This is a genomic window from Chlorobaculum tepidum TLS (assembly GCF_000006985.1).
Lineage (GTDB): Bacteria > Bacteroidota > Chlorobiia > Chlorobiales > Chlorobiaceae > Chlorobaculum > Chlorobaculum tepidum.
On sequence record NC_002932.3, the window covers coordinates 2,091,777 to 2,148,192 of the forward strand.

Genomic DNA, 56,416 nt, shown 5'->3' on the forward strand with positions numbered 1-56,416 from the left:
ACGCAAGCTCTTCATGCTGTTAAGCATTCACTCTTCAGGCAAGAGTACAACATCTCCAGCGACGGTTTCCCGGCATCAGGGATCAACCCTATTGATCCTTGTGAGGCATTCCGCTCCGTTTGGATGCTCGCACTCGATTCCGGGGTCAGCTTCCGGAGATCGACCATCCTTTCAAGCTCTCGTGCCAAGAGGGAAAAAGATGAGATATCGCTCGCACTCACAGCAGTAACCCTTGATCTGCCAGCAGAACGGAGAGGTGACAACCAGATGCACGGAGCGATCCGGCAGGAGGTTCATCTGGCGGCTGTCGCCGTGAATGATGGTGTGCGTCGTCTTCAATGGTCGATTTTCTATTGCTCTTCAGGCGCTGTCTCCCGAAAGTAAAAAGAAAATGGAGGATCGCATGATGAAAATGCGGGGGTGCTCGGACGACGCGGCATCACTCGACCCTGAGACTGCCGGAAACGTCAGGCTCGGGATAATCGACCGAATCAGGCCTGCTGACGGTTCCGCCCGGATCGACTTCGTCGGAGCGTGAGGAGAGACCTGGGCGTTCCGGCCCTCCCCTTTCGCTCTTGCCATCCGGCTTTTTGCGTGAAGCCTTGAGATGGCACCGGAAAAAAACGGTGAATCCTCTGCTCCTTTCATAACACTACACTATCTTTTTTTGAACAAGGTTAAAAACCTATAGTCCCGAAAACCGTCGATATCCCGCGGGCCACGGCTCCATCCGCATTGCGCAAGAACCGGAGACAATACCTCCCGGCGGGATCGATCCTAACGTCTCGAGGCATCTGAAAACTGGCCACGAACTCCATTTCTCAGGAAAAAATCGGTCATGGAGAATTTTTTCGTACTGAGAGTCTTATTTTCAGGTATGGTGACCTCGGATTCCTCCAAGGTCAATCCATGGCTTCACATAACCAACCACACACACCGCCATGAGTGCTCACATCTATAAGAAACTCGAAATCGTCGGTTCCTCTGCCACCAGCATCGAAGAGGCTGTAAACAACGCCGTTGCCAAAGCCGCTGAAACCATCAGGAACATCCGCTGGGTCGAGCTGGTCGAAACCCGCTGCCACGTCGAAAACCAGAAAATCGCCTACTGGCAGGTCACCTGCAAAATCGGTTTCACCCTCGACGAAAACTGATCCGCGCAAAGGAATTACACTACATGTAAAGAGAGACTGCCGCGGCGTCATTGCCAAGGCAGTCTTTCTGCGTTTATACCATCATCACACAAGGCTTAACATTCTCTACTGAGAGGGAGACTCCCCCCTCGTTCTATTTTACCGATCAACATCTCCTCACAGCCTGTGCGTGAGATTGAGAGCCCAGTTGGTCTGGCTGTGGGAGATCACGGTCTGGTCGCCGTTGGTGGCCGTGACTTTGGGCGCCCAGCTGAATGCGGCAGAGACGCTTGTGGCGTCGTTCACGCGATAGCCGAAGCCGCAGGTGTAGTGGTTTTTCGTAATCGCCGGGAAAAGCGGATTGAGGTTGCTGTCGGGCACCGGGTTGGTCGAGAAGCTGGCACCCGCGCGCAGGGCGAGCTTGTCGGTGGCCTTGTACTGCACGCCGAGCGACCAGACCGTCTGATCTTTCCACTTCTGATCCATCGTAACGTCGAGATTCTGCCCGGCAAACGGAGCGGGATTCGAGCCGTCGGCGATAAAGCTCATCTGGAATTTGTCCATGACGCTTGACCAGTCAATGTATTTCACATCGCCGGCGATCATCCATTTGTCCGAGGGATTGAGTGCTATTCCGGCAGCGAAAGTCGCTGGCCACTCGAAGTTACGCACCTTGATTTTACCGGTCACTGACTGCTCACCAAAATCTCCGGCAAACGAAAGGGTTGCCTTGTCGGTTTCGAGATCGGCAAGCTTGGTCTGGGTGTGACAGCTCGCGCCGACGGACACGACTTTGCTGAACTGGTGGGTGAAGCCGAACTTCAGGCCGGTGCCGAATCCCACCGCTTTTCCGATGAAAGGATTGTGGTTCGAGAAGTCGAACCGGGCGTAATTGATGTCGGCACCGCTCTCGATAATGGCTCCCAGCGAGCTTGCCATAGAACCACTGATGGAACCTCCGTTACCGGCCATCATGCCGGCTAGGTGCTGCCCATCCATGTCCATCTGCAAATCCATGCTGGCGATCACGACGTCGAACGATGCGCCGAGGGTGGTCTGGTCGGTCAGGTGATAGGCCACCGGAAACATGATGCGTCCGACACCGACCTCGCTCCGGATGTCCTTGCCGCTCATTGAAACACCAGCAGCGCCCTTCAGCGATGTCCCCATAGAGAACAGCGGAGAATCGTCGCCGTAATCGGTGCCCATGCCGCCCTGGGCGAGCATGGCGACGCCATAGCTGAACCGGCCATCGCGGCGCATATAGGACATCGAGGGCATGAAGAACGAGGTCGCGTCCGATTTGTCGCTCGCACCGCCGTTCTCCAGCTTGATGTTCGGATGCAGACCCCGGATGCCGAAGCCGATCTCAGACTCCCCCTCTTTCATGAAGCCGAGAGTTGCCGGGTTGTTCATGACGGCGGAGTTGCCCGTATCGTAGGCTGAGCCGGTGCCGCCCATGGCCATCGATTTGGCGCCATACCCTTCGAGGTTCATGCCATTGGTGGCGAACGCAGGGGTGGCGCCGAGCAGCACGAGAAGGGCCACAACCGAACATGCGGTTTTTCGAATCATGATGTCAGTGAGTTGAATGTTAGATGCTTGCGGCCAGCTCCATATCTATGGAAAACCTTGAAGGATACGAGGGATAGCCGGGTTGATTATATCCGGAGTACGGTTCACTCCGGGACACCTGTCTGGTGCACCACGATTCAGCGAACCGTGATGCGCATGATGGTCATTTCGCGACCTGGCCGAAAACGCCAACGTCTGCTAATGCGTGAAAAACTGCATGACCGGTTTTGCACCGGCTTCAACGAAAAACGTAACAACCTGTTCAGCGAAGCAAGGCTGACCGGACGGCCAGCGCATTCCGTTTTCCTGCTCGCCCAAAGCATGCCTGATGAGAAAAAAGTGCAGGGGTAAATGAAAAACGGCAAAAATTCAAACCTCAATTAATATAATTATATAACTGAATAAAGATATGGTAATATTAACAATTGTGCAACACCTGACGATAAATAGGGTCGAAATCCAATAAAAAAAGCGGGCATCGCTGCCCGCTTTCGGAGTGTCTGTGAAACTGCGCCAATCCTCAGTGCTCGGCCGTATAGCGCTCGGGGGCCAGCTCCCAGTGCTCGGGAGACCTCCAGAGCGTCGAAAGCATCAGCTCGCGGATGTGCGTGAACTCTTTCGGGAGCCTGTCGTAAAGCTTTTCAAGCAGCTCTTCGTGCGAGAACAGCTCCTGCTTCCACGCTTCGCGATCCACCGACATGAGCGTTGAAAATTTGTCTCTGGTGAATCCATCCAGACCCCGCCAGTCGAGCGATTCATACCTCGGCATCCAGCCGAGCGGGCTTTCCACCGCAGCGGCGCGGCCATGCACCCGACCAATAATCCACTTCAGCACGCGCATGTTCTCGCCGAATCCGGGCCAAAGGAACTTGCCGTTTTCATCCTTGCGGAACCAGTTGACGCCGAAAATTCTCGGCGGATCGGTAAGCGTGCGGCCAACGTGCAGCCAGTGGTTGAAGTAGTCACCCATGTGGTAGCCACAGAAAGGCAGCATGGCGAAAGGATCGCGGCGCACGTCGCCGATCTTGCCTGCGGCGGCAGCGGTCTTCTCCGAACCCATCGTGGCGGCAAGATAGACGCCGTAGTACCAGTTGGCCGACTGGTAGACCAGCGGAATGGTATCGCCACGCCGTCCACCGAAAATGAAGGCTGAAATCGGCACGCCGTCCGGGTTTTCCCAGTTCTCGTCGATAACCGGGCACTGATGGGCCGGAGCCGTGAAGCGGGCGTTCGGATGGGCGGCAGGACGTTCGCACCCCGGTACCCAGGGCTTGCCCTGCCAATCGATGAGGAAGTCCGGTGGCGTGTCGGTCATCCCCTCCCACCAGACGTCGCCATCGGGCGTCAGCGCCACGTTGGTGAAGATGCAGTTGGCGTGAAGGGTGGCCATCGCGTTGGGGTTGCTCTTCTCCGAGGTGCCCGGCGCGACGCCGAAAAAGCCGTACTCGGGGTTGATGGCGTAGAGGCGACCATCCTTGCCCTGCTTGATCCAGGCGATGTCGTCGCCAACGGTGGTGATTTTCCACCCCTCCATTTCGCCCGGCGGAATCATCATGGCGAAGTTGGTTTTGCCGCAGGCGCTCGGGAAGGCCGCCGCGACGTAATCTTTTTCGCCCTCCGGCGACTCGACGCCGAGAATGAGCATGTGCTCGGCGAGCCACCCCTCGTCGCGCGCCATCGAGGAGGCAATGCGCAGGGCGAAGCACTTCTTGCCGAGCAGTGCGTTGCCGCCGTAGCCGCTGCCGTAGGAGACGATGGAGCGCTCCTCCGGGAAGTGGACGATGTACTTGGTGTCGTTGCAGGGCCACGGCACATCCTGCTGACCGGGTTCGAGCGGCGCGCCGACCGAGTGCAGGCACGGCACGAACTCGGCCTCCTCGTCGAGCAGGTCGAGCACCGCGCGGCCCATGCGGGTCATGATGCGCATGTTGGTGACAACGTAGGGCGAGTCGGTGATCTCGACGCCGATGTGCGCGATGTGCGAGCCGAGCGGCCCCATGCTAAAGGGAATGATATACATGGTGCGCCCCTTCATGCACCCGGCAAGGAGCTTGTTCAAGGTCGCCTTCATCTCTTTTGGCGCGACCCAGTTGTTGGTCGGTCCGGCGTCCTGGCGGCGGATGCTGCAAATGAAGGTGCGATCTTCCACCCTGGCCACGTCGCTCGGATCGGAACGGCAGAGGTAGCTGTTGGGACGCTTCTGTTCGGAGAGCTTGATGAAGGTGCCGCTTGCGACCATTTCGTTGCACAGGCGGTCGTACTCCTCGACGGACCCGTCACACCAGCAGACCGAATCGGGCTGGCACAGTTCGGCGGTCTCCCTGACCCACTGGAGAAGTTTCAGGTTTCTGACGGAGTCCGGAGCATTGATCGGGATCGGTTCCATAATGAGCTTGGAGATCGCTTGGGGATCGTTTAAAATGTTTGATGCAGAGAAATAGCGTTAAAAAAGCACGCCCCGGCAGGAAATTCCCCCGAGGCATCGGAAGTCAGCCATGTTGACTCTCTGGTTACACAGAAAGCTGGGTCATTTTGTAGCCGCCTTTGCGCCGAGCGCCATTTTGACGATCCGGTCAAAATCCGCCTTGCTTCTCGGCCCGACGATCACACCAGAAACATTGCCGGAGGCATCGATGACAAACGAGGTCGGAATGCCGGTGATGCCGCCGTCAATGTAGCCGTTGAAGGCCCGGATCAGCTCGGGAGTGGCCATCATCACCGGGTAGATGATGCCCTGGGTTTTCATGTAATTCTTCACATTCGGAAGCTGCTCGTTGACCGCAATGCCGACAAAGGTAAAGCCTCTGGAGGCCCAGGTTTTCTGCACCTGCACCATATCGGGAATCTCCGACCGGCAGGGCGGGCACCAGGTGGCGAAGAAGTTGACAATGTAGGCCTTGCCCTTGAGGGAGGCCGAGGAGAAGGGTTTGCCGTCAACGGTCACTCCGGAAAAGGAGGGGGCGGGTGTCGGTCTGGCGTCAGCCTGCGCGCTGAAGGCCAGTGAGAGCGAAAAAACCATGAGTGCAGCCACGAAGGGGGCGAAGGGGGACGCGAGTCTTTTCATAACATTTCTTTTGATTATTATGGTAATCTAGTCCGAATCAATGTTCGTCAGCGACAAATAGTTCTAAACTTCAATATAGGAATCCCAGGCTTTTCCTCTTGGCGCAACCCTGATATTTCTTTGCGTTTTGAGAACAAATAAGCTATATTTCGTCTCGATTTTTCTGCCCGCAGGGCAGGAAGCGCCGTATCAAGCCACCTTAGCTCAGTTGGTAGAGCAACTGTTTCGTAAATAGTAGGTCGTGGGTTCAAGTCCCTCAGGTGGCTCGCTTATGCCGAGAACCCGAGCCGAGTAACCGGAACAGAGCCTGAAAAGGGAGTCTCGTGATTCCGGCACCAAACGTTTGATTGCAACCAAAATCCCATACTGAATACCATGCAAGAAGGTAAGATTTCCCAGATCATCGGCCCTGTCGTTGACGTTGACTTTCCTGAAGGACAGCTTCCGTCTATCCTCGATGCCCTCACTGTCACCCGTCAGGACGGCTCGAAACTGGTACTCGAAACCCAGCAGCACCTTGGAGAGGAGCGTGTTCGGACAATCGCCATGGAAGGGACCGACGGTCTGGTCAGAGGCATGAGCGCTGTCAACACCGGCAAACCGATCCAGGTCCCGGTAGGCGGAGAGGTGCTCGGCAGAATGCTGAACGTTGTCGGCGATCCCATCGACGGCAAAGGCCCTGTCCCGGCAAAGAAAACCTACTCTATCCATCGCGCCGCTCCGAAATTCGACGAACTTTCGACCAAAACCGAGATGTTCGAAACCGGCATCAAGGTTATCGATCTCCTCGAGCCCTACTCCCGCGGTGGTAAAACCGGTCTGTTCGGCGGCGCTGGCGTCGGCAAGACCGTGCTCATCATGGAGCTGATCAACAATATCGCCAAGCAGCAGTCGGGTTACTCCGTGTTCGCTGGCGTCGGCGAGCGCACCCGTGAAGGAAACGACCTCTGGCACGAGATGATGGAGTCTGGCGTTATCGACAAGACCGCTCTCGTGTTCGGCCAGATGAACGAGCCTCCGGGAGCACGCGCACGCGTCGCCCTGACCGGCCTTAGCATCGCCGAGTACTTCCGTGAGGAAGAGGGCCGTGACGTGCTTCTGTTCATCGACAACATCTTCCGCTTCACCCAGGCAGGTTCCGAGGTATCCGCGCTTCTTGGCCGTATGCCGAGCGCCGTAGGCTACCAGCCGACTCTCAGCACCGAGATGGGTGAGCTTCAGGACAGGATCACCTCCACCAAGAAAGGTTCGGTTACCTCCGTGCAAGCCATCTACGTCCCTGCCGATGACCTTACCGATCCAGCTCCGGCTACCGCATTCACCCACCTCGATGCCACGACCGTGCTTTCACGTCAGATCGCCGAGCTTGGTATCTACCCGGCTGTCGATCCGCTTGATTCAACCTCCCGAATCCTCGATCCGAACATCGTCGGTGACGATCACTACAACACCGCGCAGGCTGTCAAGCAGATTCTCCAGCGCTACAAAGACCTTCAGGACATCATCGCCATTCTCGGTATGGACGAGCTGAGCGACGAGGACAAACTCGTGGTTGCCCGCGCCCGCAAAGTGCAGCGCTTCCTGTCGCAGCCCTTTTTCGTGGCTGAAGCGTTTACCGGTCTTGCAGGCAAGTACGTCAAGCTCGAAGACACCATCAAGGGCTTCAAGGAGATCATCGATGGCCGTCACGACAACCTGCCCGAAGCTGCCTTCTACCTGGTCGGCACCATCGAAGAGGCGGTTGCCAAAGCAAAAACGCTCTAAACCAACGGCAAAGACATGGCAAGTTCAGACAAAGCCTTTACACTCGATATCGTCACGCCCCAGAAGCTCTTCTTTTCGGGAGAGATCAACAGCGTCATCGCTCCGGGTCTGAACGGTTTGTTCCAGGTTCTCAAAGGGCACGCTCCGCTGCTTGCCGCTTTGAAAAGCGGGAAAGTGCGCCTGTCGCTTTCCGACCGTTCCGAGGACACGTTCCAGATCGCCGGCGGATTCTTTGAAGTCAGCGGCAACAAGGCAATTTTGCTGACCGAAGAGGTCTCCTGACTGAAGTCGGCATAACAACATTAAAAACATCAGCAGTACTGAAACGTACTGCTGGTGTTTTTTGCTTTCATGAACATTCTGATCCCCAAAGCGCTCCGCAGGGGAGAGGTCATCGGCCTGATCTCGCCATCTTCGACCTGCGCCGAGCCGGAAAAAATCGAACGGGCCGTCACCTACCTTGAGCGCTGTGGCTACAAGGTCAAGACCTCGCTGTACCTGAACCGCTCAGAGCACGACCCCGCGCATACCGACCGGTACAAGCTTCACGATCTTCACCAGATGTTCGCAGATCGTGAAGTACGGGCTATTTTCTGCCTCCGGGGCGGTGCCGGAGCGACACGTCTGCTTGACCGTATTGACTACGGACTGATTGCGGCCAATCCGAAAATCCTTGTCGGCTATTCCGATATCACGGCACTTTCTCTGGCCGTGTTCAGGAAAACCGGCCTCGTCAACTTTTCCGGCCCCATGGCCGCCACGGAGCTTTTGGCGCCCAGCAGCTACACCGAAGAACATTTCTGGGGAATGCTGACCGATCCGGGTTATTCGAAGCACCTCACCAATTTCAGCGAACACCCGATCAGTTGCATCAGACCAGGAGCCGTCACCGGCAGGCTTGTTGGAGGCAATCTCTCGGTGCTCTCCTCGCTGGTCGGCACGCCGTACCTGCCCTCGTTCAGCGGCGCGCTGCTCTTCACCGAAGATGTCAACGAACCGGCCTACCGCATCGACCGGATGCTCTCGCACCTCTTCAACGCCGGTCTGGCGCAGAAGTGCCGGGGCCTGATGTTCGGCCAGTTCAGCAAAAATCCCGCCGACGAAAACCGCGATTACCGCTTCGACAAGATGTTTACCTATTACGCAAACCGGATGCACGACGGCGTGCCGGTGATGACCGGCCTCTCCTATGGCCACATCCGGGAGCTGATGACCCTGCCCGTTGGCGCCCGATGCCGTCTGGAAATCTCACCGGAGCGATTCGCATTCGGGGCTGTGGATGCGCCCGTCTCACGCTGAAACCGGGCTTGCTGAAAAGCCTGCTGCACTATAAATTACCATTTACTTTTCAGGCAAACCGATACCCGTCATCATGATCCGGTTGACCGCAAGCAACAATCCCGATACCAGAACAGAAGAACTGATCGCCGACGTCGATACCCTCGACGCTTGGCGCGTGGTGCTCTTCAACGACGACGATCACACCTTTGACGAAGTGATCTTTCAGATCATCAAGGCCGTACGCTGCACGAGGTCTATCGCTGAAAAACACACATGGGAGGTGCATACCAGAGGCCGCGCGATCGTCTATGCCGGAGAGATGTCCAACTGCATCCGCGTCAGCGCCATCCTCGAAGAGATCGCCCTGAAAACAGAAATCCAGACGGGTTGACACGCCCGTGTCTTGAGCTGCGGAGTCATAGCTCCCTGCCTTTTTTCAAGCCCCGTCCCCTGTTTATCATCCACAGTTCGGCACCTCTATCCGACCCCTTGGCTATATCCGGCGTTCACGAAGAACCTCGCAATGTCGCTGCTCTTCATCGCCATGCTGGAACGCAGAAAACGCCCCGAGTAATTCGGGGCGTTAACGGTTTGATGACGGCACCTTGACGGACGCTATCCGCCAAACTGACGCCGCATCTCCTCTGCGGTGCGCTCGTCCGCCGGGGTGACGGCGATTCGGGCGGGAATCGCGTCGTACATCCCTCTGAATTTTTTCACGCAATCTGCCGAGGCGAAGTAGATTTCGTCGATGAAGTCGAGGTCGATCTTCTCGACCTGATCCTGCGCGCCATGCACGTAAACGACGAGCGGCGTGACCTCGTTGCCCCCCTCACGGAGTTGCCCGGCCACCAGCTCATCGACATGCTCCGCGCCCGACAGAAGAATGCGCTGGCCGGTGAGTTCCTCCTTGCGCAGCATCGCGGCGATCGCATCCACGCCCTCCCGGTCAAGGCAGCAGTCGGGAATGATGCCGTACTCCTGCAACGCCGAGGCGACCGAACGGTTCGCGGTGCAGATGACGAGATGCGCCAGATGCCTCACGTCGCGGCCATGTTCGAAGAGATATTTAAAGAAATACCGGACGGCGAAGCGGTTCTGGAAAAAGAGCATCGAGAACCGGTCGATCCCCTCGATGCAGGCTTTCACCGCGCCGAGATCCGCGCCCGCCACCTGTTGGCACGGGAAGGGCACGGTGATGTAGTCGGCAGGCGGGTATTTTTTCGGCGCTTCGCCGGTCATGAGCACCTTCTTCTTGCGGGAGAACCAGTTCTCTTCGATGTACTGGCTGATGTTCTGGCCGATGATAAGCAACGCCGGTGAGTAAACCGCCTTTTCGCGCTTGCGGAACTCGTCGAGCGTGCTGGTAATGACGCGCTGGTTATAGCGCGTGGCGTTCTGAACCACGGCGACCATCGTCTCGCCGCTCCGCCCCGACGCCGCCACCTTGTCGAGCACGTCGTGCACGTTCGAGGCCACCATGTAATAGACGATCGTGTCGGTATCGGGCACCTGGATGCTGTTGACCGGATGGCCGGTGCAGAAGGCGACCGACGAGGAGACCTTGCGCATGGTGAGCGGAATTTCACTGTAGGCGCTAGCTCCGTGCGCTGCGGTGATGCCGGGAATGATCTCGTAACCGATGCCGTGCTGGCGCAGCGTCTCGATCTCCTCGCCGCCGCGTCCAAAGATGAAGGGATCGCCGCCCTTGAGCCTCACGACGGTCTTGCCCATGAGCGCATGGCGCACGATCTCCTGGTTGATTTCGTCCTGCGCGAAGTGATGCGCATCCTTGCGCTTGCCGGTATAGATCTTCTCGGCCTTGTAGGGTTCAAGCATCTGGGGCAGCACGAGATCGTCGAAGAGAATCACGTCCGCCCCGCGCAGCACCCGATCAGCCTTGAGCGTGAGCAGCTCCGGATCACCCGGCCCCGCGCCCGCGATATAGACGTAGCCTCTCTTTGCCGCGGCCTGCGGCTCTGTATGGATTGAACCGGTCATTGCGGATACTTCCTGACAAAATTACTGGTTGTCTTCCGGCCAGGTTTCGCTGACAAACTCCCGGAGCCGGTTGCGCCACTCAACAGACTTTTTGACATTCTGGCCGTTGGAGGAGACCGCGACGGTCATTTCGCCCTGCTTGATGATGGCCGGGGAGATGAAGCCCGAAAGCTCGCGGTTATCGACGACGTTCACCAAGATGCCCCGCGCCTCTGCGTCATCGCGCACGCGCCGGTTGACCTCCTCGACGTTGGTGCTGGCATAGACCAGAAATGCGCCATCGAGATCAGAGGAGTCGTACTCCTTGTAGATTTCCGTAAACCCCTTACCCTTAAGTTCGTCAATGATTTCAGGCGAGACGATGGTGATATCCCGGGTATATTTTTCGATGGTCTGAATCTTGTGATGAGCAATTTTGCCACCGCCCACGAACAGAATCTTCTTGTTGTCCACCCGGATATTGAGCGGCAAAAACACTTTCATTGATGTGTCCATTTTGACAAATATGCAACGACCCCGGGGCAGGTTCAGTTCCCGCACCGGGGCCAGTGAAGAGATGCGTTGGCGTCCGTTTTATAACGACTTCACGCCGGATACGGCAGGCTCACTCCTGCGTCTTGACGGCGATGGCAGTCTTGAGCAGCATGGTCAGCACAAGCAGGCCGATGGCCCAGATGCCAAGCGTGACCGAAATTTCGGTTGCCGTCGGCATGTAATCAACGATCGCTTCGAGCGGCGTCGGCACAAATCCGCCGAAGATCAGGCCCATTCCCTTGTCGATCCAGATCGAGACCACCAGACCGATGCAGGCCGCGATGAGCGCGCCGTTCTTGCGGCGAAGCGGCGGGGAGAGAAGTACGCCCACCGAGATGATGCCAGTAATCAGCGAGAACCACATCCACGGCACGAGCGGCGCGTGGCCTTCGAGGCCGAAGAAGAGGTACTGCAAGCTGTGCTTGTGCGCCGGAATGTTGCTGTAAAAGGCCGTGAAGAACTCGGTACCGAGGAAGAAGAGGTTGGCCAGCCCGGCGTAGGAGCTGAGCACGGCAAGCTTGAGGCGAGCCTCCTGACCGGCGTCGAACTTGGCGACCTTCTTCAGGATGAAGGTGATAAGGATCAGGATGGCCGTACCGGCGGCGAAGGCCGAGGCCAGGAAGCGCGGCGCGAGCACGGCGGTGAGCCAGAGGTGGCGGCCCGGAAGACCGGCAAACAGGAACGCCGTGACGGTGTGGATGCTGAAGGCCCACGGAATCGAGATGTAGATCAGCACCTTCACCCACGGCGCGGGAGCCACGCCCTTGCGTTCAGCGCCAAGCACCGCCCAGCCGCTGATGAGGTTCAGGAAGAGGTAGCCGTTGAGCACCATCACGTCCCAGAACACCATCGAATGCGGCGAGGGATAGAGCAGCACGTTGAGCACGCGGTCAGGCCGGCCCATGTCGGCAAGGATAAACAACATGCACATGAGCGCCGCCGAAACAGCGAGGAACTCTCCGACGATGACGATTTTCGAAAAGGCCTTCTGGTTGTGCAGATAGTATGGCAACACCAGCATCACAGCCGAGGCGGCGACCCCGACCAGAAAGGTGAACTGGGCGATGTAGACGCCCCAGCTTATGTCACGGCCCATGCCGGTGACGCCGAGACCGATGGACATCTGCCGGGCGTACGCCGAGACTCCAAGCCCGATGACAACGAGCAGGAAGGCTACCCATGTCCAGTAGCCGCGGCCTCCTTTAAGCGCTTTCTCGATCATGGCTTATGGTTAGATGATGTAAAAGACTGATGGCAGCGTGCCGAGTTCCGGCTTGCGCTGCATGGTTTCGTTCGTGGCGAGCATCTTGCGGATCTCCGAATTTGGATCGTTCAGGTCGCCGAAGGTAAGCGCATTCTCCGCACAGCTGACGACGCAGGCCGGAAGCTCGCCCTTGACGAGCCGCTCCGAGCAGAAGTTGCACTTCTCGACCACGCCGCGCATCCGTGTCGGGTAGGTGTTGCTCAGCTCCTTGATGTGCGGACGCGGATCGAGCCAGTTGAAGCTGCGCGAACCGTACGGGCAGGCGGCCATGCAGAAGCGGCAGCCAATGCAGCGATGGTAGTCGATGGAGACGATGCCGTCCCAGCGCTTAAAGGTCGCCTCGGTCGGGCAGGCTTTGGTGCAGGGCGGCTCGGTGCAGTGGTTGCAGAGCGTCAGCACCTGGCGTTCCAGCACTTCGGGATTCTGGAACTGCGTGCTGGCGGTCGGAAACGCATTCTCATAACCGCTCTTCCATATCCATTTGACCTCGTTCTTCGTATGGCCGAAGTCCGGCACGTTGTGATCGTGGTGGCAACGGACGATGCACTCCTTGCAGTCGCCGAGGCACTTGCGGGTATCAACCAGCATTCCCCAGCGCACCTTGCCCGGCGTCGGCTTGGTGGTAAAGCTCGACATATCGGTATTCTCAAGCGCGAACGCCGGGAACAGACCCGCGGCGGCACCCAGGCCGGCGAGAGCGCCCAGACCGGCCTTTTTCAGAAATTCTCTACGGTTTTGACTCATTGCGACACCTCCATCGGCGACAGATGACAGTTCCAGCATGTCGGCTTGACATTGGCATACTCGTGACACATAAAACAGAACATTGGATTCGAGCCGTGGCATCCGAGACAGGTGTTGAGACTCTTGTCGAAGTGCTCTCCCTGGGGATTGACGAAGGTGCGGTTGCCTTCGCGCACCGAGTCGTGACGCCACTTGTTGAGAATCTGCATGTGGTGCGCCCGCATGTACTCGGTCGGCAAAATGCACTTCGAGCTGTCGATCGGCGCGCCGCCCGGTTTGACGGTTGCCGCCGCGACAACGGGCGACTCCTCGGCGATCGCCGGAAGGGAACCGCGGTGAGCCACCTGCATGAAAAACCATGCCGCCACAAAGACGCTCAGACCTGCGGCGAGGGCGACCAGAAACTGACTGAACTTATTCATCGTCGTCATCCTCCTCGAATCCGGCCATAGGGTTCTCTCTCAGGTCTTCGGTTCTTTTCTTTTCTCCATCCATGATGAGCGCGTTACCAACCAGCTCGTGCAGACCGTAGACCGTCACGCCCGGATTCCAGTAGCGCATCAGCGCCGGAAGGCTTGCTCGGTCGATGGCGCAGATCGTGACCAGCGAATCGACCTTGTGCTTCTCGCGCACGTGCGCGACGGCGCTGGCTCTCGGGAAACCGCCTCTCATACGGGTGTCCATGAACTCCTCGGCGTTCAGGCCGCTGCCCGAACCGCAGCAGAAGGTCTGCTCCCTGATGGTGTTCTCGGGCATTTCGTGGAAAACGTTGCACACCTTGTTGAGCACGTAACGGGGCTCCTCGAACATGCCCATGCCGCGAGCCACATTGCACGAATCGTGGAAGGTGGTGCGAAGATGGTCGTTGCGTTTCGGATCGAGCTTGAGCTTGCCGTGCTTGATGAGGTCAGCGGTAAACTCGACGATGTGCACCATTTTGGTGGCCTTCGCATTAGTGAACTTCGTGCCGGTGATTGGCGAAACCGGCTCCTCGAGGAAATCCGCCGGGCCGTTCATGGTGTTCATGTACTGATGCACCAGGCGCCACATGTGGCCGCACTCGCCGCCGAGAATCCACTTCACCCCGAGACGCTTGGCCTCGTGATACATCTTGGCATTGATCTTCTTCATCATTTCGTTCGAGGTGAACATGCCGAAGTTGCCACCCTCCGAAGCGTAGGTGCTGATGGTGTAGTCGAGGCCGATGTGATGGAACAGCAGCAGATAGCCCATCATCGTATAGACACCGGGATCACCGAAAACGTCGCCCGACGGCGTAATGAAGAGAATCTCCGCGCCCTTGCGGTTGAAGGTAGGATTGACCCGCACCCCGGTGAGATCTTCGATGTCATCCACCATCGACATGATGTTCTGCTTGAAGGTGTGCGGCTCGATGCCAAGGTGATTGCCCGTGCGGTTGCAGTTGGCCACCGGCGCGAGAATCCAGTTGTTGTTCACGCCGATGAGGTTGAGCAGCTCGCGCACCATCATGGTAATCTCGGCGGTATCGATGCCCATCGGACAGAAAACCGAACAGCGGCGGCACTCGGTACACTGATGGAAGTACATGTGCCACTCTTTGATCACATCCTGCGTGAGCGTTCTCGATCCGGAAAAGTCCTTCAGGATTTTTGCCAGACCCGTGAAATCGTTGCGATAAACTGAACGGACAAGCTCGGCGCGAAGCACCGGCATGTTCTTCGGATCGCCAGTACCGAGGAAAAAGTGGCACTTGTCGGCGCAGGCGCCGCAGCGCACGCAGCTGTCCATGAACACCTTGAACGAACGGAACCGCTTCAGGCGATCCTTCATGCCGTCGCGGATCGTCTTTTCCCATCCTGCGGGTAACTGCCAGTCCTTGTCGGTGGCAGCCCATTTCCTCGGGTTGGCGAAGTGCAGCTCGTCGAGCACTTCCGGCTTGGCAGGAAAACACCAGTTGCCGTCACGGAACTCCACCGGCAAATCCCACCAATCCTTGCCGGCGAACTCCCCCTTGAGGAGCCGTGGCTTCTTTTGTTCGAACTCTTTTTTGAGTTCGTCTGGTTTGAGGGCGTATTTGTTGGACATAATTGATTATTGCTTTTCGACCGGAAGACCCGCCTTTTTCATTTTTTCGCGGAACTCGTCTTCGTATTCGGCATAAGTCCTGAACTTGATATCGGGATTCCACGGATTCTTGTGCCGTTTGGCGCGGCTGTTGTTCGGCAGGTTGCGCGTTGGGCTGAGGAAAATTCCGCCCATATGCACCAGCTTGCTGAACGGAATGTAGGCGAGCAGCACGCAAACCAGGAACAGGTGGATATAGAACAGGACACCTATCGGTTCGGGCGCGTCGAAACCGAAGTGAGCCAGTGTCATGGCCAACGCTTTGACCGGCATGATGTCGATTTTGGTCACGTAGCGCATGCTGATGCCGATAACAACGATGGCGCCGAACAGGAACAGCGGAAAATAGTCTGTCGAAAGAGACAGAATCCGCATCTTTTCGTCCGACAGGCGGCGCAGCACTAGGAAAGTGATAGCAGCAAGCGCTATGGCGTCAGTGATGTAAAATGCCGGCACGGTCACATCGAGAAAGCGATCCGCATTTTCAAGCAATTCGATTGGCAAGGGCAGTGTCTCAAGGAAAAAGCGCGCATGGCGAATAACAATGATGAGCATCGACCAGTGAAACGCGAGACCGCCAAGCCAAAGCCATTTGTACGAACCATAGACGAGCTTCGGGCCGCCATACAGCTCAGCCCTGGTGTTTCGGAACAGCGAGCGGAACAGGAAGACTTCGGAGAGCACCCGCATCGCGGCCATGAAGGGATTTGACGGGCACTCCAGCGGATTGGTCTTGATCCAGTCGAGCGACTGCTCCTGGCCGCAGGTGGTCGGAATGTTGAAGGGTACCGGCCTCCGGATCCAGTCAACCAGCCGGAAAAGCATACCGAGCACGAGAATGGCTGCGGAGGCATAAGGGATGACGATGGCGAAAAGATAGTCGAGCTTGCCGTAGGTGATGCCAGCCCAGGGAATCAGGGCCAGCACGATCACTGCGATCAACGGTTTCAGCACTTTTTTCATGCTTCAGCCCTCCTGAGCGCCATGTGCATTTTCCGGCGGGCCTCGTCATACTTGATCTGGTAGATAGTCTCCCGGTGCTTCATGTAGCTATCAAAAGCTTGCAGGGTCAGCTCTTCGAGGCGGTCGCGGCACGGATGGTCGCATTCGACCGGAAGCGCTTCGATCATACCCTTGAGCATAAACAAAATCGACAGGGATTTTGAAGGTGGAATATCCTGAACGGCAAGAATCCGGGTGATGCGCATGATCGGCTCGGCGGCCTGCATGGAGCGATCCGCCACAGCATCAAGCAGAACACCCAGCTCCTCGGCAATCGCCGTAGCGACCAGTGAGCCGTGGCTCATTCCGCCGGGCAACATTGCCACAACCGATGAGGTCCAGCGTTCAAGCAGGACGTTCCGGTTCTCTTTAACTATCTGTTCCCACGCTCTCGTCATAAGATTGCAGAATAAGAGGTTGTTACATTCAAAAGCAGTACGCCAGCCTGCAAAAGACCGGCAGACTTGAAGTGCTTCCCTGAAAGCGGGATCAGGCGCATTTGGCCATGAAGGCCTCGTAAACCGGACGCCAGGTTTTGGCATCCGCCTCGAACGGTATTTCGAGATACTGGCAAAGATAGAGGGCGTCATAAGCAGCACAGATGTCGCCATTTTTCAGCGCTTCGAGCGCCTTCTTGCCGGCTGCGGCGGTATCCTCGCCCGTCAGACGGACCTGACGCCAGTAGTTGATCGCCTCATCGCGGTACACGGCATTCCGGGGCAAGGCCTCGGCAGCTTTCAGGTTGCTGACCTCGACCTGGCGATTGCCAAAAGTAACTGGCCAGCCGGTCTCCTGCCAATGCAAGGATGTTTCGATGGCCTTCTCGACCATCTGGATCATATCGTCCATCATAGTGTTTCGGTCTTTCAGGTTACGATGCCGCCCAATTTACAGTCCGTCGCCCATGCCCATCTGGATGTAGCCGCAGGGGCAGACCAGGGAGCAGAGGTGGCAGCCGACGCATTTTGTGTAGTCGGTATAGACTTTTTCGCCTGCCGGGTTGTCGCGGAAGCGGGTGATCGCCTCCTGCGGGCAGAACGAGACGCACTGCTTGCAGTCGAAGCAGAACCCGCAGCTCATACACCGCTTCGATTCGGTGATGGCCTGTTCGGGCGTCAGCGCTTCGAGCAGTTCGTCGTGGTTGCCCACCACCACCTCCGGCTTGATGCTGGTGCGTTTTGCCTGCGGGGTGTGCAGGAAGTAGAGCAGGTCCTGCTTGTGCGGCTTGGTGATCTCGCGATACGGCTCCTCCGGCATCGGTTCGCCTTTCAGGAAGGCGTCGATGGCGTAGGCGGCTTTGCGGCCGTGACCCACCGCCGTGGTGATGAGATCGACCTTCAGGGCGTCGCCGCCGCCGAAGAGCTTTTCGCGGCCCGGAATCCGGAAGTTGCGGTCAACCTTGAGCCACGGGCCGCTGGCCGCACTGCCGAGGCCCGACAGGTCGGTCGCCTGGCCGATGGCCGCCACCACCATGTCCGCTTCGATCTCGAAGCTTTCGCCATTGCTTTTGTAGCGCAGGAACGGAATCGGGGAGTTCCAGCCTTCCTCGCCTTTCTCCTTTTTGACCATCTTTGTGCAACGCAGGCCGGTGACGCCACTCGCTCCGCCGAGCACTTCTACCGTGCCGGTGAGAAAGTGCATCGTTGTGCCTTCGTTTTTGGCGTCGTCGAATTCGTTCTCGAAGCAGGCCATCTCTTCGCGCGGCACGCCGGAGATGATGGTGGCTTGCGAGCCGAGACGCAGCGCCAGACGCGCGACGTCCATCGCTACGTTACCGTCGCCGATCACCACCACGTGCTTGCCGACCGGAATGTCATCGCCCAGCACTTCGTAGCTTTTCAGGAAGTCGATGGCGTTGGTGGCGCCGGGCGTGCCTTCAAAGCCGGGCACGGGAAGAGCTCTTCCCTTCTGTGCGCCGACGGCGATGAAGACCGCGTCGTACTCCGCTTCGAGCTGTTCGAGGGTGATGTCCTTGCCGATGGTGACGCCCATCTTCGTCTCGACGCCGAGTTCGATGATGCGCCCGATTTCGGCTTCGAGCACTTTGCGATCTACGCGGTAGCCCATGATGCCATAGAGCACCATGCCGCCGAGCTTTTCGTTGGCGTCGTAGATGGTGACGGCGTGGCCTTTGCGGCGCAGCTGGTAGGCGGCGGAGAGTCCCGCCGGGCCGCCGCCGATGATGGCGACCCGCTTGCCGGTGTCGGCACCGGGGCCTTTGAGTTTGAGGTTGTGCTCGATGCCGTAGTTGCCGAGCACCTGCTCGACGGCGTTGATGGCCACGCTTTCGTCGTGCACGCCGCGGTTGCATTTGCTCTGGCACGGGTGCGGGCAGATGCGCCCCATTACCGCCGGGAAGGGGTTGGTGTCGGTGGCCGTTTCCCAGGCCGATTTCAGCGGGTCGTCCGACGGGTCGGTGCCGTTCAGAAAACGGTTGATGGCCCGGATGTCTTCGCCTGCCGGGCACTCGGCGGTGCAGGGCGGGGTCTGCGGTACGTAGATCGGGCATTTGTGGCTGTGATCCCCAAAGGCGACGATCTTGTCGGTCCCTGTCAGTTCGCTGAAGGCAGGGTAGACGTACTCTGTCGCAAAATCGAGAATCGGGTTTGATTCTGCATTCATGAGGTTGCTCCTTTGCTTTTCAGCTTAAAAACGGATGTGCGCCGACTGGTTGAAGGTGGTTCGGGCGTGACGGTAGCTGTCGATCATGTTGTCGTCGAACTCGAGGCCGGTCTCTTCGAAGAACCGTTTCCAGCCGATCCGGTTGATCCATTCACCGATGCGCTCCCATGGGCGGCCTCCGGCTTTGTAGGCGGTCAGGATGCGGCCGACGACGTCGGTCACTTCCGGCCAGCGCGGCGGGTTGTTCGGCAGGTTGTGCGCCACAAGGCTCATGGTCGAGGGCTTCGAGCGGGCGTTGCTGTTTTTGCCGCCGACCCAGACGGCAAACTTGGAGTGCTCGGGGTGGTTGATCTCCATGGCCGGGCAGGCGCCGAAGCAGGCGCCGCAGCAGATGCACTTGGCTTCGTCAACCATGAGCGTTTTCTTGCCATTGACGACCGTCGGGCGGATCGCCGCGACCGGGCAGCGGGCGACCGCTTTGGGAAGCTCGCAGGTCTTGACGAGGTGGTCGTGGTTGATGCGCGGGGGACGGGTGTGCTTGACAACGACGGCGATGTCGGCCTGGCCGCCGCAGTTGATCGAGCAGCACGAGGTGGACAGGCGCACTTTATTGGGCATCTGCATGTCCTTGAATTCGTTGTACACCGTGTCCATCATCGACTTGACCACGCCCGAGGCGTCGGTGGCCGGAATGTCGCAGTGCAGCCAGCCCTGGGTGTGCGAAACGGCTGAGACGCACATGCCGGTGCCGCCGACCGGGAAGCCGAGCGATTCGAGTTCGGCAATCATCGGTTCGACGTTTTCGGCGTTCGGCGTCAGAAATTCGACGTTGTTGCGCACCGTGAAGCGCAGAAAGCCGTCGCTGTATTTGTCGGCGACGTCGCACAGCTGGCGCACACCATATCGACCGTGTCCTGACGCGGCGTGCCGGCGCGGACCGTCCAGATGGTGTCGCCGCTTTCGGCGACGTGCTTCAAGACCCCCGGTTTCGGGATTTCATGGTATTTCCACTTGCCGTAGTTTTTCCTGACCACCGGATGCAGCGCCTCTTCGTAGGTGTGCGGGCCCGATTCTATGGTCTTCCAGGTTCTTTCCTGACTGCTCATGCTCGTTCCTGTAGGTTGATGCGCACCGGCTCTCCGGTTGCGGGAGCCGGTGCGGCTGAGTTTGTGCTGTTGTTTTGTCGCCCTCTCTGGTGATCTCCAGAGAGACGGCTCTCAGTACTTGGCTTTGAAATACGGGTTGTCTCTCGGGCGCGAGATCTGGTTGATGTCGTACTCGATGCCGACGCCGTCGAGGAACTGTTTCAGGCCCACGCGCTCGATGGTTTCGCCGATGCGCTCGTGGTCGAGGCCGGCGTCGTCCCACCAGTCGATGATCTCTTCGATCAGTTCGATGAAGGCTTCGCGGTCTTCGTCGGTTTCCATCTTCATGAACGGCACGATGAGCGAGCCCATGTTGACGCCCACTTTCAGCGTGTTCTTGCCGCCGATGAGCAGCGCGATGCCCTTGTCCTTGCCCGGCGAGAGCGCTTTGGACATGGCGTTGATGCAGTGCATGCAGCGAACGCAGTCGCGCGTCGAGATGTCGATGTCGCCGTCTTGCAGACGGATCGCTTTGGTCGGGCAGCGGTTGATGACGTTGTTGACCAGCGCATCCACCCCCTTCTCGGCGATCCATGCCTTGACTTCGTCGTGGTCGATCTGGATCGAGTCACGCCAGGTGCCGATGACCGCTAGGTCGGAGCGCATGATCGCGTTGGTGCAGTCGTTCGGGCAACCGGAGAATTTGAATTTCAGCTTGTAGTTCCATTCGGGACGGTGCACCTGCGGGGAGAAGTGCTTGAGCGCTTCGAGGTGCAGCTTGAGGTTGTCGTAGCAGGCGTTGTCGCAGCGGCCTGGCCCGATGCACGAAACGCCGGTTCGCATGCCGGCGCCGGCGCCGCCGAGGTCCCACCCTTTCTGGTTGAGCTCGTCGAAGCACGCCTGGACTTTGTCCTGCTCGATGCCCTGCAGCATGATGTCGCCGGTCTGGCCGTGCAAGGTGATGATGCCGCTGCCGTATTTCTCCCAGATGTCGCACAGTTCGCGCAGCATCGTGGTGTTGTAGTGTAGGCCCGGGGCCGGCTGGATGCGCATCGTGTGGAATTCGGCGGCTTCGGGAAATTTGTCCTTGATCATCGAGTAGCGCGTGATGATACCGGCGCCGTAGCCGTCTACCGTGACCAGACCGCCTTTCCAGTAGCCCATCTTGGTCTTGTAGGAATATTCGAGCTGGTCCAGCACGCCCCGCAGCATCGGTTTCTCTGTCCGCTCCGCAAGCGCCTTGAAGCCCGAAATGAAGCTGGGCCACGGACCGCTTTCAAGCTGGTCGAGCATCGGCGTTTCGTTCAGGAACTTGCCGTTGCCCGATGATCCGCATCCGCCGCAATGACACGACTCGTTCACAGCGCTGTCGTTAGCACTCATGTTGCCTCCTTTGGTTCTCAGATACTTTGTGGGCCGACGTCCACTCCTAGATCGCCGGCCATTTCGTTGTGGGGTTGCCTCTCCCGGCGCGTCTCAGACGCAGCCGGTCGGTTTGGGAAGACCGGCTATCTTGCAGGCCTGCAATGCCGGGCCTTTCGGGAACAGCGCGTACAGGAACTCCGACGCCTCTTTCTTGTCCATGCCTTTTTCGCTGGCCACCGCCTTGGTCAACACCTTCACGGCAGGTGCTATCTGGTACTCCTTGTAGTAGTTGCGAAGGAACTTCACCAGATCCCAGTGACCCGCTTCCATCGCGATACCTTCATCTTCGGCAATCTTTACCGCGACCTCCTCCGTCCAGTCATCCAGATTCACCAGGTAGCCGTTCTCGTCCGTCTCGACGCTCATGCCATTGACTTCAATTGCCATAATGATTCTCCTTTAAAGTGAGATATGATGTTGAAAATGAGTGTAGACAACGGTCATGTATCGCGCCCCGCCAGCCTACAACCGATATCGATATACGGTTATGTAGTTAACACAATCATTTCAATTTTTCAACAGATCAGGACTTTTTCTTTGTTCGGCCTGTCCGGCCATAAACAGTCTGACAGAGAGCAGCGAATCCGGTGACGGCACTCAATCAGAAAGCCCGGAATTTACAAGGAGTGATATTTGAAAAACGGAAGGAAATTTCAGGTGGTGGACTACGGCGCCCTTTAAACCACTGAAGAATGTAGTTAGCAAAATATCATGAATGAATCAAGCTTTCCGGTAAAATTTGCCCTCCGGCAAAAGGGTAATTTCAGTCTCTCTCTAGCCGTCCCTGCTCCTTGAATTTCAAGGCAAGTCCGACAAATCGCTCCGCCCATCCGGGGTTTGCCGCCGCATGGAAATGAGCGTACGAAGCGAACAAGTTCCGGTAAAGCAAGCCGTCCTCTCGCCCGGTCAGCCCGAAGCCTCTCGCCACATCGAACTGGCAGGCGAGGTCAACATTACCAGCTACCGGTTTTGAGTAGTGAAACTCATGCGCCCTGACACGCTCGCCTACAGGAAACCATCCGGAACCGGCGCGGCTTTCGAGTTCCAGATAGCCGCACCCAGCGGGCTTTCGCTGATAGGCGATATCAATCGGCAGCACGCTCGCGAGAGGCCATTGCCTGCCCTCCCACGTCGCGCTGCGACACAGGTAGATCAGTCCGCCACACTCGGCCCACGCGGGTATTCCCGCCTCGATCCGCCCGCGCATGTCGCGCAGAAGACTGGTATTGGCGCTCAGTTCTGCGAAAAATGACTCCGGAAAGCCGCCGCCGAGATAGAGGCCGTCGATCTCCGGAAGAGCGGTGGTTTTAAAGGTGTCGATAAACACCAGCTCCGCCCCGGCATCACGCAGGGCGTCGAGATTGTCGGGGTAGTAGAAGCAAAACGCGGCATCGCGGAACACCCCGATTTTCACTGTCGCCTCTTTTTTTGGAGAAAAAACTTCGCGCGGCTCCGAATGCGACAGCGGCGAAGCCTCTTCAAAAAGTTTGCGAATAGCAGCAAAATCACAATGGCGCTCAACCTGCTGCGCGGCAACGCGGATGAAGGCTTCGGCGTCCGACGCCTCTCCGACCGTGACGAGGCCGAGGTGCCGCTCGGGCAGCAACAGCGACGAGTCCGCAGGAATCGCGCCGAGCACCGGAACGTTGCAGAAGGTCTCGATAGCCGCTCGCTGCTTGGACTCCTGCCGGGAGCTGGTCACATGGTTCAGAATGACGCCTGCGATCCGAACCTTCGGCGGCATCGCCTGAAGGCCGAGCACCTGCGCGGCCACGCCGCGATTCATCCGGCGGCTGTCGATGACGAGCAACACTGGTGCGTCGAGCAGCGCGGCCAGCCCGGCGCTGCTGTCCGCCCCGGCCATGTCCATGCCGTCATGCAGCCCGTGGTTGCCCTCGATCAGAGCGATGCTTCCCGGCCTCCGGGCGCAGTTCCGGATGAACGTGTCGCGGCAGGCCGCCTCGCCCATCATCCAAGTATCGAGATTGTAGCACTCCCCGCTGCTTGCGACGCGGTGCCACATCGGATCGATATAGTCCGGCCCCTTCTTGAAGCTCACCACCGGCACTCCATTTTCAGCAAGCAGCCGCAGCAGCCCCAAACTTACCGTGGTCTTCCCGGCGCTCTTCCACGAAGCCGAAATCATCAGTCTCGGAATCGAAATCAAACCCAAATCAGCAACTCCTTATAGTATTTAAAACAGCTGGGTTTTTCGGGTTCAGCCATCCTGAATAGCAAGCACGGAGTTCCGCACGAAACCCTTAGCTTCAGGACAATGTAGCAACCGCCCCCACTCATGCCCAATTCCCCGGCAATGATCGAGAATTTCAGCGCTGCTCATTTTCGCAAAACTCGTTTTTCGAACACCTTCTGACCTCGAACATCGAGATAACAATCAGTTCCGAATTCTCCGCCATTTGGTCAACCAGATTCCATGGCATAATCTCCCAAATCTCGGAAAGAGTCTTCTCCAGCAAGTCGTTCAAAAGACTCATCTTTATGAAAATCAACAGGTTACAGATTCAATCGCCATCCGCGATGCAGATGGACAAGCGCATCCAGACGCCAAAAATCTCAATTATATAACTACTTAGCGATATAAAAACAGGGACGGGTTATAAATCAGACAAAAGTGGTGTTATGATCACAATATTCAGTAATATATATGAATAATAAGGCTAATAAGGCATCTTTCAGCCAGACATACATCTGGGACAAGTCGAGGAGATAGTAACAATGAGCACAGTTCCTGCTTCCATTCCGGTATTGCAGTGGGCAGCCAGCAGGGCTTGGCTCAGTGATACCGAGCTGAAAAAACGGTTCAGGAAATGGCCGCTGTGGTTGAAAGGCGAAGCTTCGCCAACTTTGAAACAGTTGGAAGATTTCGCAAAGCTCACGCATACACCGTTTGGGTATTTTTTCCTACCTGAACCACCAGAGGTGACCTTGCCTGTTCCGGATTTTCGCACTCATCGTGATAACCATTTACGCGAACCAAGCACGGCATTGCTCGACACGATTTATCTGTGCCAGCAACGACAGGAGTGGTTTCGCGAGTATGCCCTAATGCAGGGATTACAGCCATTACGGTTTGTCGGCAGCGCAACACTATCGGACAATCCCGATGCTGTTGCAGCACGCATGCGTCAGGAGCTATCGCTCTCTGTTGATGAACGTCAAGCCCTTCCGACATGGACCGAGGCACTGCGTCAGCTTATCGCAAAAGCGGAAGAGGCCGGCGTGCTTGTCATGGCCAGTTCCATTGTCGAAAGCAACAATCACAGGAAACTGGATACGCAAGAGTTCCGCGGTTTTGCGCTGACCGATAACGTGGCACCACTGATTTTTCTGAATGCCGCAGACAGCAAAGCGGCACAAATGTTCACGCTTGCGCACGAACTGGCGCACATCTGGCTTGCCGAAAGCGGCCTGTCCAATCCGGAAGCAGGCCTGCTTCCCGAACAGCAGATCGAGCGGTGGTGCAACCGTGTCGCTGCCGAATTGCTGGTTCCACACGAGAAACTGCATGACGTTCATAATCTTCATAATCCCGGCATTACTGTTGACAAGGAAATTCAACGGCTGGCCCGGTTTTTCAAGGTTAGTACACTTGTGGTTTTACGACGTCTTTTCGAAGCGGAATTAATCGACAGAGCGACAATGAACCAATGCTACCAAAAGGAGCTTGATCACATTCTTTCGCCTGAAGGACGCAAAAGCACCGGTGGCGATTTTTACCGAACCCTTGGAGCACGCACCGGGAAGCGCTTTGCACGAGCGATACTCTCCAGTACGCTGGAAGGGCACACCCTGTTCAGGGATGCTTTCCGTCTTTTGGGCGTACAAAAGTCGGCAACCTTTTACAAAGCTGCGCATGAACTGGGAGTGATGCCATGACCTATCTACTCGATGCCAATGTCTTCATCCAGGCAAAAAACCTGCATTATGGTCTTGATTTCTGTCCTGCTTTCTGGGAATGGTTGATCGAAAGCAATGCTTCAGGAAAGGTATTCAGCATCGATAAGGTAGCCGAAGAAATCGCCACTGGCGCTGACGAACTGACCGACTGGATGCATAATCATGCAAGCGACTTGTTTCTCAATACCGATAGCGGTACCGTAGAAAAATTCGGTCAGGTCAGCACCTGGGCGACCAGTCAGAAGTATGAACCTACAGCTATCAACACTTTTCTGAATGCTGCCGATTTCTATCTTGTCGCCCATGCTCTTTCAGGCGGATACGTACTCGTTACGCATGAGGTTTCTTCCAATTCTCAACGCAAAATCAAGATCCCCGATGCCTGCCGCGGGCTCCAGCTACAGTGCATGACCCCTTATGAAATGTTGCGTCGTGAACAGGCACGGTTCATCCTTAGATGACGACAAGCGCAACTGATCTGACTCTATTACCTGATCGGGTCTAACCAAATCAAGGTCACAAATCCCCCCAAAACCCCCGGCACGTTAAATCCCCTTCATTTGTTATATTTACGGTTCACGCTCCGCCCGACGGGTGGGAAACGCTGAATTTTTCAACTTCTCAGATCAAACGATGAGCAATTCCGATCAGTCGCGGGTGCAGACGCAGAATCTGTCGCCCGATAAAGTGATGAACAAGCTGGTTTCGCTGGCCAAGCGGCGGGGCTTTATTTTTCCGTCGTCGGAGATTTATGGCGGCCTGTCGTCGTGCTTCGATTACGGCCCGCTCGGCAGCGAAATGAAGAAGAATATTAAGGATTTGTGGTGGAACGCTATGACGCGCCGCCATCAGAACATCGTGGGGATCGATGCGTCGATCATGATGAATCCGACCGTGTGGGAGGCTTCGGGCCATGTGGCAAGCTTCAACGATCCGATGATCGACGACAAAACCACCAAGCGCCGCTACCGCGCCGACCACCTGATCGAAAACCATATCGAGAAGCTCCATCGCGACGGCAAGGAGGCAGAGGCCGCCGCCATCAAGGTTGCCTATGAGGCCGCCGGGGGCACCGAAGATCCGAACCGCACATTGTATAATATTATTATTGAGGCGGGTATCAAGGCTCCCGACACCGGTTCGGCGGACTGGACGGAGGTGCGTCAATTCAACCTGATGTTCCAGTGCAACATGGGCGCGGTGGCCGATTCAGCGGGCGTGGTCTATCTGCGGCCCGAAACCGCGCAGGGCATCTTTGTAAACTTCCACAACGTCCGTGAAGCATCGCGCATGAAGGTGCCGTTCGGCATCGCGCAGATCGGCAAGGCGTTCCGTAACGAGATCGTCAAGGGCAACTTCATCTTCCGCATGGTGGAGTTCGAGCAGATGGAGATGCAGTATTTCGTCAAGCCCGGCACGCAGCTCGAAGCGTTCGAGGCGTGGCGCGAGGAGCGCTTCCGCTGGTACTCCGAAACGCTCGGCATGTCGAAGGAGAAACTGCACTGGTACAAGCACGACAAGCTGGCCCACTACGCCGACCTGGCCTACGACATCAAGTTCGAGTTCCCGTTCGGCATTGAGGAGATCGAAGGCATCCACTCGCGCACCGATTTCGACCTGAGCCAGCATCAGAAGTACTCCGGCAAGAGCATGGAGTACATCGACCAGACCACCAACGAGCGCTACATTCCCTACGTCGTCGAGACCTCGTCGGGCTGCGACCGCACCTTCCTGGCGCTGCTGTCGGACGCCTATCAGGAGGATGTGGTGGACGGCGAGCCGCGCGTGATGCTGAAGCTCGCGCCGAAGGTTGCGCCGGTGAAGGCCGCCGTGCTGCCGCTGATGAAGAAGGGCGAAATGGGCGAAAAGGCCGCGCAGCTTTGCCGAGACCTGTCGGAGAGCTTCATGGTGCAGTACGACGACGCAGCCTCGATCGGCAAGCGCTACCGCCGTCAGGACGAGATCGGCACGCCGTTCTGCTTCACGGTCGATCACGACACACTGGAGAACGGCACCATTACCGTGCGCTACCGCGACACGGCGGCGCAGGAGCGGATCAATATGTCGAAAGCCGCTGAGTTCCTTGCGACCAAACTAATGTAACGCGGCATGAAGAGATTGGGCTAACACCCATAAATAAATTGCGTTATCCATGAACCCCGGACTAAAGTCCAGGGCAATTGTTAAAAATTTTTTACTGGATTACAGGTAAAAAAAATGCTGTATGATGTCGCAATCATAGGAGGAGGTCCGTCGGGCGCGGCGGCTGCGGAGATTCTGGCCAGGGCTGGCCACTCGACCATCCTCATCGAACGCAACCTTGCCAACGTCAAGCCGTGCGGCGGCGCGATTCCACTTGGCTTGATCGAAGAGTTCGATATTCCCGACGAGCTGGTCGAGAAGAAGCTGACCCGCATGAGCGTGCGCTCGCCGAAAGGCGAAACCATCTTCATGCACATGCCGAACGGCTACGTCGGCATGGTGCGCCGCGAGCGGTTCGACCGCTACCTTCGCGAAAAGGCGCAGAAGGCGGGTGCGGAGGTGGTCGAAGCGCTGGTCAAAAAGATCGAACGCTCGGTTGATCGCTTCACGCTCCAACTTTTCAACAAAGAGGGCGAGGCTCTGCCGCCGGTCGAAGCTTCGTACGTCATCGGCGCAGATGGCGCAAACTCGAAGACCGCCGACGAGCTGGGCTTTCCACCGAACGACCTCAAGGTGATCGCCATGCAGCAGCGCTTCCACTACTGCGACGAGCTGAAGCCCTATGAGGAGCTGGTGGAGATCTGGTTCGACGGTGAGGTTTCGCCCGATTTCTACGGCTGGATCTTCCCGAAGACCGACCACATCGCTATCGGAACGGGAACCGAGGAGCACCGCAATGACATCAAGCAGTTGCAGCACCGCTTCGTCGAGAAGATCGGCATCGCCGAAAAGCCGTACCTCAACGAGGCTGCCAAGATTCCGATGAAGCCGCGCCGCTCCTTCACGCAGGAGCGCGCCATCCTCGTCGGCGACGCGGCGGGGCTGGTGACTCCGGCCAACGGCGAAGGTATCTTCTTCGCCATGCGCTCCGGCAAGCTCGGCGCGGAGGCGATGATCGAGCGTATCCGCAACAACACGCCGCTTTCGAGCTACGAAAAGAAATTCCGCAAGCTCTACTCACCAATCTTCTTCGGCCTGCAGGTGCTCCAGTCGGTTTACTACAAGAGCGACCGCCTGCGCGAGAGCTTCGTGGCGATCTGCCGAGACAAGGATGTGCAGGGCATCACCTTCGACTCGTACCTCTACAAAAAGATGGTCCCCGCGCCGTGGAGCGTGCAGATGAAGATCATGGCCAAGAACATCTACCACCTCGCGAAGGGTTCGTAATGCTGCTCTCTCCGCTAAACTGGCTAATCCATCTCTCTTCGTCGCTTGAATGGGGCGTGGCACTCGTCATGCTCTACCGCTACGGGCAGTTCATCGGGCGGAAAGACGTGCGGCGCTTCGCGCTCTTCATGCTGCCGCACTGGATCGGCAGCTGGTTCGTGCTCCTCTACCACCTTTCGGGTGACGCCATCATGCGGTTTCTTGAAATATCCGAAGCGATCAACCTGGTGGGCAGCATCGCACTGCTCTACGCGACGCTGAAGATTCTGAAGGGGGATGAAAAGCGGGAGTCGAAACCGGCAAAAGCGTGGATGGGCTCGCTCTTCGGCGGCGTGATACTGGTGGCTGGCGGTTCGACCCCCTACTCGTTCATGATGGGCAGCTCCTGGTTCGACGCCGTTTTGCAGGTGTCGAGCATGGTCTATCTGACCTTTCTGGTGCTGCTTTTGAAGGTGCGAAAAAAAGACCCCGAGGTGTTCTCGGGGCTGACCGTGGCGGGATTCTGGTTCGTGCTGGTCTTCATTTCGGTGACGGTGGTCTGTATGTACATCGCCATACATGTGCTCGGCTACCCGTCGCTTTCGCACGACGATTTTCTGCACGGATTCGCGGAAAGCCTGCTGACTGTCAGCAACCTGATGATCGTCATCGGCATCCACAAGCAGCGCAAGCGTGCCGAAGAGCGGCTCAGGGCTTGAGCATCGCGCTTGCGGCCTGGGCATCACGCTTGCGCTTGGGGTTCGCGCCTACGGCTTGAGCAGCGACCGATAGCGCTTCTGGTCGCCGAGCAGCGCGAAGGCTTTCGCCGCCACAGGGTCATCCTCTATCGCTCTCTTCAAGGCGGCCCGCTCGTCGTAATGACGCATGATTTCACGCTGCAAGGCAGCGGTGATGTGAAGTGAATCCCGCGAGATATTCCGCCGGGTCGATGCTGCGAGCGCCTTGTCGAGAGCGTCAAGCTGACCGGCGAGCGCCTTGTCCGCCCCAGCCTCTTTCTGAACAAGCGTTTTCAGGCTGTCAAGCGTTTTTTGCGCGCCCGACCGGAAGCTGAAGTGCTCTTTTTCGAGAAAGCGGTTGAAATCATCGTACAGCGGTTCCGACGACAGTTGCTGCAACCGAAATTCCGGATGCTTCCGGTGAAAGCGTGAGGCGTATCTGAAGAGCAGCCCTGAGTTCTCGATCTTGTGCTGGTATTCGGAAAGGGAGTCGGCCTTTGCCACAACATCCGGACGGATGCCGCCGCCACCGTAAACCTTTCGCCGGTTGCGGGTATAGAAGACCTTCGTGGAGTCCGCATCGCCGTTGGAGAGCACCACCTTGCGGCGAGACTCATCGCGGGCAATCGGCTTCTGAATGAGACGGCCCGAAGGCGTATAATATTTGGCCGTCGTCATCTTGAGAATGTGGTCATAAGGCAGGTTGATAATCGACTGCACCAGCCCCTTGCCAAAAGAGTTTTCGCCGAGAATAACACCGCGATCAAGCTCCTGTATGGCTCCCGACACGATCTCCGAAGCCGAGGCGCTGTCGCCGTCGATCATCACCACCAGAGGAAGCGTTGGCTCCTGGGGCTCGGTTTTGGTGACATAGACCTGCTCGCTGTCGGCAGCCCGACCTCTGGTGGAAACGATCCGGCTGTTTTTTTCGACAAAAAGACCGGCTACCTCGACCGCCGAGGTAAGCAACCCGCCCGGATTGCCCCGAAGATCGAGAACGATGCCGTTCAGCACGACCCGGTTTTTCGCGGCCTCTTGCCGAATCTTCCGGATCGCCGCGCTCAACTCTTCCCTTGAATGTTCACTGAAACTGTTCATCTGCACATAACCCGACGAACCGAACAGGCCGAAAAAAGGCACGGAACTAATCCTGACCTCTCCTCTCGTGAGCGAAATGACCGTCAACGGCCCCTGGCCGTCTCTTTTGATCGAAAGCCTGATGTTCGTTCCGGGAGATCCTTTAATCGTGCTCCGGACTTCATCGATAGACTTCTTGCTCACCTTGACACCATCGATGGCGATGATCTGGTCGCCGACCTTTAACCCCGCTTTCGCGGCGGGCTGGCCGTCGATGACCGAGATGATGAACAGATCGCCGGAAAAAATACCAAGAGTAACGCCGATGCCGGCATACTGGCCGCTAGTGATCTCGTCGAGCTCGCCAGACTGCTCCTCATCGAGAAATGCTGTGTACGGATCAAGCTGGCCAAGCATCCCGTCAATCCCCGAATACATGAACTCACTCACATTGACGGGATCAACATAGTTTTGCGCCACATTCTTGTACACATCCCCGAGAAGCTCAATGCTTTTGGCGATGGAAAAGAAATCTTCGTTCGGCTTGGCAGCCGGAACAGCAAACAGTGGCTGCGCGCAGATCAGCGCAATGGCGGATGAGATCGTCGCAACGCGCCGCCACCTGCGGCCAAAATCACGGCAAAGACCAGAGTGCCGCTGAGTTGTGAACCAGCTCATCTGAGCGCGCTTTCGAGAGCCGTGGCGCTGTCGGTGCGCTCGTCGCGGTACTTGACGATCAGCGGCGTGTAGATCGACAGGCCGTGTTCGGCGGCGAACTCGCCCTTGACCTGGCGGGAACCGGCCACCACCACCGCACCTTCGGGAATGACGAGCGGGCCGGCGGCGCTCTTGCGCAGCACCGTTCCGTTGACCAGATCGTAGACCGGCGTGGAGCCGTTAAGGATAACGCCGGTGCCGATGACGGCGCGCTTTTTGACAATGGTGCCTTCGTAGATGCCGCAGTTACCGCCGACCATCACCTCGTCCTCGATAATGACTGGCATCGCGCCAACCGGTTCGAGCACTCCGCCGATCTGCACAGCAGCAGAGAGGTGAACCTTCTTGCCGATCTGGGCGCAACTGCCCACCAGCGCGTGCGAGTCGATCATCGAGCCTTCATCGACGTAACCACCGACGTTAACGTAGGCCGGCGGCATCATCACCACCGATGGAGCGAGGTACGCGCCGTCGCGCACCGACGAGCCGCCAGGCACAATCCGGACGCCATCTGCCGCGGTAAACTCACGAAGCGGGTAGGTGTCTTTATCGATGAACGAGGCACTGCCAAGACCAGCGAGATCAACGTGGCTTTCGATCAGCACGCCGAGCTTCATGCCAACGAGAATCCCCTGTTTGACCCACTGGTTAACCGTCCAGCCGTCGCCCGAAGGTTCGGCTGCACGAATTTTGCCCTCATTGAGCAGGGTCTTGAATTCGGCAAACACCGACTTGACCTGGGCATCGGCCTTGAGCTGGTCGGCGCTCAGTAAAGAAAATGCAATAATCTGTTCCTTGATCTGATGATACTGTTCCATTAGGCTGTGGTTCTCTTTTTCAGTTAAACTCGGCGGTGATGTCAGCACCCGTCTTCCGGTTGTAGAAGCGGAAATCGTCGCTGCGCAGGCTTTCATCGGACTTGATCCTGACGAAAACCAGATGTTGCAGGAACCACTTCATCTCGGTTTTCATATCGCTGTTGCGCATCGGTTCGAGCACAGTCGGACTGATATGCAGATCGAGCTGCTGGAACGGCACCTTCTGCTGAAGAGCGAACTTGCGGAGCCAGCGCTCGACCTGGTTGATGGTGGTAAAGCGCGCCTGCACCACGCCGGTGCCGCCGCAGGCGGGGCACTGGTCGCCCATGCGCTGCATGAGGCTCGGGCGGATGCGCTCGCGGGTAATCTGCATGATGCCGAAGTCTGAAAGCGGCAGAATGTTCGACTTGGCGCGATCGTTACGCAGTTCGGCCTTCATGGCGTCGTACACCTTTTTGGAGTTTTTCGGATCCATCATGTCGATGAAGTCCACCACGATGATACCACCGATGTCGCGCAACCTGAGCTGGCGCACGACCTCGCGGGCAGCTTCGAGGTTGGTCTTGAGCGAGTTCTCCTCCTGTTCGCGCTTGGCGGCGTAGCGCCCGCTGTTGACATCCACGACCACCATCGCCTCGGTGTGTTCGATGATGATGTAGCCGCCCGACTTGAGCCACACCTTGCGCGAAAAGATCGACTCTACATCCTTGGCGATGCCGTAACCCTCGAAGAGCGGCAGCTTGCCCTCGTAGAGCGAGACATTCTTGACCATGTCGGGCGCGGCCCACTGGATATAGTTGAGCGTCTCGGTATAAATCGATTTCGAGTTGGCCACGATTTCGGTCACATCGGTGGTGAGCGAATCACGCAGCACGCTCGAAATGATGGTGTCCTCCTTGAAGATGAGCTGAGGAGGCTGCGCGTCCTGCAACTTCTCCTCGATCTGTGTCCACTTGGCCAGAAGCTTTTCGAGATCTTGCTTCAGGAGCGACTCATCCTGATCCTCGGCCACCGTGCGGATGATCGCGCCGAACCCTTCGGGCAACATCGAGCGGACAAGCTTTTTGAGGCGGCCCCGCTCCTTGCGCGACACCACGCGGCGCGAAACGGCGATCTGGCCGCCGCCGAACGGCAGCAGCACCATGAAGCGCCCGGCAATGGTGATGTCGGAGGTGAGGCGGGACCCCTTGGTACCGATCGGCTCCTTGATGACCTGCACGAGAATTGAATCGTTCGGCTTGAGCTTCTGGGCGATCATCTGGGTGTAGGACTGACGCCTTTCGGCGGCGTCGCCGGACGACTGCTGCCCTTGCTCGCTCTTCTGCTGTCCAGCGGGACGGGCCGCCTCTCGCGGCGGCGCGGGCGCTTCGGCGTTATCATCGCCTTCGTTTTCATCATCATCCTCGTCACCGCCATTCTCGTCATTATCGTCATCCTCGACAAGTGCGCGGTAATCCTCGCTGGTGGTACCGACATCCGAAAAGTGGAGGAACCCATCGGACTTCTGGCCAATATCGACAAAGGCCGCCTTCAGTCCCTCAACCACCTTGTGCACCCTGCCCAGATAAATATCGCCGATACTCCTCATGCTCTCCGGCCGCTCGATAATCAGCTCGGCAAGCCGCCCCTCCTCGACAAGCGCAACCTGAATTTCATCTCCGATCTTGTTCATCAGGAGCTGTTTCTTCACATTCTTCTTCATGCAATGACTCACGATTATGGGCTGCCTAGCCCCAAAAGCGGCCTGCCGGGCTTACAGAAAACCTGGCCTGCCGGGGTGAAAGCGCCCTCTGATAAATTCTTTCTGGTTTGCCCAAATCAGCAGCAAACCGCTCTTTTCAAAAAAGATTTGTTTTTAAATATAACACTTCACGTCTTGGTACGTTGCCCATTCAGCGAACATTTTTGTCTGGTTCCCGGATTTTCGCACCTTGAAAGAGAGTCTCCCCAACCGTTACGTTTACCATGCTTTCAACTGATTTTGAATACCCGCTCTGGGAAAGCCTGTCGCAGGTCTGCGGCATCGACGAGGCTGGCCGCGGGCCGCTAGCCGGGCCGGTGGTCGCCGCGGCGGTGGTTTTTCCGCGCCACTTCAGGCCGACAGGCATCTTCGCAAAGCTCGACGATTCGAAAAAGCTGACCGCCGAACTGCGCGACGAGCTGGCTCTGGCCATCCGCGAGTCCGCCGAAAGCTGGGCGCTCGGCGTCGTCGATGCGGAGACCATCGACCGGATCAACATTCTGCAGGCAACCATGCTCGCCATGAATCTCGCAGTCGAATCGCTCGGCTCGACGCCAGAGTTCCTGTTGGTGGACGGCAACCGCTTCAGGCCCGTGCTGCCGATTCCGTACCAGACCATCGTCAAGGGGGACTCGAAGGTCTTCTCCATCGCCGCCGCCTCTGTGCTGGCCAAAACGCACAGGGACGAGCTAATGACCACCAGCGCCGCAGAGTACCCAGAGTACGGATTCGAGGTTCATTTTGGCTACCCGACCGCCCGGCACGTCGAGGCAATCGCCCGGCACGGTCGCTGCGCCATCCACCGCCAAAGCTTCAAACTTCGGAAACTGGGAGAAAAGTAAAAAACAAGGAACTGCCGTCATGAATGCCCCTCAATGGCTCGGCGCTGAAGGAGAAAAAATCGCCGCAAGACATCTGGCCGCAAAAGGCTACCGCATCGTTGCCCGAAACTACCGCTTTCATCGCAATGAGATCGACATCATTGCCTTCGATGGCGAGGCGCTCTGCTTCATAGAGGTCAAAACCAGAGCATCGCTCGGCAAAGGTCATCCAGCCGAATCAGTCACCCGAAGCAAGCAGAAGGAGATCGCGCGAGCCGCCGCCGGCTATCTGGCGAGCCTCGACGACCCCTGGATCACCTGCCGTTTCGACGTCATCGCCGTGCTCGCGCTCAGCATCGACGAGCGCTCCATCCGCAAGTACGAGATCGAACACATCAAGGCCGCCTTCATGGTTGGCGACAAGGGCTGAAATAGCATATCAGCGGATTTTTTTTATCTTTGGGATCAAAGTTTTTACTGATTCATCACGCACGACGATCCCATGCAAGAAACCGATATCCAGACCGCGCAGAACGCTTCAACCGAATATGGCGCCACCAATATTCAGGTGCTCGACGGTATCGAGCATGTCCGGAAACGTCCGGCCATGTACATCGGCGACATTCACAGCCGCGGCTTGCACCATCTGGTTTACGAAATCGTTGACAACGCCATCGACGAAACGCTCGCGGGCTACAACGATTACATTCATGTGGCGATGAATCCGGACGGCTCGGTGACCGTCACCGACCACGGTCGAGGCATTCCGGTCGATATTCATCCGGTCAAGAAGAAGTCGGCGCTCGAACTGGTCATGACGGTCATTGGCGCCGGCGGCAAGTTCGACAAGGGGGCCTACAAGGTGTCCGGCGGCTTGCACGGCGTGGGCGCCTCCGTGGTCAACGCCCTGTCGGAGTGGTGCGAGGTGGAGGTCTATCGTGACGGCAAGATTTTCCGGCAGACCTACCGGCGCGGCGTTCCGCAAGGCGGGGTCGAGGAGATCGGAACCACCGATCAGCGCGGCACGAAGGTCACCTTTAAACCCGACCCCGAAATCTTCAAGATCACCGAGTTCCGCAAGGATATTATTCTCGACCGCATGAGAGAGCTGGCGTTCCTGAACAGCAACCTGCGCATCATCGTGCAGGACGCCGAGGGCAACGAGGAGATATTCCACTACGAGGGCGGCCTGAAAGAGTTTGTGCGCTTCATCGACTCGAACCGTCTGAGCCTGCTCAAGGAGCCGATCTTTTTATCGGGCGAGCGCGATTCGACGATGGTCGAGATCGCTTTGCAGTACAACGACTCCTATCAGGAGAACATCTTCAGCTACGTCAACAACATCAACACGCACGAAGGTGGTACGCACGTCACCGGCTTCCGCAAGGCGCTGACCCGCACCCTCAACGCCTACGCGCAGAAGAACGACCTGCTCAAAAACGTCAAGATCACCCTCACCGGCGACGACTTCAAGGAGGGCCTCACGGCGGTCATTTCGGTAAAAGTTCCGGAGCCGCAGTTCGAGGGGCAGACCAAGACCAAGCTCGGCAACTCCGAGACGCAGAGCATCGTCGAGACCATTGTCAACGAGCAGCTCGCCGAGTTCGCCGAGAGCAACCCCGGCACACTGAAGCTCATCATCGAAAAGGTGAAGAGCGCGGCCATTTCGCGCGAGGCAGCCCGCAAGGCCAAGGAGCTGACACGCCGCAAGTCGGTGCTCGAAAGCTCGGGCCTGCCCGGCAAGCTGGCCGACTGCTCGATCAACGATCCCGACCACTGCGAGCTGTACATCGTCGAGGGCGACTCGGCAGGCGGCAGCGCCAAGCAGGGCCGCGACCGAAGCTTCCAGGCAATCCTGCCGCTGAAAGGAAAGATTCTGAACGTCGAAAAGGCGCGGCTGCACAAGATGCTGGAAAACGAGGAGATCAAGACGATCATCCTCGCGCTCGGTACCAGCATTGGCGAGGAGGAGTTCTCGCCCGAAAAGCTGCGCTATGGCAAAATCATCATCATGACTGATGCCGACGTTGACGGCGCGCACATCCGCACGCTGCTCCTGACCTTCTTCTTCCGCTACATGCGCTCGCTCATCGAGGCGGGCAAGGTGTTCATCGCCCAGCCGCCACTCTACCTGGTCAAGTCGGGCCGAGAGCAGCAATACGCATGGGATGAGGACGAGCGCCTCAGTATCGTGGAACAGATGAAGAAGCTCCAGAAAGGCAAGGCCAATGTTTCCATCCAGCGCTACAAAGGTCTCGGTGAAATGAACCCCGAGCAGCTCTGGAGCACCACGATGGATCCGGCTCACCGTTCCTTGCTTCAGGTCACCGTAGAAAACGCCATGGAGGCCGACCAGGTCTTTTCAACCCTGATGGGCGACAAGGTCGAACCCCGCCGAGACTTTATCGAGAAGAATGCCCGTTATGTCAGACGTTTAGATGTCTGACATAACCTTCACCACCACCTCTTTTTTCAGCTTTTCAATCCAGGCGTTGAACAGCTCCTGGCTCTTGTGGTTCAGGGCCAGCTCCTGGATTTGAGCGAAGTCATGCTCCGGCGTCAGAACGTGCGCAGGCGTTCTTGAGTTGAGCATGAAAAGCGCATAAAACGGAGCGCTCTTATCCGACTCAATCTTCTCCGGTTGACTGATATCTCCTTTGCTTTTCAACCCATCGATGATTTTCCGAAGATCGGGCCTGAGTGTGGCGACCTCAAGATCGGGATTCCCTGAACCGGATGTGATCAGTCCGCCATTCGTGGCAGAGGCCGGATCGTCAGAATACTTTTTAGCCATTTCGGCGAATGTTGCCTTCCCGGAAAGAACATCCTTCCTGATGGATTTCAGGAGCGCAATGGTTGCAGGAATATCAGTTTTGCTCCGGTCGAACAGGGCGAGAATGTGCCGGGTGTGGATGCGGTCGCCTTCCTTATCGATGAGCTGGATGATGTGGTAGCCGAAACGGGTCTCGACAATGCCGGAAATCTGCCCCGGTTTGAGCACAGATGCCGCCTCTTCGAAACTTGGGACCAGCTCGCCTTTCCGGGTGAAGCCCAGGTCACCCCCTTTTTCCCTTGAGCCTGGATCATCGGAATATTCACGGGCAAGGGTAGCAAAGCTACCCCCCGCTTCAAGCTGCTGCTGAACCGCCTTGATTTTATCGAGCGCGGCCTGCCTTGCGGCTTCAGAGACTAGTGGCATTTTGATGATTTGTGAAACCGAAACCGTCTCAGGCGCCTCGGGCAACGCCCCCTTTTCCTGATTGTAGAAGGCCATCGTCTCGTCGTACGACACTGTCACTTCGTGGAAATTCTTCCGCCGGAAAGCCTCGATCATCTGCTGATCGCGGATGTCTTCGCGGATATGCTGCTTCAGGCGATTGACCGGCATACCGAATCTCGACTCCATGGCGCTTACCGACGGAAAACCAGCGCGAAGGGAGCTGTATCGCGCGGCTGCCTGGTCATCGACGCTCTTCTCATCGACCTTGACCGTATCGATCTTCGCCTTGGTCAAAATGATTTTCTGATTAATCATATTCTCCAGAATCCGCTTCCGGAGCTGGGGATCCTTTCTGGTTTCAGGATACTGAAGGTGCAACATCAACTCCTGCTCGTTGACATCGGAAGCGAGAATGATTTCGTTACCCACAATAGCCACGATTCGGTCAAGGCCAGTCGAAGCGGCGGCATCGGCAAAACCGTTCATGGCGATCATCAAGGCGGCAAGCACAGCAAACAATACTTTTTTCATAAAGATCAGGAGTTTTCTGGTGGGGACAGGTTCCGGGACGTAACCGGGAAACACTTGTCCATCGTGATGATCCGGCACAACGACGCAATCCGTTCTCCGGGAATCCTTGACCGCGCAGCCCGGCGAGCTGCAAGGATCAGTAAAGCTGGAACATACAGAGAATCTCCTTTCCGGGCAAGTGGCGGGTCAGGTACCCGGAATGAATTTCAGGAGTTCTCCCCGGCAGAAAAAACCGGGGAGAATGGCGGAAACGCGAGATCAGACGCCCCGGAACTTGATGGGGCTCTTCGAACGGGTCTGCCAGTCGTACACAATCGGTGCCGCCACGAAAATCGAGGAGTAGGTGCCGACCAGAATGCCCGCGAACATGGCGAAGGCGAAGCTGCGGATGGCCGGGCCGGCGAAGATGAAGAGCACGATCACCGAAAGCATGGTGGTGCCGGAGGTGATGATGGTGCGCGAAAGCGTCTGGTTCATGCTCTCGTTGAAAAGCCGCTCGTACTCCGAGGGCTTCTGGCCGCGCAGCCGCTCGCGGATACGGTCATAGACGACAACTGTGTCGGTGATCGAGTAACCGGCGATGGTCAGAAACGCGGCGATAATGCTCTGATCGACCTCCAGCGGCATGAAGTCAAAAATGCCGCCAAGCAGGCTGAACAGGCCGAGCACGCTCAGCACGTCGTGAAAAATCGCCGCGACGCCCGCCATTGCGAACTTGAACTCGAAGCGCACGCTCACGTAGAGCAGAATGCCGACCAGCGCCGCCGCCAGTGCCTTGATGGCCGACATTTTCATGTCGGAGGCGATGCTCGGCCCGACCGCCTCGACGCTCAGAATCTGCGCAGGATTGCCCGGCAGGCGCGAAGCCAGCGAGTTCAGAATCAGGCTTTTGAGCTTCGGGGTGTCACCCTGAAAATCGGTCTTGAGCAACAGCGAACGATCCATGCCATACTGCCTGACCGAGCCGCTCACTCCAGCGTCTCGCATGATCGAGCGCACCGTGCCGACATCGGCTGCTTTCTCGAAACGGATGACCACCTCCGAGCCGCCCTTGAAGTCGATGCCATAGTTCAGTCCCTTGAAGACCAGGGAGATCATGCCCGCCACAAGCAGAATCGAGGAGATCGCATAGGCGATCTTGCGATGCTTGATAAAATTGAAATTTGTTTTCTGAAAAATGCGCATTGCAGTGTCTTAGTAATTATCCGAAACTCTTTTCATTCATAAACTTGCTGTCGAGCAGCAGGTCGAACAGCACCCTGGTGACGACGATCGCCGTAAACAAGCTCGCGGCAGTACCGATCATGAGGGTGACGGCGAATCCCTGAATTGGCCCGACGCCGTAAATATAGAGCAGAAAGGCTGCGGCAAGCGTCGTGACGTGCGAGTCGAGAATCGATGAAAACGCACGGTTGTAGCCCGCGTCGATAGCCATGCGCAGGCTCTTGCCGTCGGCAAGCTCCTCGCGGACGCGCTCGTAAATCAGCACGTTGGCGTCAACAGCCATACCCATCGTCAGCACGATACCGGCAATACCGGGTAAGGTCAGTACGGCGCTGAACCCGGCAAGCACGGCGATGATGACCATAATGTTGAGCACGAGCGCCAGGTCGGCGGCGATACCCGCCTTGTTATAATAAACAATCATGAAGATAGCGACCGCCGTGAAACCCCAGATCAGAGAAAAGAGACCAGCCCGGATGTAGTCGGCGCCAAGCGACGGGCCGACGGTGCGCTCTTCGAGGATTTTCACCGGCGCGGGCAGAGCACCCGCCTTGAGGATAATTTCGAGGTCTTTGGCCTCGTCGAGGCTGCCGATGCCATTGATGACCGAGTTGCCGCTCGGAATGCGCGACTGCACGACCGGAGCGCTGTAAACCGCGCCGTCGAGCACGATGGCGATCTGCTTGCCAATGTTGGCCCCGGTGATGCGCGCCCACTTCGACGTCCCCTCGTCGTTCATCGACATGAGCACCTCTGGCTGGTTCTCCTGGGCGCTGAAAGTCGCCTTGGCCTCGGTAATCACGCCGCCGGTCAGTTCGGGGGTTTTCTGGACGAGATAGATCAGATAGTACTTTTCACCTTTGGCGGTCTGGTCTGGCTTGGCGGCCAGCAAAAGCTGCGTGTCCTGCGGCAGGAGTGCCTGCACGTCGGGCCGGTTCAGCACCGCCAGTACCTGGTCGTGCGCGTAGGCCGGAGTGAACACCAGGCCATTGGGCATCATGCCGATGACGTCAGAAAGTTTTTTGGCGCTGGAATTAGCCGCCTTGGGCGAGGCAGCAACCGGTGCGGCGGCCATCGAGGAGTCGGACGGCGCGACAGGCGCGGTGGAAGCCGGAGCGACGAGCGGCTGGGAGCTGATGCGCTGAATCGCGCGAAGCAGCATTTCAGGCTCCTTGACCAGTTTGAATTCAAGCTTTGCCGTGCCCATCAGGAGGCGGCGAACCCTCGCCTCGTCGGTCACGCCCGACAGCTCGATGACGAGCCGCTGCGAACCCTGCGTCTGGATGACCGGCTCGGCCACGCCATACTGGTCGATACGGTTGCGAATGATCTCCTTCGCCCTGACGAGCGCATCTTTAGCCTCGCCTTTCAGTTTGTTCACGATATCCTGATCGGAGTCGCGCATGTCGTAAAAGTAGCGGCTGAGGCGAATGTTCTCCTTTTTGAACTCGGCGGCCACCAGATCGACCACGCTGGCATCGGAGGTAGCGGACTCGTTTTTGACGATCTCCATGATGTGGTTGAAGGTCGCATCCTTGTTCCAGGCCTTCTGCTCGATCAGATCGAGAATATCGACCTCCATCACCAGGTACATACCGCCCCGAAGATCAAGGCCGAGCTTCAGGCTCTTGTCTTTAGCCTGTTCGATTTCAGCACGATGATCGATAGCGAACTTCAGGCTGTCTTCGGCAGAACGGAAACTCTTGAGTTTTTGTGTCAGGGCATAGTCACGGTAAGTCGGCCAGATGGACCACACCGATACCAGCGCGACCACGGCAATGAGAATGAGTTTAAAGCGGTTGTTTTTCATGAAAAAGGCCGTTACGCTCGTTTGATAAAGAAAAGCCAATATAAAGAACGGGTACTGGATTAACAATCGAGGTTCCGTAGCGTAAAAAGGCTGCAAGCAATCGATCTGACCGACAAACTGAGCATCGACAAGCCATTCATTACCCGCCGCGTCTCTGGCGAGAAGTAACAACGCTCTGGCTCAGCTTACCGAGGCAAACAACACATAGTGAGGACTCTAATACGGCCTACAGCGTGAAGCCGATATTCTTCTCCTTCTCCGCAAAGAGTTTGGCGGTGAGGAATTCGCGGTTCATTCGGGCGATGTTGGCGATAGAGATTTCTTTGGGACATTCGGCCTGGCAGGCATAGGTGTTGCTGCAGTTGCCGAAGCCGAGAGCGTCCATGGCGGCGACCATCTGCTGCACGCGGCGCGCGGCTTCGATGCGGCCTTGGGGCAAGAGAGCGAGGTGGGAGACTTTTGCGCCGACGAAAAGCATTGGGGAGGCGTTGGAACAGGCGGCGACGCAGGCTCCGCAGCCGATACATGCGGCAGCGTCAAAGGCGGCGTCGGCGTCGTGCTTGGACACAGGGATGGTGTTGGCGTCAGGAAGGCCACCTGAGTTGATCGAGATGTAGCCCCCCGCCTGGATGATTTTGTCGAGGGCGCTGCGGTCGACAATCAGGTCTTTGACCACCGGAAACGCACCGCTTCGCCACGGCTCGACGCAGATCGTCTCCCCGCTCCGGAAGGCGCGCATGTACAACTGGCAGGTGGTGATGCCCTTCAGCGGGCCGTGAGGCCGACCGTTGATGTAGAGGCCACAAGCGCCACAGATTCCTTCGCGGCAGTCGTGATCAAACGACACCGGGTCTTCACCTTTGGCGATGAGCTGCTGGTTGAGCTGGTCGAGCATTTCGAGAAACGAGCTGTCGGGCGAAATATCATCGACCTTGTAGCTGACCATCCGGCCTTTGTCGTCGGCGTTTTTCTGCCGCCAGATTTTGAGAGTGAACTTCATGATCGACGGTTATTTGTAGGATCGTTGCGATGGCGTCACCGTCTCGAAGCGAAGCTCTTCGCGGTGCATCTCCGGCTCGTCGTTGCGCCCCTTGTACTCCCAGGCAGCGACGTAGGCGAACTCATCATCGTTGCGCAGCGCTTCGTGGTCGGGGGTCTGGTACTCCTCGCGGAAGTGGCCGCCGCACGACTCCTTGCGGTGCAAGGCGTCGCGCACCATGAGGTCGCCGAGTTCGATGAAATCCTCGACGCGGCACGCCTTTTCCAGTTCAGGATTGTACTCCTTCAGCCCGCCCGGGATATTCACGCCCGAAGCGAACTCCGCCTTCAGTTCCTCTATCAGACCGAGAGCTTTCGTCAAGCCAGCCTCGTTGCGTGACATGCCGCAGTACTCCCACATGATTTTGCCGAGCTTGCGGTGGAAGTGATCGACAGACTCCTTGCCGTTGCTCTTTTTGAGCCGGTCGAGCCGGTCGGTTACGTCGCGGGCAGCAAGATGAAACTCCGGCAGCGTGGTCGGAATGGGCGGCGTATTGATCTCGTGCGAGAGGTAGTTCGAGATGGTGTAAGGCAAAACGAAGTAGCCGTCGGCGAGCCCTTGCATCAGGGCCGAGGCGCCGAGGCGATTCGCGCCGTGGTCGGAGAAGTTGCATTCACCGATTGAGTAGAGGCCCGGCACGGTGGTCATCAGCTCGTAATCGACCCACAAACCGCCCATCGTGTAGTGCACCGCCGGGTAGATCATCATCGGCGTGCGGTAGGGATTGTCATCGACGATGCGCTGGTACATCTGGAACAGGTTGCCGTAGCGGGCTGAGATTTCGGCTCGGCCCAGCCGCTCGATGGCGTCGCCGAAGTCGAGATAGACCGCCAGCCCGGTCGAGCCGACGCCGAAGCCCGCGTCGCAGCGCTCTTTGGCCGCCCGCGAAGCAACATCGCGCGGCACGAGGTTGCCGAAGGCCGGGTAGCGCCGTTCGAGGTAGTAGTCACGCTTCGACTCGTGAATCTGCTCCGGACGCAGCTTTTTCTGCCGGATCAGTTCGGCGTCCGACTTTTCCTTCGGCACCCAGATGCGCCCGTCGTTGCGCAGGCTCTCGCTCATCAACGTGAGCTTCGACTGGAACTCGCCATGCACCGGAATACAGGTGGGGTGAATCTGCGTGAAGCAGGGGTTGGCGAAGAGCGCCCCCTTTTTATAGGCGCTCCACGCTGGCGTGGCGTTCGAGCCCATCGCGTTGGTCGAGAGGTAGAAAACGTTGCTGTAGCCGCCCGTGGCCAGCACCACGGCGTGAGCCGAGTGGCGCTCGATTTCGCCGGTGACGAGATTCCTCGCGATGATGCCCCGCGCCTTGCCATCGACGACGACGATGTCAAGCACGTCGCGACGGCTGTAGAGCTGCACCGTGCCCGCGGCAATCTGGCGGCTCATCGCGCTGTACGCACCGATCAGGAGCTGCTGGCCAGTCTGCCCCCGCGCGTAGAATGTGCGCGACACCTGGGCACCGCCGAAGGAGCGGTTGGCGAGCAGGCCGCCGTATTCGCGGGCGAAGGGCACGCCTTGCGCCACGCAAATGTCAATGATCTCCGGGCTGATCGAAGCGAGCCGATAGACGTTCGATTCGCGCGACCGGTAGTCCCCTCCCTTGATGGTATCGTAAAAGAGCCGGAAAACGTTGTCGCCATCGTTCTGGTAGTTCTTGGCGGCGTTGATACCCCCCTGCGCGGCGATACTGTGCGCGCGGCGCGGCGTGTCCTGATAGCAGAACGACTTAACATTGTAGCCGAGCTGTCCGAGCGTCGTCGCCGCCGAAGCACCCGCAAGCCCCGTACCGACCACGATGATGTCGAGCTTGCGCTTGTTGTTCGGGCTGACCAGCTTGCAACCGGCCTTGTAGGCGTCCCACTGGTCGGCAAGCGGCACGCCCGGCGCGTTGGCGTTCAGTTGTATCATTGGCGACAGGTCTCCATGCGGCGCGGCATTAGTTGAACAAAGTGAAGCGCAGCGGAATCGCCATAAACCCGCCCGCGATGACGATGGCGTAAACGGTGCTCACCGCCTGGATCGCGGCGGCGTGCCGGGTATGATTTAGCCCAAGCGTTTGAATGGCTGCCTGAAGCGCGTGGTTCAGGTGAAATCCGAGAAAAACAAAGGCGACCATATAGATCGACGACGAGGTCCGGTCGGAAAAGAGCAGCACCGCGCGGCTGTAAAAATCGTGCCGCGCGACGCCCGGCGGCGGAGCGACGATGCCGAGCTTGATGAAGTAGAAATCGATGAAATGGAGCCCGAGAAAAATCAGCACGACGATGCCGCTGTGCAGCATGTACTTCGAGAAGGGCGAGGTTTCGGAGCGGCTCCGGTGCTGGTAGCGGATCGGGCGCGACATGCGGTTCCGGATGCTGACGATCACCCCGAAGGCGATGTGCAGCGCAAAGCCACCGAAGAGCGCAAGCTCGAAAACCCGGATCACCGGATAGCTGCTCATGAAGCCCGCCGCCGCCGAGAAGGATTTGCCGCCATCATCGACCAGCAGCAGCATGTTGATGCCGAGATGCACGGCAAGAAAAACAAGCAGAAACAGGCCCGCCAGCGCCATAACGACCTTGCTGGTGATAGATGAAAATGTTCTCCTGGCGGAACCGTCCATAACTGATAAACCTGAAGTGACAGGGGAAGAGGCCGCGCAACCTGCGAAATTCACAAAAGCTAACGCGGTCTGGCGGATTTGGCAAGTTAAATCGGCTGGTTCGCCGCAAAAGACGCAATGAGGGCGACCGCGCGCACGGGGCAGGCTTCAGCTCCGGCGATGGGCAGCGGCAGCACGGAGAGGAAAAATTCGTGACCGCCGAGCCGGTCGAGCGCGGTGAGATTTTCGATCAGCACAAAGCCTGCGCCAAGCAGTCGGCGATGAATGGGCAGCTCCTCCGAATCCGGATCGTCAAACGAAGGCGCATCGATGCCGACGCCCTTCAGTCCCAGCCCGGCGAGCCACGCCGCAGCCTCCTCCGCAAACACCGGATAGCCCCGGTCGTACGCCGCCGTTCCCCAGAATCGGCTCCAGCCGGTATGCAGCAAGAGAAACTCCGCCGACTCGATTGTTGCGCGTTGGAGCAGCAGTTGATCGAGCGAGAGCGGCTCCGGCTGCGCGTCTCGCAGATCGAGCAGCGCGCCCTTGCCGATGAAATGATCCACCGGCAAGCGATCGAGCGATACCGCGCCCTCGAAAAGGTGCGCCGGAGCGTCGAGGTGCGTGCCTGTGTGCGAGGAGAGTTGCAGCCACCGCTCGCCAAAGCCGTCGCGCCCGACCGTGTGGAGATCGGAAAAGTTCGGCGCGGGCGTGCCGGGCCAGAGCGGCATGTCGGCAGTGACCGGGTAGCTGAGATCGACGATGTGCATGGCAATACGAACAGCGCGGATCCGTCAGTAGAGCAGCGAATAGCTCACTACTACGGCATTCGAGTTGATACCCCGGTTCGGCTCGCTGGTGCCTGCGTTGGAGAGGTGGCGGAAACGGTAGCCAACGGTGATGGCGCTTTTCGGGGAGACGGCAACCTGCGCGCCGAGACCGAACTGGTTCAGAAAATTGAAGCCCGCCTTGCCTTGCTCCGCGCTGTTGATGCTCAGGTACATCGGGCCGGAACCGATTTCACCGACCAGCTTCACCGAGGGCGCGACCGGCTGGAGATAACGGATGAAAACATTGAGGCCCGTCTCCACGCCCGAGTCGGGTTCAGTGACGGGATTGCAGAACGGTTCGAGCGCGAGCTGAAGCGTGCTCTTGCTCTCCTTCATGCCAAACACGGAGTTCATGTTGAACCCGAAGCGCGCAAAAATCGGCACCGCATTATAATCTGCCTCGGAGAACTTCAAATGCCCCCAGGCGTAGCCGGAACCGATGGCGATTTCGTCGAGATAGACCCCATCATGAGTAGCGGTGGGCGCGGCGTTGAGCTTGCCGGGGATGAAACTGCACACGAACAGAAGAGTGGTGAAGAAACGTAAGAACTTCTTTTTCATGCTTTTACTGATTGATTGGTTGCAGCGGGAAAACGTTTGGAGACAAAGCTGACAACAGCATCAACGGCAGCCTTGCGTTCACAGTCGCAGAAAATCTGGTGATCGGTTTTGTCGAACCAGACGATGGACTTTGCCTCCGGCGGCGTTGCGATTGCGCGCGTCAGAATTTCGGCGCTCTCGGGCAGCACGACGCTTTCGTGGCGGGCTTGCAGAATCAGCGCGGGAACGCGGACGCGACCGGTAATCCGCATTGTCTCTTCCAGCAGCTCGAACATCGAGAGAATCGTTTTGGTCGGTGCCCAGTCATACTGTTTTGGAATAATGGCGCTGCCGGGGTCGGCAAATCTGGCCTCCATATCCCAGCGATCGACAACATGGCTGACGAGCGGCGCGAGGAAGTGGAGCGGGCGTCCGGGGCCGAGCGGCGAGGTCAGCCTGACCGGCGGCGTGGCGAGAATGACCGAATCGACCAGCTCCGGACGGCGCGCGGCAAGTTGCAGCGCAAGCAGCGCACCCATGCTGTGCCCGATCACCACCGCCTTGCCGCCGGTGCCGGTCAGCGTTTCGAACGCGTTCTCGGCATCATCGAGCCACTCTCTCCAGGTCACGCCGCGCAGCTCGTCCGGCGAAGCCGCGCCATGACCGCGCAACAGCGGCGTGGCCATCTTGAGATCAAACCGGCCAAGCGGGCCGAACAGCGCCCTGACGCTCTCAAGATTGGCCGTAAACCCGTGAAGGATCAGGACGCCAGTCAAAAGCCTCTCCGGCTGCCCGTTTGTCACCCGATTCGTCATTCGGCAAAATTGTAGCTCACTGCGTAACGATATGCTGCAAAAGCATTTGCAGACACACGGCAGAAAATTCTTAACTTGAAATATAACAAGGGCTTCAGGAATATTCTTCCGAAATGGCTATTTTTTGCCTGAAAGAATAGCGATACCATGTCGATATGCAGCCCCCGATCATCGCAGACAGACAAAACGATGAAGACGCAAAAAAGGATTGGCGCCCTTCTGCTCATGACACTTCTGTCGCTTCAGGCCTGTTCAACCTACCGGAGCACCACCACGCCCCCCGCGCAGCGAATATCCCCCGAAGAGGCTTACCGGCTCGGCAAGCTTAAGAACAAACCCTATCTCATCGACGGGCGGCTCTACGTGCCCATGAGCTTCGACCAGGTTTACGGCTACGAGGAGACCGGCCTGGCCTCGTGGTACGGCAAAGAGACGCTCGACCAGCATAACGGCCAACCCACCGCCTACGGAGAAATTTTTGATCCCGATCTACCCAGTGCTGCGCACAAATACCTGCCGTTGCCGATGATCGTGCGGGTCACCAACCTCGAAAACAACACATCGATCATCGTACGGGTCAACGACCGCGGCCCCTTCGTCGATGGCCGCGTCATCGACCTGAGCGCCGCAGCCGCAAAAGCGCTGGGATTCTACGGCAAAGGTACGGCCAGAGTCAAGATCGAGTCGGTCTATCGGTAAAGCACACTATTGCCCGCTGCATTTCTTGTACTTCTTGCCGCTGCCGCACGGGCAGAGGTCGTTTCTGCCGGGCGCTTCAGCTTTGGGCTGTTTTTCGTCCGGCTTTTTCCGACGGTGGCCGGGCCGCCAGAAATCCCTGATTTCAAGCACCGCTTCCGGGATCAGTTTCCACAGTTCGTACTCTTTCTCCTCGTCCAGGTTGAGCTTTTCGCGCAACAGGCCGGAAGCCGCGGAGATGGCGAAAACCGTCTTGGCCCCCTTTTCATCTTTCAGCAGGGATTTCCATGAATCTTGGTTCATATTTATTCCCTCGATGAATCCACAGCACCAAAGCCGGGCCGCTTTACGCTGATCTTCATCGCTGTCAAAGGTCGTCAGATTTGGCAGCGGCGCATAATCCTCAGGACTCTCTTCAAACTGGTGCGAGAGCGCATTCATCATCTGCATGATAAGTCCGATGATTCGTTTCGCCTGCTCGTCGGACTCAAAAACAGGAGCCTCATCGACGACAGCCGAACTCCAGACATGCGGCAGCCACTGACTCGGCATGATCGGCTCTGGCCCGATAATCAGGGCGGTCATGAAGCCGTCGAGCGCATCGAGATTCATCGGATGTTTCAGCCCGGATTCGTGAAGCAGAAAATCCTCCAGCTCTTCGTACTCCTGCGGGGTCAGTTCGATGTTCGATTTGTAGTGAACGTTGTCAGACATAATATGATCTGATGAATGTTGTCGATTTATGACGCAGGGCCGCTGGCCATGAATGCGTCGTGGAACCTTGCGCTGCCCTGTGGGACCTGACCGCCGAAAGAGAGCACGAAAAAAAACTCCAGCGGTACGCCTTCGTGCCCCAGCCCATCCGGATTCTCGAAGCCGAATTGGCGGTAGTACTCCGGATGGCCAACCAGGCAGCAGCCGATCGCCCCGAGCGCTTTTAGCCAGGCGAGGCCGTCCCGGATCAGTACACCACCGATGCCCTGCCGCTGAAACTCCGGCAGCACCGACAGCAACCCGAGTCCGAACCCCCCAAACGACCCGTCAGACATGGTCACCGGCGAGAAGGCGATATGACCGACCACCCGTCCGCCCAACGCCGCCACGAGAGAGATCGTCAGCGCTCCGGCGGCTCGCAGCGCCTCGATGATGAACGGTTTGTCCTTTAATATACCAATATCTCCCGTTTGTCCGGCAAGACCCGCAGGCCGGGGCCGGGAGTTTACCAATCACTCCACGACGGCATGATGGGGCAGCGGAGTCGGCACCGACCTGCAAGACATGCTCATTTCAGAACTTGCATCGACCAACAGTTTCCGCGTGCTTGAACGCAAAGAGCTCGATACCGTACTCGATGAACAGGATCTCGGGAGGTCTGGCAGGATCGATCCGAGAACGAGAGCGAAAGTGGGCAAGATCACCGGCGCGAAGTACCTGGTTGTGGCGACATCTCTTTTAGGGAATCAGCCTTGGTGGACGGCAGGACACGGCCTGCATGGCGGTCGATCTGAAGGTGATCGATGTGGACTCCGGTGAGATTTGTGAGGCCCGGAGGGTCGAGGCGACCTCGAAATCGAGCGGCCTCAGCGTGGGCGTGTATCGCAGCGGCTTGAGTGGTCACCTCAGCGAGTACAAGAACACTCAGGTCGGAAAAGCGATCCGCGCCTGCATCATCGAAATTGCCGATTATCTGCAATGCTCGCTCGTAGAAGGCAAGGACGGCGGCTGCATGGATGAGTACAACCAGAAAGAGAGGAATCGCCGCGAGAAGACCAGAAACGCCATCAAGCTCGATTGATCAATCCGATCGACTCGCCTGAATTCAGACACGCCTCTGCACAGTTTTCTGGATGCGCAGGCGTTTTTTTGATGCAAGAGTCGTTGAACCGGTTTGGCTTCTGAATCCTGACTGAAAATGAAAATAGCGGAAGGATAGCGGAAGCGAACACATCTCATTATCCCTTTTTCTCCGGGGCCGCCTCGGTTTCACTTCCGAGACAGCTTCAAAATGACACGCCGCCGATAAACCCATAAAAATGGCAGCCGCAAACGATGCGCCTCTGAATGGAATTCCATCATAACGCAAAATAATTCAGAATTTCTGGTTGATGCGGTCTGTGCATGGATGGATGCAGGGGATATGCGAGGGATTTTGCATCTTCAGAAAAAAGCGGCCTGAAGATGAATTCTTTATTCACCATTGTCAGTGGCATTCGGTTCGATGAGCCTTGGTGGCTTCTGTTGCTACCGCTGACGATTGCCGGCTCGGCTGTTTACCGGTTGTTCTGGCGGAAGAACCGGCAGGGCGTGTTGTTTCCCTCGGTTTCCGAGCTACGCAGCTCAGGGTTTGCCGCGCTGTCACTCTTCTCGAAATTTCCCGAATGGCTGCACTGGCTGGTACTGGTGCTGATCGTACTGGCACTCTCCGGGCCAAGTGCGCCGTTTCCACCCTCCTCGCGCGACACCGTCGGAATCGACATTATGATTGCGCTTGACGTTTCGGACTCGATGAACACGCCCGATTTCGGAGGTAAAAGCCGCTTCGCAGGTGCACGCACAGCGGCGATGCGCTTCATCGACAACCGCCCGGCAGACCGTATCGGACTGGTGGTGTTCAGCGGCGGAAGCTTTACGCGCTGCCCGCTGACGCTCGACCACGAAGTGCTTGGACGATTGGCAGAAACCGTTGCACCAGGCTTTTTCGATGAGCCAGGCACAGCGATTGGCACGGCAATCCTGACTGCGACCAATCGTCTCAAAGCTTCATCATCAAAAGAGAAAGCTCTCGTGCTGATCACCGATGGTGAAAACAACGCCGGAGAGGTCACTCCGGAGACAGCGGCCCGGCTTGCGGCCAACTATGGAATCAGAATCTATACGGTTTTTGCAGGCAAAGAGGCTCGTGCATTCGAGAACACCAGCAATACAGCCTTGAACAGGAAAGGGCGAAGCGAGCTGGAAACCGTAGCCCGCATCAGCGGAGGACGCATGTTCAGCGCCGGAGACGTTTTCGGATTGATGAAAAGCTTCCGGGATATTGACCGCCTCGAAAAAACACGCCTGAAAGGCAGAATGCCGAGCCGTACCATGGCGCTGTATCCGTGGCTACTTTTGTCGGCGGTGTGCCTGCTGCTTGCAGAACAGGCTCTTTCGGCAACCCGTTTTATCAGGATTCCCTGACTATGTGCTTTTCAAGACCAGGCTACCTCTACCTTTTGTGGCTGCTCGTTCCGCTTGCGGTTCTGGTGTTCTATGGAGTTCGCCGGAAGCTCTCGGCTTGGGCAAAAATCGACTCCACAGGTGGAGGCTCAGGAATCTTGCCTGCCGTAAGCGTCAGGAAGCTTGGGCTCCGCAGGATTATGCTCCTGCTCTCCGCCGCGCTGATGATCGTGTCAATTGCTGGTCCGCAACTGTGCCGCGGCCAGAAAGCGGTGCGTCAGAAAGGAATCGATATCATTTTCATGCTCGATATTTCAAACTCCATGCTCGCGCGGGACACCGCTCCCGACCGGCTGACGCACGCCAAGACAGAGCTGCTTCAGATCAGCCGCCGCCTTGGCGATGGGCGAAAGGCGCTGCTACTGTTTGCGGGAACACCCGTCGTGCAGTGCCCACTGACAGATGACGAGGAGGATTTCGAAATCCTGCTCGATATGGCGGCGCCAGAACTGATCACAACGCAGGGCACCGATTACCGCCGGGCATTCGACGCGGCACTGAAGCTTACGAATTCGGGGGGCGAACTGTCGAGCAACGAAACCGTGCTGGTGCTGGCGAGCGACGGGGAAGACCACGGAAACGATCTTGGCGATATTGCCACAGCGATGAAAACACGAGGCGTGCATCTCCATGTGATCGGCGTCGGAGGAGTTCAGCCAGTGCCAATACCGATGCAGGGCGGGCCAAAACGTGACCAACAAGGAAAAATCGTCCTGACTTCGTTCAAACCTGAACCGCTTGCCAGTCTCATCAAGACGGCGAAGGGGAAATTCTACTACAGCCGTCCCGATGCACCGGTGCACGATGCCGTCGCTGACGACATTGCCGCCGAGGCCGCTGAGGCGAGATGGATCATGGCGCCAGAACAACGTGTGCCGGTGCACGGCGAGACCATCCTTGCCGCTTTACTGCTGTTCGTATCGGGGTCAATGATGACCGATGTTCGACGTCCGCCCAAACAAAGCGCCTGAACTTCCCCGACGGGGGATGCAAGAGCTGGCATCTTGTCCGAAAGATTGTTAAATTTCAAAAATACAGAGCTGTAGCGGCTCTGGGTGCCTCACTCTTTTCATTACACCAGAAGGAAACGCAGCGATATGGAGCAGCAAACATCGGGTCAGAGAATTCTCGATCCCATTGAACGCGCCAAACTTGGCGTAAAGGTTTTCAATCTGCCCTACAGCCAGGCCGAAGCGCTCATCGACGACTATGTGAGCGGCAAAAATTACGATCAGGCAAGCGTCGATTATTTCAAGGATCAGGTGGCCACACAGATCCACATCCGCGAAAAGAGCGCCGAACTTCTGGTTACCGGCGGCGAGATCATCAAGCTCATCACGCGCTCTTTCATGCAGAACCTGCCAAAAAGTATTGACCGCAGTTAAACCGGACAGAATGCCTCACTGATCTAAAGACGCGCCCCGAATTCAGGATCACAAAAGATTACTTTCCTGATTTCACGGTGTAACGTTTTTGCTTTTTTGGCGGTTGTTATGATGATAAGGCGCGGCAGGCCCAGCTCTTGAGCTTGCCGCGACCATGAAAAACATACCGAAAACAGCAAGAAACGATCAACTATGCATTTCGATCCGAACAAATTTACCGTCAAGGCCCAGGAAGCCCTTCAGGCAGCGTCAATGCTGGCAAGCAGCAAGCAAAACCAGCAGATTGAACCCGAGCACCTGCTGAGCGTTATGCTTGGCGATCATGACAATATTGCCTGCCAGATAGCGCGAAAACTCGAAACGCCCGTCGATACGCTCCTCAGCGTCGTCGATCGGGAAATCGACCGAATTCCCAAAGTGACCGGAGCGTCAGCAACCGGTCAATATATCTCCAGCGACCTCGGTAAGGTGTTCGACACCGCCCTCAAGGAGGCAGAGCAGCTCAAAGACGAGTATATAAGCTCCGAGCATCTTTTCATCGCTATGAGCGAAGCAGGAGTCAAAGTTTCGAAACTCCTGAAAGACGCAGGAATCGACCGCAACGCCATACTCAAGGTGCTCACCTCGTTCCGGGGCTCCCAGCGCGTAACCAGCCAGAATGCGGAGGAGAGCTATCAGTCACTGAAAAAATATTCGCGAAACCTGAACGATCTGGTCATAAAGGGGAAACTCGATCCGGTGATTGGCCGCGACGACGAAATCCGCCGCGTGCTCCAGATTCTGAGCCGCCGAACCAAAAATAATCCGGTACTCATCGGCGAGCCGGGCGTCGGCAAAACGGCCATCGTCGAAGGCATCGCCCAGCGTATCGTGGGAGGCGACGTACCGGAGAACCTCAAGTCGAAGCAGATCGCCGCACTCGACATCGCGGCACTGGTGGCAGGAACCAAGTTCAGAGGAGAATTTGAGGAGCGACTGAAGGCGCTGGTCAAGGAGGTTCAGGCCTCCGATGGCGAGGTAATTCTTTTCATCGACGAGCTGCATCTCCTGGTCGGAGCGGGATCGGCGGAAGGTTCGATGGACGCGGCCAACATCCTCAAGCCAGCGCTGGCAAGAGGTGAATTGCGCTGTATCGGAGCAACCACACTCGACGAGTACCGCAAGCACATTGAAAAGGACGCAGCGCTTGAACGGCGCTTCCAGACAGTCATAGTCGATCAGCCCAGTGTCGAGGATACCGTCTCGATCCTGCGCGGACTGAAAGAGAAATACGAAATCCACCACGGAGTGCGCATCAAGGATGCCGCCCTGGTGGCGGCCGCAGAGCTTTCGAATCGCTACATTGCAGACCGCTTCCTGCCGGACAAGGCCATCGATCTGATTGATGAAGCCTGCTCGCGCCTGCGGCTTGAAATCGACAGCGAACCCGAAGAACTTGACCGAATTAACCGTGAGCTTCGCCGGCTTGAAATCGAGCGTGAAGCCCTCAAGCGCGAACTCGAAGCGACCGGCAGCGTCTGACGCCTCCATATGGTGCGATGCAATACAATACCATGAGGCGGCTTAGCCCCCTTGCAGCCGCCTCCGCTTTTAGAAAGCTGTCCATCGGTTATTCTACATTCCCAACTGAACACCCAAAAACAGACCAATCGTTTTTACGATTGGCGCAGACGTCCCTTCGTCTTTCAGCTGCTCAGGCCCGTAAAAATCATTAGTAATAAAAAGTGAATCTTTTGAATCATGTAAATTTTACTTACAGTTATCTGCAAGAGCCTATCATGGCATTCAGAATACCCTCTCACTTATGCTGACCTCTTTAACCATTTTTTACTATAATGAGGCTTTTGCCAACCAAAACAAGCTGATCGCCTGATCGAATAGCCAAAGCACTCTAAGCTTGTTGATGAAAAAATGGACAACTGACTGGCAAACAAACACTGATGCAGTCAGATTCTGCGACATCGGCAGAAGGCTGCCAGAGCACTGAGAAAAATAATTAACATATTATAATAATTACAGTTAGATAGAAAACTATTATCTGGGCGACCCGGATTTCAATAGTTATTTCAACAACCATATGTAGATGTTTCACGTGAAACAACTCTTTTTTCATGTATGATGTCATAGTTGTCGGGGCTGGCCATGCCGGCTGCGAAGCCGCACTCGCCGTCGCACGTGGCGGCTTGCACTGTCTTCTCATTACCTCTGACCTCTCGGCGGTTGCCCGCATGTCCTGCAACCCGGCGATAGGTGGCGTTGCCAAAGGCCAAATAACAAGGGAAATCGACGCGCTTGGCGGCGAAATGGGCAAAGCTATCGATGCCACAGGCATCCAGTTCAGAATGCTCAACCGCAGCAAAGGCCCAGCAATGCACTCACCGCGCGCACAGGCAGACAAGACACAGTACAGCCTTTACATGAGAAGGATTGTCGAGCATGAACCAAACATCGACCTGCTGCAGGATACGGTTATTGGAGTTTCGGCAAACTCTGGCAAGTTCAGTTCTGTAACAGTGCGATCAGGCCGAGCAATCCAGGCCAAAGCCGCTATTCTTGCCTGCGGCACCTTTCTGAACGGCCTGATTCATATCGGCATGGACCACTTCCCGGGGGGACGAAGCACAGCAGAACCGCCCGTTGAAGGCCTAACCGAATCTCTCGCTTCGCTCGGATTTTCTTTCGGGAGACTCAAAACTGGCACGCCACCGCGAATCGACTCAAGAAGTGTCGATTACACCATTGTCACTGAGCAACCTGGAGATGTCGATCCGGTACCATTTTCTTTTTCTTCAACAAGCGTTGCTAACCGAAACCTTGTCAGTTGCTATCTGACCAAAACAACGGAAAAAACGCACGACATTCTGCGAACCGGCTTTGACCGATCTCCGCTCTTTACCGGCAAGGTTCAAGGTGTTGGGCCAAGGTATTGTCCGTCAATTGAAGACAAAATTTCCCGTTTTCCAGACAAATCGAGCCATCATATTTTTCTGGAACCAGAAGGTACTGATACTGTAGAAATGTATGTCAACGGGTTTTCGACATCTCTGCCCGAAGATATTCAGATCGCAGGACTGCGATCGATCCCCGGACTTGAAGAAGCCAAAATGATTCGCCCCGGTTATGCCATCGAGTATGACTTTTTCCATCCCTGGCAAATCAGGTCTACAATGGAGACCCGACCCGTTGAAAACCTCTTCTTTGCCGGCCAGATTAACGGTACATCCGGCTATGAAGAGGCTGCTGCACAGGGCCTAATGGCCGGTATAAATGCGGTTCGCAAAATTCTTGGCAAAGAGCTGATCGTCTTGGGACGTGATCAGGCATATATCGGTGTACTTATCGATGACCTGATAACCAAGGAGACCAAGGAGCCTTATCGCATGTTCACCTCATCAGCAGAACATCGACTGATCCTGCGACATGATAATGCCGATCTACGACTGCGGAAAATTGGATACGATTGCAATCTGGTCTCCTCAGACGATCTACATCGAACGGAATCAATTATCAAGCGCGTTCAACACTGTCTTGAAGTAATGAAAACGGCCAAAGTAACGCCAGCGGAGATCAACACACTGCTGATGAACAAGGGCCTACAGGAACTCAAAACCCCTGCCCGCGCGTTGAGTTTGATCAAACGCCCCGGCATTAGCCTCCAGGATATTCTGGAGCACTCGCTCTCCGTTCGATCCGCTGCGGAAGAGTTATGCAATGACCCAAGGGTTGCCGAACAGGTGCAGATCGAG

General features: G+C 57.2%; 54 protein-coding genes, 1 tRNA gene and 1 pseudogene (2 of these 56 only partly in view). 25 read left to right on the forward strand and 31 right to left on the reverse strand.

The genetic code is table 11. From position 1 onward, the window contains the following. The 3 genes from AYT24_RS10085 to AYT24_RS10090 form a co-directional block, all read left to right on the forward strand. Nucleotides 1-384, forward strand: the 3' portion of a protein-coding gene (locus tag AYT24_RS10085; protein WP_164927172.1) for a hypothetical protein. The gene continues 6 nt to the left of window position 1, outside the view; the window shows 384 of its 390 coding nt (coding positions 7-390); the start codon falls outside the window, past its left edge; its stop codon occupies nt 382-384. A gap of 19 nt (nt 385-403) precedes the next feature. Next, nucleotides 404-538, forward strand: coding sequence for a hypothetical protein (locus tag AYT24_RS10650; protein WP_264357650.1), 135 nt, complete (start codon nt 404-406; stop codon nt 536-538). A gap of 403 nt (nt 539-941) precedes the next feature. Further along, a complete protein-coding gene (locus AYT24_RS10090) occupies nt 942-1,154 on the forward strand; it encodes a dodecin (protein WP_010933882.1) in 213 nt (70 codons plus the stop codon). Nucleotides 1,155-1,310: 156 nt separating this feature from the next. On the opposite strand, the gene AYT24_RS10095 is transcribed toward AYT24_RS10090, so the two are convergent. Then, complete coding sequence (locus tag AYT24_RS10095) at nt 1,311-2,708, reverse strand: OmpP1/FadL family transporter (RefSeq protein ID WP_010933883.1); 1,398 nt, start codon at nt 2,706-2,708, stop codon at nt 1,311-1,313. Between the two features lie 156 nt (nt 2,709-2,864). Here AYT24_RS10095 and AYT24_RS10100 point away from each other — a divergent pair, with 156 nt between their 5' ends. Next, nucleotides 2,865-3,059 carry a hypothetical protein gene (locus AYT24_RS10100; protein WP_164927173.1) on the forward strand — a complete coding sequence of 65 codons (195 nt, stop codon included), beginning with the start codon at nt 2,865-2,867 and terminating at the stop codon, nt 3,057-3,059. A gap of 169 nt (nt 3,060-3,228) precedes the next feature. Here AYT24_RS10100 and AYT24_RS10105 read toward each other — a convergent pair whose 3' ends face one another. Both AYT24_RS10105 and AYT24_RS10110 read right to left on the reverse strand, forming a co-directional pair. Beyond that, entirely contained in the window at nt 3,229-5,094 is a 1,866-nt protein-coding gene (locus AYT24_RS10105) for a phosphoenolpyruvate carboxykinase (GTP) (protein WP_010933885.1), read from the reverse strand. A 141-nt stretch (nt 5,095-5,235) separates the two neighbouring features. Further along, entirely contained in the window at nt 5,236-5,772 is a 537-nt protein-coding gene (locus tag AYT24_RS10110) for a TlpA family protein disulfide reductase (protein ID WP_010933886.1), read from the reverse strand. Nucleotides 5,773-5,965: 193 nt separating this feature from the next. On the opposite strand from AYT24_RS10110, the gene AYT24_RS10115 reads away from it, so the two are divergent. From AYT24_RS10115 to AYT24_RS10135, 5 genes are all read left to right on the forward strand, one after another. After that, nucleotides 5,966-6,038: transfer RNA gene (locus tag AYT24_RS10115), tRNA-Thr, on the forward strand. Between the two features lie 109 nt (nt 6,039-6,147). Continuing rightward, nucleotides 6,148-7,536 (forward strand): F0F1 ATP synthase subunit beta, encoded by a 1,389-nt coding sequence (gene atpD / locus AYT24_RS10120; protein ID WP_010933887.1) that lies wholly within the window; start codon nt 6,148-6,150, stop codon nt 7,534-7,536. A 15-nt stretch (nt 7,537-7,551) separates the two neighbouring features. Beyond that, nucleotides 7,552-7,818 (forward strand): hypothetical protein, encoded by a 267-nt coding sequence (locus AYT24_RS10125; protein WP_010933888.1) that lies wholly within the window; start codon nt 7,552-7,554, stop codon nt 7,816-7,818. A gap of 69 nt (nt 7,819-7,887) precedes the next feature. Further along, nucleotides 7,888-8,835: a S66 peptidase family protein gene (locus AYT24_RS10130; RefSeq protein WP_010933889.1), complete on the forward strand. Its 948-nt coding sequence runs from the start codon at nt 7,888-7,890 to the stop codon at nt 8,833-8,835. Between the two features lie 73 nt (nt 8,836-8,908). After that, nucleotides 8,909-9,208 (forward strand): ATP-dependent Clp protease adaptor ClpS, encoded by a 300-nt coding sequence (locus tag AYT24_RS10135; RefSeq protein ID WP_010933890.1) that lies wholly within the window; start codon nt 8,909-8,911, stop codon nt 9,206-9,208. A gap of 224 nt (nt 9,209-9,432) precedes the next feature. On the opposite strand, the gene cobA is transcribed toward AYT24_RS10135, so the two are convergent. The 14 genes and pseudogenes from cobA to AYT24_RS10205 all read right to left on the reverse strand — a co-directional run bounded on the left by cobA (nt 9,433) and on the right by AYT24_RS10205 (nt 23,746). Beyond that, a complete protein-coding gene (gene cobA / locus AYT24_RS10140) occupies nt 9,433-10,818 on the reverse strand; it encodes a uroporphyrinogen-III C-methyltransferase (protein WP_010933891.1) in 1,386 nt (461 codons plus the stop codon). Nucleotides 10,819-10,839: 21 nt separating this feature from the next. Continuing rightward, nucleotides 10,840-11,301: a precorrin-2 dehydrogenase/sirohydrochlorin ferrochelatase family protein gene (locus tag AYT24_RS10145; protein WP_164927175.1), complete on the reverse strand. Its 462-nt coding sequence runs from the start codon at nt 11,299-11,301 to the stop codon at nt 10,840-10,842. Nucleotides 11,302-11,422: 121 nt separating this feature from the next. Continuing rightward, the gene (dsrP, locus tag AYT24_RS10150) at nt 11,423-12,574 is read right to left on the reverse strand and encodes a sulfate reduction electron transfer complex DsrMKJOP subunit DsrP (protein WP_010933893.1); all 1,152 of its coding nucleotides are present in this window, start codon (nt 12,572-12,574) and stop codon (nt 11,423-11,425) included. Nucleotides 12,575-12,583: 9 nt separating this feature from the next. Continuing rightward, the gene (gene dsrO, locus AYT24_RS10155) at nt 12,584-13,360 is read right to left on the reverse strand and encodes a sulfate reduction electron transfer complex DsrMKJOP subunit DsrO (RefSeq protein WP_010933894.1); all 777 of its coding nucleotides are present in this window, start codon (nt 13,358-13,360) and stop codon (nt 12,584-12,586) included. Beyond that, on the reverse strand, nt 13,357-13,782 hold the full coding sequence (dsrJ, locus tag AYT24_RS10160; protein WP_164927176.1) for a sulfate reduction electron transfer complex DsrMKJOP subunit DsrJ: 426 nt from the start codon (nt 13,780-13,782) through the stop codon (nt 13,357-13,359). The genes dsrO and dsrJ overlap by 4 nt, the downstream gene beginning before the upstream one ends. Then, a complete protein-coding gene (gene dsrK / locus AYT24_RS10165) occupies nt 13,775-15,427 on the reverse strand; it encodes a sulfate reduction electron transfer complex DsrMKJOP subunit DsrK (protein ID WP_010933896.1) in 1,653 nt (550 codons plus the stop codon). Before dsrK ends, dsrJ begins: the two co-directional genes overlap by 8 nt. Before the next feature lie 6 nt (nt 15,428-15,433). Then, nucleotides 15,434-16,429: a sulfate reduction electron transfer complex DsrMKJOP subunit DsrM gene (gene dsrM / locus AYT24_RS10170; protein WP_010933897.1), complete on the reverse strand. Its 996-nt coding sequence runs from the start codon at nt 16,427-16,429 to the stop codon at nt 15,434-15,436. Next, the gene (locus AYT24_RS10175) at nt 16,426-16,866 is read right to left on the reverse strand and encodes an RsbRD N-terminal domain-containing protein (protein ID WP_010933898.1); all 441 of its coding nucleotides are present in this window, start codon (nt 16,864-16,866) and stop codon (nt 16,426-16,428) included. The genes dsrM and AYT24_RS10175 overlap by 4 nt, the downstream gene beginning before the upstream one ends. 91 nt (nt 16,867-16,957) lie before the next feature. Then, nucleotides 16,958-17,320: a hypothetical protein gene (locus AYT24_RS10180; protein ID WP_010933899.1), complete on the reverse strand. Its 363-nt coding sequence runs from the start codon at nt 17,318-17,320 to the stop codon at nt 16,958-16,960. Nucleotides 17,321-17,356: 36 nt separating this feature from the next. Continuing rightward, nucleotides 17,357-19,090, reverse strand: a complete 1,734-nt coding sequence (locus AYT24_RS10185; RefSeq protein ID WP_010933900.1) for an NAD(P)-binding protein — start codon at nt 19,088-19,090, stop codon at nt 17,357-17,359. 24 nt (nt 19,091-19,114) lie between these two features. Next, nucleotides 19,115-20,196 (reverse strand): annotated as a pseudogene (gene dsrB, locus AYT24_RS10190) (dissimilatory-type sulfite reductase subunit beta). A gap of 111 nt (nt 20,197-20,307) precedes the next feature. Beyond that, nucleotides 20,308-21,558, reverse strand: coding sequence for a dissimilatory-type sulfite reductase subunit alpha (gene dsrA, locus AYT24_RS10195; protein WP_010932533.1), 1,251 nt, complete (start codon nt 21,556-21,558; stop codon nt 20,308-20,310). Nucleotides 21,559-21,651: 93 nt separating this feature from the next. Next, on the reverse strand, nt 21,652-21,987 hold the full coding sequence (locus AYT24_RS10200) for a TusE/DsrC/DsvC family sulfur relay protein (RefSeq protein ID WP_010932532.1): 336 nt from the start codon (nt 21,985-21,987) through the stop codon (nt 21,652-21,654). Nucleotides 21,988-22,363: 376 nt separating this feature from the next. Further along, entirely contained in the window at nt 22,364-23,746 is a 1,383-nt protein-coding gene (locus tag AYT24_RS10205; RefSeq protein ID WP_010933901.1) for a cobyrinate a,c-diamide synthase, read from the reverse strand. 590 nt (nt 23,747-24,336) lie between these two features. On the opposite strand from AYT24_RS10205, the gene AYT24_RS10210 reads away from it, so the two are divergent. From AYT24_RS10210 to AYT24_RS10230, 5 genes are all read left to right on the forward strand, one after another. Further along, nucleotides 24,337-25,497, forward strand: a complete 1,161-nt coding sequence (locus tag AYT24_RS10210; protein ID WP_010933903.1) for an ImmA/IrrE family metallo-endopeptidase — start codon at nt 24,337-24,339, stop codon at nt 25,495-25,497. Further along, nucleotides 25,494-25,979, forward strand: coding sequence for a DUF4411 family protein (locus tag AYT24_RS10215; RefSeq protein WP_010933904.1), 486 nt, complete (start codon nt 25,494-25,496; stop codon nt 25,977-25,979). The genes AYT24_RS10210 and AYT24_RS10215 overlap by 4 nt, the downstream gene beginning before the upstream one ends. A gap of 172 nt (nt 25,980-26,151) precedes the next feature. Further along, nucleotides 26,152-27,621: a glycine--tRNA ligase gene (locus AYT24_RS10220; RefSeq protein WP_164927177.1), complete on the forward strand. Its 1,470-nt coding sequence runs from the start codon at nt 26,152-26,154 to the stop codon at nt 27,619-27,621. A gap of 114 nt (nt 27,622-27,735) precedes the next feature. Further along, on the forward strand, nt 27,736-28,887 hold the full coding sequence (locus tag AYT24_RS10225) for a geranylgeranyl diphosphate reductase (RefSeq protein ID WP_010933906.1): 1,152 nt from the start codon (nt 27,736-27,738) through the stop codon (nt 28,885-28,887). Continuing rightward, entirely contained in the window at nt 28,887-29,585 is a 699-nt protein-coding gene (locus tag AYT24_RS10230) for a DUF3593 domain-containing protein (RefSeq protein WP_010933907.1), read from the forward strand. Before AYT24_RS10225 ends, AYT24_RS10230 begins: the two co-directional genes overlap by 1 nt. Before the next feature lie 48 nt (nt 29,586-29,633). Here the strand turns inward: AYT24_RS10230 and AYT24_RS10235 are convergent, their stop codons facing one another. Genes AYT24_RS10235 through AYT24_RS10245 form a run of 3 tightly spaced genes read right to left on the reverse strand, consistent with a single transcriptional unit; the run spans nt 29,634 to nt 33,917 of the window. Further along, nucleotides 29,634-31,358 (reverse strand): S41 family peptidase, encoded by a 1,725-nt coding sequence (locus AYT24_RS10235; protein ID WP_010933908.1) that lies wholly within the window; start codon nt 31,356-31,358, stop codon nt 29,634-29,636. Continuing rightward, nucleotides 31,355-32,215, reverse strand: a complete 861-nt coding sequence (locus AYT24_RS10240) for a 2,3,4,5-tetrahydropyridine-2,6-dicarboxylate N-succinyltransferase (protein WP_010933909.1) — start codon at nt 32,213-32,215, stop codon at nt 31,355-31,357. Before AYT24_RS10240 ends, AYT24_RS10235 begins: the two co-directional genes overlap by 4 nt. A 19-nt stretch (nt 32,216-32,234) precedes the next feature. Next, nucleotides 32,235-33,917, reverse strand: coding sequence for an Rne/Rng family ribonuclease (locus tag AYT24_RS10245; RefSeq protein ID WP_010933910.1), 1,683 nt, complete (start codon nt 33,915-33,917; stop codon nt 32,235-32,237). A gap of 263 nt (nt 33,918-34,180) precedes the next feature. Between AYT24_RS10245 and AYT24_RS10250 the strand changes: the two genes are divergently transcribed. The 3 genes from AYT24_RS10250 to gyrB all read left to right on the forward strand — a co-directional run bounded on the left by AYT24_RS10250 (nt 34,181) and on the right by gyrB (nt 37,223). Continuing rightward, nucleotides 34,181-34,798: a ribonuclease HII gene (locus AYT24_RS10250; RefSeq protein ID WP_010933911.1), complete on the forward strand. Its 618-nt coding sequence runs from the start codon at nt 34,181-34,183 to the stop codon at nt 34,796-34,798. Nucleotides 34,799-34,817: 19 nt separating this feature from the next. Continuing rightward, entirely contained in the window at nt 34,818-35,207 is a 390-nt protein-coding gene (locus AYT24_RS10255; RefSeq protein WP_010933912.1) for a YraN family protein, read from the forward strand. 72 nt (nt 35,208-35,279) lie between these two features. Continuing rightward, nucleotides 35,280-37,223 carry a DNA topoisomerase (ATP-hydrolyzing) subunit B gene (gene gyrB, locus AYT24_RS10260; protein WP_010933913.1) on the forward strand — a complete coding sequence of 648 codons (1,944 nt, stop codon included), beginning with the start codon at nt 35,280-35,282 and terminating at the stop codon, nt 37,221-37,223. On the opposite strand, the gene AYT24_RS10265 is transcribed toward gyrB, so the two are convergent. From AYT24_RS10265 to AYT24_RS10305, 9 genes are all read right to left on the reverse strand, one after another. Beyond that, nucleotides 37,212-38,528: a peptidylprolyl isomerase gene (locus AYT24_RS10265; protein ID WP_010933914.1), complete on the reverse strand. Its 1,317-nt coding sequence runs from the start codon at nt 38,526-38,528 to the stop codon at nt 37,212-37,214. The genes gyrB and AYT24_RS10265 overlap by 12 nt on opposite strands. Before the next feature lie 258 nt (nt 38,529-38,786). Continuing rightward, a complete protein-coding gene (secF, locus tag AYT24_RS10270; RefSeq protein ID WP_164927178.1) occupies nt 38,787-39,713 on the reverse strand; it encodes a protein translocase subunit SecF in 927 nt (308 codons plus the stop codon). Between the two features lie 16 nt (nt 39,714-39,729). Then, on the reverse strand, nt 39,730-41,562 hold the full coding sequence (secD, locus tag AYT24_RS10275) for a protein translocase subunit SecD (RefSeq protein WP_164927179.1): 1,833 nt from the start codon (nt 41,560-41,562) through the stop codon (nt 39,730-39,732). A 226-nt stretch (nt 41,563-41,788) separates the two neighbouring features. Next, nucleotides 41,789-42,562, reverse strand: coding sequence for a succinate dehydrogenase/fumarate reductase iron-sulfur subunit (locus tag AYT24_RS10280; RefSeq protein WP_010933915.1), 774 nt, complete (start codon nt 42,560-42,562; stop codon nt 41,789-41,791). Between the two features lie 9 nt (nt 42,563-42,571). Continuing rightward, nucleotides 42,572-44,512: a fumarate reductase/succinate dehydrogenase flavoprotein subunit gene (locus AYT24_RS10285; protein ID WP_010933916.1), complete on the reverse strand. Its 1,941-nt coding sequence runs from the start codon at nt 44,510-44,512 to the stop codon at nt 42,572-42,574. A 28-nt stretch (nt 44,513-44,540) separates the two neighbouring features. Further along, nucleotides 44,541-45,209, reverse strand: coding sequence for a succinate dehydrogenase (locus AYT24_RS10290; protein ID WP_164927180.1), 669 nt, complete (start codon nt 45,207-45,209; stop codon nt 44,541-44,543). Between the two features lie 86 nt (nt 45,210-45,295). After that, nucleotides 45,296-45,958: a cyclase family protein gene (locus AYT24_RS10295; protein ID WP_010933918.1), complete on the reverse strand. Its 663-nt coding sequence runs from the start codon at nt 45,956-45,958 to the stop codon at nt 45,296-45,298. Nucleotides 45,959-45,982: 24 nt separating this feature from the next. Continuing rightward, on the reverse strand, nt 45,983-46,579 hold the full coding sequence (locus tag AYT24_RS10300) for an acyloxyacyl hydrolase (protein ID WP_010933919.1): 597 nt from the start codon (nt 46,577-46,579) through the stop codon (nt 45,983-45,985). After that, nucleotides 46,576-47,373, reverse strand: coding sequence for an alpha/beta hydrolase (locus AYT24_RS10305; RefSeq protein WP_010933920.1), 798 nt, complete (start codon nt 47,371-47,373; stop codon nt 46,576-46,578). The genes AYT24_RS10300 and AYT24_RS10305 overlap by 4 nt, the downstream gene beginning before the upstream one ends. 189 nt (nt 47,374-47,562) lie before the next feature. Between AYT24_RS10305 and AYT24_RS10310 the strand changes: the two genes are divergently transcribed. Next, a complete protein-coding gene (locus AYT24_RS10310; protein ID WP_010933922.1) occupies nt 47,563-48,072 on the forward strand; it encodes a septal ring lytic transglycosylase RlpA family protein in 510 nt (169 codons plus the stop codon). A gap of 6 nt (nt 48,073-48,078) precedes the next feature. Here the strand turns inward: AYT24_RS10310 and AYT24_RS10315 are convergent, their stop codons facing one another. Continuing rightward, complete coding sequence (locus AYT24_RS10315) at nt 48,079-48,783, reverse strand: YecA family protein (RefSeq protein WP_010933923.1); 705 nt, start codon at nt 48,781-48,783, stop codon at nt 48,079-48,081. A 26-nt stretch (nt 48,784-48,809) separates the two neighbouring features. Then, on the reverse strand, nt 48,810-49,244 hold the full coding sequence (locus AYT24_RS10320; protein WP_407637590.1) for a GNAT family N-acetyltransferase: 435 nt from the start codon (nt 49,242-49,244) through the stop codon (nt 48,810-48,812). Between the two features lie 103 nt (nt 49,245-49,347). Between AYT24_RS10320 and AYT24_RS10655 the strand changes: the two genes are divergently transcribed. The 7 genes from AYT24_RS10655 to mnmG form a co-directional block, all read left to right on the forward strand. Beyond that, nucleotides 49,348-49,602, forward strand: coding sequence for a CsgG/HfaB family protein (locus AYT24_RS10655; RefSeq protein WP_264357651.1), 255 nt, complete (start codon nt 49,348-49,350; stop codon nt 49,600-49,602). Beyond that, the gene (locus AYT24_RS10660; protein ID WP_264357652.1) at nt 49,562-49,864 is read left to right on the forward strand and encodes a CsgG/HfaB family protein; all 303 of its coding nucleotides are present in this window, start codon (nt 49,562-49,564) and stop codon (nt 49,862-49,864) included. The genes AYT24_RS10655 and AYT24_RS10660 overlap by 41 nt, the downstream gene beginning before the upstream one ends. A gap of 383 nt (nt 49,865-50,247) precedes the next feature. Continuing rightward, a complete protein-coding gene (locus AYT24_RS10330; protein ID WP_010933926.1) occupies nt 50,248-51,246 on the forward strand; it encodes a vWA domain-containing protein in 999 nt (332 codons plus the stop codon). 2 nt (nt 51,247-51,248) lie between these two features. Beyond that, entirely contained in the window at nt 51,249-52,256 is a 1,008-nt protein-coding gene (locus AYT24_RS10335) for a VWA domain-containing protein (RefSeq protein WP_010933927.1), read from the forward strand. 126 nt (nt 52,257-52,382) lie between these two features. After that, complete coding sequence (locus AYT24_RS10340) at nt 52,383-52,670, forward strand: hypothetical protein (protein ID WP_164927181.1); 288 nt, start codon at nt 52,383-52,385, stop codon at nt 52,668-52,670. Between the two features lie 192 nt (nt 52,671-52,862). Further along, entirely contained in the window at nt 52,863-54,191 is a 1,329-nt protein-coding gene (locus AYT24_RS10345) for a Clp protease N-terminal domain-containing protein (RefSeq protein ID WP_010933929.1), read from the forward strand. Between the two features lie 590 nt (nt 54,192-54,781). Beyond that, on the forward strand, nt 54,782-56,416 hold the 5' portion of the coding sequence (gene mnmG / locus AYT24_RS10350; RefSeq protein ID WP_010933931.1) for a tRNA uridine-5-carboxymethylaminomethyl(34) synthesis enzyme MnmG. 231 nt of this gene lie beyond the right edge of the window; only the first 1,635 of its 1,866 coding nucleotides appear in the window; its start codon is at nt 54,782-54,784; its stop codon lies off the right edge, out of view.

Excerpts from the sequence above, each read along its gene's own strand:
- AYT24_RS10650 (WP_264357650.1), top strand. The coding sequence starts at position 404 with ATGATGAAAATGCGGGGGTGCTCGGACGACGCGGCATCACTCGACCCT.
- AYT24_RS10090 (WP_010933882.1), top strand. The coding sequence starts at position 942 with ATGAGTGCTCACATCTATAAGAAACTCGAAATCGTCGGTTCCTCTGCC.
- AYT24_RS10095 (WP_010933883.1), bottom strand. The coding sequence starts at position 2,708 with ATGATTCGAAAAACCGCATGTTCGGTTGTGGCCCTTCTCGTGCTGCTC.
- AYT24_RS10100 (WP_164927173.1), top strand. The coding sequence starts at position 2,865 with ATGATGGTCATTTCGCGACCTGGCCGAAAACGCCAACGTCTGCTAATG.
- AYT24_RS10105 (WP_010933885.1), bottom strand. The coding sequence starts at position 5,094 with ATGGAACCGATCCCGATCAATGCTCCGGACTCCGTCAGAAACCTGAAA.
- AYT24_RS10110 (WP_010933886.1), bottom strand. The coding sequence starts at position 5,772 with ATGAAAAGACTCGCGTCCCCCTTCGCCCCCTTCGTGGCTGCACTCATG.
- atpD (WP_010933887.1), top strand. The coding sequence starts at position 6,148 with ATGCAAGAAGGTAAGATTTCCCAGATCATCGGCCCTGTCGTTGACGTT.
- AYT24_RS10125 (WP_010933888.1), top strand. The coding sequence starts at position 7,552 with ATGGCAAGTTCAGACAAAGCCTTTACACTCGATATCGTCACGCCCCAG.
- AYT24_RS10130 (WP_010933889.1), top strand. The coding sequence starts at position 7,888 with ATGAACATTCTGATCCCCAAAGCGCTCCGCAGGGGAGAGGTCATCGGC.
- AYT24_RS10135 (WP_010933890.1), top strand. The coding sequence starts at position 8,909 with ATGATCCGGTTGACCGCAAGCAACAATCCCGATACCAGAACAGAAGAA.
- cobA (WP_010933891.1), bottom strand. The coding sequence starts at position 10,818 with ATGACCGGTTCAATCCATACAGAGCCGCAGGCCGCGGCAAAGAGAGGC.
- AYT24_RS10145 (WP_164927175.1), bottom strand. The coding sequence starts at position 11,301 with ATGAAAGTGTTTTTGCCGCTCAATATCCGGGTGGACAACAAGAAGATT.
- dsrP (WP_010933893.1), bottom strand. The coding sequence starts at position 12,574 with ATGATCGAGAAAGCGCTTAAAGGAGGCCGCGGCTACTGGACATGGGTA.
- dsrO (WP_010933894.1), bottom strand. The coding sequence starts at position 13,360 with ATGAGTCAAAACCGTAGAGAATTTCTGAAAAAGGCCGGTCTGGGCGCT.
- dsrJ (WP_164927176.1), bottom strand. The coding sequence starts at position 13,782 with ATGAATAAGTTCAGTCAGTTTCTGGTCGCCCTCGCCGCAGGTCTGAGC.
- dsrK (WP_010933896.1), bottom strand. The coding sequence starts at position 15,427 with ATGTCCAACAAATACGCCCTCAAACCAGACGAACTCAAAAAAGAGTTC.
- dsrM (WP_010933897.1), bottom strand. The coding sequence starts at position 16,429 with ATGAAAAAAGTGCTGAAACCGTTGATCGCAGTGATCGTGCTGGCCCTG.
- AYT24_RS10175 (WP_010933898.1), bottom strand. The coding sequence starts at position 16,866 with ATGACGAGAGCGTGGGAACAGATAGTTAAAGAGAACCGGAACGTCCTG.
- AYT24_RS10180 (WP_010933899.1), bottom strand. The coding sequence starts at position 17,320 with ATGATGGACGATATGATCCAGATGGTCGAGAAGGCCATCGAAACATCC.
- AYT24_RS10185 (WP_010933900.1), bottom strand. The coding sequence starts at position 19,090 with ATGAATGCAGAATCAAACCCGATTCTCGATTTTGCGACAGAGTACGTC.
- dsrA (WP_010932533.1), bottom strand. The coding sequence starts at position 21,558 with ATGAGTGCTAACGACAGCGCTGTGAACGAGTCGTGTCATTGCGGCGGA.
- AYT24_RS10200 (WP_010932532.1), bottom strand. The coding sequence starts at position 21,987 with ATGGCAATTGAAGTCAATGGCATGAGCGTCGAGACGGACGAGAACGGC.
- AYT24_RS10205 (WP_010933901.1), bottom strand. The coding sequence starts at position 23,746 with ATGATTTCGGCTTCGTGGAAGAGCGCCGGGAAGACCACGGTAAGTTTG.
- AYT24_RS10210 (WP_010933903.1), top strand. The coding sequence starts at position 24,337 with ATGAGCACAGTTCCTGCTTCCATTCCGGTATTGCAGTGGGCAGCCAGC.
- AYT24_RS10215 (WP_010933904.1), top strand. The coding sequence starts at position 25,494 with ATGACCTATCTACTCGATGCCAATGTCTTCATCCAGGCAAAAAACCTG.
- AYT24_RS10220 (WP_164927177.1), top strand. The coding sequence starts at position 26,152 with ATGAGCAATTCCGATCAGTCGCGGGTGCAGACGCAGAATCTGTCGCCC.
- AYT24_RS10225 (WP_010933906.1), top strand. The coding sequence starts at position 27,736 with ATGCTGTATGATGTCGCAATCATAGGAGGAGGTCCGTCGGGCGCGGCG.
- AYT24_RS10230 (WP_010933907.1), top strand. The coding sequence starts at position 28,887 with ATGCTGCTCTCTCCGCTAAACTGGCTAATCCATCTCTCTTCGTCGCTT.
- AYT24_RS10235 (WP_010933908.1), bottom strand. The coding sequence starts at position 31,358 with ATGAGCTGGTTCACAACTCAGCGGCACTCTGGTCTTTGCCGTGATTTT.
- AYT24_RS10240 (WP_010933909.1), bottom strand. The coding sequence starts at position 32,215 with ATGGAACAGTATCATCAGATCAAGGAACAGATTATTGCATTTTCTTTA.
- AYT24_RS10245 (WP_010933910.1), bottom strand. The coding sequence starts at position 33,917 with ATGAAGAAGAATGTGAAGAAACAGCTCCTGATGAACAAGATCGGAGAT.
- AYT24_RS10250 (WP_010933911.1), top strand. The coding sequence starts at position 34,181 with ATGCTTTCAACTGATTTTGAATACCCGCTCTGGGAAAGCCTGTCGCAG.
- AYT24_RS10255 (WP_010933912.1), top strand. The coding sequence starts at position 34,818 with ATGAATGCCCCTCAATGGCTCGGCGCTGAAGGAGAAAAAATCGCCGCA.
- gyrB (WP_010933913.1), top strand. The coding sequence starts at position 35,280 with ATGCAAGAAACCGATATCCAGACCGCGCAGAACGCTTCAACCGAATAT.
- AYT24_RS10265 (WP_010933914.1), bottom strand. The coding sequence starts at position 38,528 with ATGAAAAAAGTATTGTTTGCTGTGCTTGCCGCCTTGATGATCGCCATG.
- secF (WP_164927178.1), bottom strand. The coding sequence starts at position 39,713 with ATGCGCATTTTTCAGAAAACAAATTTCAATTTTATCAAGCATCGCAAG.
- secD (WP_164927179.1), bottom strand. The coding sequence starts at position 41,562 with ATGAAAAACAACCGCTTTAAACTCATTCTCATTGCCGTGGTCGCGCTG.
- AYT24_RS10280 (WP_010933915.1), bottom strand. The coding sequence starts at position 42,562 with ATGAAGTTCACTCTCAAAATCTGGCGGCAGAAAAACGCCGACGACAAA.
- AYT24_RS10285 (WP_010933916.1), bottom strand. The coding sequence starts at position 44,512 with ATGATACAACTGAACGCCAACGCGCCGGGCGTGCCGCTTGCCGACCAG.
- AYT24_RS10290 (WP_164927180.1), bottom strand. The coding sequence starts at position 45,209 with ATGGACGGTTCCGCCAGGAGAACATTTTCATCTATCACCAGCAAGGTC.
- AYT24_RS10295 (WP_010933918.1), bottom strand. The coding sequence starts at position 45,958 with ATGCACATCGTCGATCTCAGCTACCCGGTCACTGCCGACATGCCGCTC.
- AYT24_RS10300 (WP_010933919.1), bottom strand. The coding sequence starts at position 46,579 with ATGAAAAAGAAGTTCTTACGTTTCTTCACCACTCTTCTGTTCGTGTGC.
- AYT24_RS10305 (WP_010933920.1), bottom strand. The coding sequence starts at position 47,373 with ATGACGAATCGGGTGACAAACGGGCAGCCGGAGAGGCTTTTGACTGGC.
- AYT24_RS10310 (WP_010933922.1), top strand. The coding sequence starts at position 47,563 with ATGAAGACGCAAAAAAGGATTGGCGCCCTTCTGCTCATGACACTTCTG.
- AYT24_RS10315 (WP_010933923.1), bottom strand. The coding sequence starts at position 48,783 with ATGTCTGACAACGTTCACTACAAATCGAACATCGAACTGACCCCGCAG.
- AYT24_RS10655 (WP_264357651.1), top strand. The coding sequence starts at position 49,348 with ATGCTCATTTCAGAACTTGCATCGACCAACAGTTTCCGCGTGCTTGAA.
- AYT24_RS10660 (WP_264357652.1), top strand. The coding sequence starts at position 49,562 with ATGGCGGTCGATCTGAAGGTGATCGATGTGGACTCCGGTGAGATTTGT.
- AYT24_RS10330 (WP_010933926.1), top strand. The coding sequence starts at position 50,248 with ATGAATTCTTTATTCACCATTGTCAGTGGCATTCGGTTCGATGAGCCT.
- AYT24_RS10335 (WP_010933927.1), top strand. The coding sequence starts at position 51,249 with ATGTGCTTTTCAAGACCAGGCTACCTCTACCTTTTGTGGCTGCTCGTT.
- AYT24_RS10340 (WP_164927181.1), top strand. The coding sequence starts at position 52,383 with ATGGAGCAGCAAACATCGGGTCAGAGAATTCTCGATCCCATTGAACGC.
- AYT24_RS10345 (WP_010933929.1), top strand. The coding sequence starts at position 52,863 with ATGCATTTCGATCCGAACAAATTTACCGTCAAGGCCCAGGAAGCCCTT.